This is a genomic window from Thiocapsa sp. (genome assembly GCF_022340925.1).
Classification (GTDB): Bacteria; Pseudomonadota; Gammaproteobacteria; order Chromatiales; family Chromatiaceae; genus Thiocapsa.
Genome location: NZ_JAJDNA010000072.1, coordinates 1 through 45,631, shown reverse-complemented (window position 1 = coordinate 45,631; position 45,631 = coordinate 1). Strand labels below are relative to the sequence as shown.

The window sequence follows — 45,631 nt, the reverse complement described above, 5'->3', positions numbered from 1 at the left end:
CGAGTTCATGCTCCTCGCGGCACGCCGAGAAGATGCCGACACCCTGTTCTTCCAGCGGCGGCTGCGCATGTCCGGCGACACGGAGGTGGGGCTCTATTTGAAGAACTTCCTCGATGCCTTCGAGCCTCCAGCGCGGTGGGCGCCGCTGACCCGGGCTTTGGACCGCATCGCCGGCCTGGGCTTTTCGCGAGATTGACCGCCGGACGGGAGAAGGGGGCTCCGTGATCACAGTCGTGGAACGGGTGCCGAGGTCGATGTCGTCCCCGGTCCCTATCGGACCCTTTCGCCGAGGTGCGTGTGGGCAATGCCGGCGTGACCCGTCCAATAGCCGTCGCAGAGGCCTGAAGGCGCCAGGTCGCGCAGTCTGGACAGTCCGGCCGTCCGGTCCATCCTGCCCGCGAGGCAGGCGCTGAAGACCTCGATCACGTCCCCGGTGCCTTCAGACTGCGGGCTGATGCGCAGGAGGTCGACGCCGAGCCGGGTGAGGTCGTCGAGCATGGGCAGGAGGTTATGGGTCCCGGCCGATTGGGTCTGAATCCCGTTGAGTGCCAGGAAGGGCTCGCCGTCCTGGGTTGCGACCAGCAGGCCATCCGGATAGTCGAGGCAGCAGAACTGGCAGTCATCCTTGGCCAGATTGCGGTTGTAGGCGGTGAAGCACCGGGCCGAGTAGGCGAGCGGAAGGCGCCCGAAGGCGAACAGCTCGCATTCGACCCCGTCAGCGCGCACGGCCAGCAGGTCGGCGGCGGTCTGCCGGCCGAGCTCGACCGGCAGGACCCAGCGCTTGAGACCACGTGCGGCTAAAAAGGCGAGTGTGCGCTGGTTGTAGAGATTGATCGAGGGGCCGGCGACGAAGGGGCGTCCTTCGAGAAACTCGAGTGCGGCCAGGTCATTGGCCTCGATGAGAAAGCGCTCCTCGGAACAGATCCGCCGCAGGGTCTTGAGCTCGCCGTCCGACTCGATCAGCGCCAGCGTCGAGATGACCGCCTGCTTGCCGGCCGCGATGACCCGCTCGCCCAGCTCCCAGTAATCCTCCGGGCGGAGGAGACGCCGCTTGGAGCAGATGGTTTCCCCGAGATAGATGACGTCGACCGGCGTCTCGATCATCTCGGCATAGAAATCGAGGACCCGCTCGCGTGGCCAGTGATAGAGCAGGGGGCCGAGCGCGAGACGGGGGAGGGGTGATGTCTGCATTGGATCGATTGTCATCGTCGTCCGGACAGGTGGGTGGCTCGATCGTGTCGCGGCGATTCAACTCATGAAACATAAGATCAACGTTGAGCTGCATCCGCCGGGGCAGCCGAAGATGCTCGCGAAGCCGGGCCGAGACGTCAATCGCGTCGGCGGCACGCGACGCTGTTCAATGCCATGGCCGATGATAGGGACCCAAGGTGGTCTGTGCGCCCTCCGAAACCTGGGCGAGGGTCTGGTGCCAGGATGCCTGCGGCCGAAACGCCCCGGGATGGCGCTGGCAGGCATCGATGGCTTCGCGCCAGACACGGGTGACCTGCGCGACGTAGCGCGTGCTGCGCTGGCGACCCTCGAGCTTGATGGCGCTCACCCCGGCGGCGAGGATGTCCGGCAGGATGTCGAGCGTGTTCAGGCTCGTGGGCGCCTCGATGGCATGGCGAATCTCGCCGTTGACCGCGTATCGGCCCTTGCAGAGTGTCGGATAGCCCGCGGGCTCGCCGTGTCCTCGACGCTCGATGAGGACGCCGCCGAGTCGGGTTTCCTGACCCTGGGGGGTATCGCGCCATTCCACATGGGCGGCCGGCGAGCAGGCGCCGTAGGTGTTGGGTGATTGACCGCTGGCGTAAGACGACAGCAGACAGCGTCCTTCGACCATGACGCAGAGGCTGCCGAAGCCGAAGATCTCGACCGGGACCGCCACGTTCTCGATCAGGTGCGCGACCTGGGGAAGGGAGAGGACGCGCGGGACGACGACCCGGCGAATCCCGAAATGGCGTTGCATGAAGCCGATCGCGGCGGGATTGGTCGCCGAGCCCTGCACCGACAGATGCAGGTTGAGGCTGGGGTGTCGCTCGGCCGCATAGTCGAGCACGCCCATATCGGCCAGGATCAGCGCATCCACCGCGAGCTCAGCAGCGCGGTCGACCGCCGCCCTCCAGCGCTCCCAGCCACTCGGCTGGGCGTATGTATTGACGGCCACGAAGACCTTGACCTTGCGGTCGTGCGCGTATCTCAGTCCGTCACGGATCTGTTTGTCACCGAAGTTCAGTCCGGCGAAGTGGCGTGCATTGGTGTCATCGCGGAAACCGAGATAAACCGCGTCAGCGCCATTGTCGACGGCGGCCTTGAGCGACGGCAGGTTGCCGGCGGGACAGACGAGCTCCATACGGGTTTTCCTCCGGGGTCAGGCCGTGCTTGCGAGCTTGGGAGCGGCGGGCGGTGCGGCGCGATCGCCTTGACGCGAGCCGCGGCGATAGAGCTCGGCCTCAATGGCATTCAGGACCGCCCACTTGCGGCTGCACCAGTCGGGTGCGAGCAGAATCTCGCGTGCGGCGGTGCCGGTGAGGCGATGATAGGTCACCTCGCGCGGCGTGCGCTCCACGAGATCGGCGCAGATGGAGACGTACTTATCCAGGCTGAGCGGAACATAGTCGCCGGCGCGCCAGTCGAGCGCGAGGCGGGTGTGGCGCACCACATGAAGCGGATGGACCTTGAGCCCTTCGACACCAAGCTCGAGCACGCGCTCCAGGCTCCGCAGGGCAGCGGTGCGTCCCTCGCCCGGCAGGCCCACAATGAGGTGGGCGCATACGGGTATTCCGCGGCGGCGGGCGGCGGTGACCGCGGTGCGGAAGTCGTCGAACCCGTGCCCGCGATTCACGCGCTCGAGGGTGCGATCGTCCGCCGACTGCAGGCCCAGCTCGAGCCAGATCTCCCTGCCGCGGGCGCGATAGCGGGCGAGCAGGTCCAGCACGGCCTCCGGCACGCAGTCCGGGCGGGTCCCGACCGACAGCCCGATCACGTCCGGGTGGACGAGCGCGGCGTCGTAGCGCTGGCGCAGGGCGTCGATCGTGTCGTAGGTGTTGGTGTAGGCCTGGAAATAGGCCATGAACCGGCGTGCCCCGGTGCGGCGGGCGAGGACCGCGCGTCCGGCGTCGAGCTGGACCGCGATCGGCGCGGGCTCTTTCGCATTCGGGCTGAAGGAGACGTTGTTGCAGAAGGTACAGCCACCGACGCCCTTGCGCCCGTCGCGGTTGGGGCAGGTAAATCCTGCGTGGAGGGCAAGCTTGTGTACCCGCTGCCCGTAGCGATCGAGCAGGTACTGGCCGAAGGTGTTGACGCGGTCGCTGAGGACGCGGTGCTGGGTCGTGGGAGCGGGCATCCGAGCAAACCTAACCGCGATCGCCAGACTGCCGTTTGACCCAAGTCAATGGAAGGTCAATCGAGATTCCTGAAGATCCGCCCCACGGGGATCTCAACGTCAAGGCTCGTCAGCTCGAGGGGCTGATCCGGGGCGATGTCGCGCAGCTCCCAGACGTCGTCGTCGGCACGCCGGAACAGCTCGATCGATCTCCGCTCCGGATCGACGAGGACAAACTCGCGGAGCGAGCGGATACGGCGATAGGCGGCGAATTTTTCGCCGCGGTCGAAACTTGCCGTGGATGGAGAGATCACCTCGATCACGAGGATCGGCGCGCGCACGAGCCGTTCTGCGCGATGGTCATCCGGATCACAGGTGACCAAGACGTCCGGGTAAAAATAGGCCTCGTCCGGGCGCGCCTGCAGCTGCATATCCGACATGTAAGCCCGACATGGGGTGTCTTCGAGCGCCTGGTCGAGCGCCGACACGAGGTTCACCGCGACGGTGACATGACGTCGCGAGGCACCCACCATGGCGAAGACCTCCCCATGAAAGAACTCGTGCCTGCTAGGCTGCTCGAGCTCCCAAGCCAGATAGTCCTCGGCGCTGAAGCGGGTCGTCGGTTGCGGCAGGCCCATGGAGTGCGAAGCGGTTCGGTAACGATTGAATGAAAGCTTAGCGCATCCGCGGGATTGCAGTGCTCGGGACTGCCTCCCTGAGCCACTGAGTTCTCATGGTCATCGCCGCATGCCTTTGCGTTACCATTTTGTGCGATGCGAGAATTCCCAATGTCCAGTCTCACATGACCTCGGAAGCCCAGGCACGGATCCGCGAGATCCCATACAACTACACCTCCTTCTCCGACCGGGAGATCGTCATCCGCTTCCTCGGCGAGCCCATGTGGCATCTGATCGAGGTGTTGCGCGGGAGCCGCCGGACCGGGCGCTCGGCGCGCATGCTCTTCGAGGTGCTGGGAGACATGTGGGTCGTCACCCGCAACCCTTACCTGCAGGACGACCTCCTTGAGAACCCCGAGCGTCGCCGCCTGCTGCTGCAGGCGCTGGCGCATCGCCTCGATCAGTTCGAGCGGCGTCTGAACAACAACCGGCAAGCCGCTGAGCTATTGGAAGCGGCGCGTGCGGCGGTGCAGCGCTTCGGGTCTTGGTTCGAGCACGAGACGGCACAGCGTGCGCGTCTCAGAAGGGCGCTTGCCGGGATCACGCGCAGGGACAACCTGGACTTCGGCGGGCTGGCGCGGGTCGCGCATGCCACCGATGCGACCGACTGGCGCGTGGAGATGCCTTTTGTCGTGATCTCGCCGGACACCGAGGCCGAGGTTGCCCCCATCGTTCGCGCCTGTATCGACTGCGGTCTGGCCTTGATCCCGCGCGGCGGTGGGACCGGCTACACCGGCTCAGCGGTGCCGCTGCGGGCGATGACCGCGATCATCAACACCGAGAAGCTCGAGAATCTCTCGGCCGTCGAGCACATCGCCCTGCCCGGCGTGGCAGGGACGGTGCCGACTGTTCGCTGCGGCGCCGGCGTGGTGACCCGGCGGGTCTCTGATCTCGCGGACGGCCACGGCCTCGCCTTCGCGGTGGACCCGACCTCGCAGGACGCCTCGTGCATCGGCGGCAATGTCGCCATGAACGCGGGCGGCAAAAAGGCGGTGCTCTGGGGCACGGCCCTCGACAATCTGGCCTCCTGGCGGATGGTCACCCCGGATGCGGATTGGCTCGAGGTCGAGCGCCTGGATCACAACCTTGGCAAGATCCATGATCAACCTTGGGTGCGGTTCCGCATTTGGCGGTTTCAGCCTGACGGGGTCACGCCCAAAGGCGAGCCCGAGCTTCTCGAGATGCCGGGTGGGTCCCTGCGTAAGGCAGGTCTGGGCAAGGATGTGACGGACAAGTTCCTGTCCGGTTTGCCGGGGGTCCAGAAGGAAGGGTGTGACGGGATCATCACCTCTGCGCGTTTTGTGCTGCATCGGATGCCGGACCATGTGCGCACCCTCTGCCTGGAGTTTTTCGGCACCGACCTCGACGTCGCGGTGCCGGCCATCGTCGAGATCAAGGCCGCTCTCGAGGCGCTGCCGGGCGTGCAGATGGCCGGCCTCGAGCACTTGGACGAGCGTTATGTCCGCGCCGTGGACTACACCACCAAGGCGGCCCGGCGAGAGCTGCCCAAGATGGTGCTGATCGCCGACCTGGTCGGCGACGACGAGGCTGCGGTCGAGTCAGCGGCCGAGCAGGTGGTCACTCTCAGCAAGGCGCGGGACGGGGAGGGATTCATTGCCGCCAGCCCTGAGGCGCGCAGGCGTTTCTGGCTCGACCGCGCCCGCACCGCGGCGATCTCGCGCCACACCAATGCCTTCAAGATCAATGAGGATGTGGTTATCCCGCTGGAGCGCCTGGGTGACTACAGCCGCGGCATCGAGCGGCTCAACATCGAGCAGTCCATCCGCAACAAGGATGCGGTCATGGAGGCCGTGCTCACCTATTTGGCCGGAGACCTGTCGGAGGCGCGGTCAGAGGGCGATTACGCGGACTCGGCCGAAGCCGCCGCCATCCTCAGCGCGAAGCGTGAGGTCGCGCGCGAGGCGGTGCAGGCCGCCCGCCAGCGCTGGCAACGGATCCTGGCGTCCCTGGACGAGCCCGCCGCGGGTCACCTCGATCTGCTGCGCGAGCAAGAGAAGGCACTGCTTCGCGCAGACGACAGCCTGCTTGCCATGATGCTCCGCCGGGACCTGCGCCAGTGCTATCGCAAGGAGGTTGCGGCGCGACTGGACGAGATCTTCGCCGGCCATGACTTGGCCCGCGTGCGTGCGCGACTCACGGAGATCCATCGCCGGGTCCGGGACTCGCGCCTCTTCGTCGCCCTGCACATGCACGCGGGCGACGGGAACGTGCACACCAACATCCCGGTGCACTCCTCGGACTATGCGATGCTTCAGGAGGCCGATCGCCTGGTCGCGCGGATCATGGCGCTCGCGACTGGGCTCGGCGGCGTCATCTCGGGCGAGCACGGCATCGGGATCACCAAGCTTCAATACCTGGAGCCCGAGAAGCTCGCCGCCTTTGTCGCGTACAAGGAGCAGGTCGATCCGCATGCCCGATTCAATCCGGGCAAGCTGATGCCTGGATCCGGGCTGGAGGGCGCCTACACGCCCTCCCTGCGCCTCGTGCAGCAGGAGGCGATCATCCTCGAGGAGACCGAGCTCGGCGCCCTCAACGACGACGTGAAGCACTGTCTGCGCTGCGGTAAATGTAAACCCAAGTGCATGACCCACGTGCCGCGGGCCAATCTCAGCTACTCGCCCCGTAACAAGATCCTGGGAACGGGCCTCATCGTCGAGGCGTTCCTGTACGAGGAGCAGACCCGGCGTGGCCTCTCGTTGCATCACTTCGAAGCCATGAACGATGTCGCGGATCACTGCACCATCTGCCACAAGTGCCTGAATCCCTGTCCGGTCGACATCGACTTCGGCGATGTCACGATGCGCATGCGGCGAATCTTGGTGGAGCGGGGCCACAAGCGCTTCAGCCTCGGGGCCTGGGCGGCGATGCGCTTCCTGAATGTGACCGACCCGTATGCGATTCGGCTGCTGCGCAAGGGGCTCGCCGAATGGGGCTTTGCGGGGATTAATCTGGCCCATCGATTGGCCAAAGCCTTGCGTCTCACTGCCAGGCGCGCCAGCCGACCGGGCGCCACGAGCCGCTCGCCGATGCTCGCCAGCCAGGTGCTGGAGCTGGTCAGCCGCCCCATCCGGGTCGACCTGCCGAAACGGACCTTCCGGCAGATCCTCGGGCTGGAGGACAGAACCCAGGTGCCCATCCTGCGAGATCCTGGGGTCGCGGCAGAGGATGCCGAGGCGGTCTTTTACTTCCCGGGGTGCGGCTCCGAGCGGCTCTTCTCCGACATCGGGCTCGCGACCCTGGCGATGCTCTGTGCGCAGGGCGTGCAGACGGTCCTGCCGCCCGGCTATCTCTGCTGCGGCTACCCGCAGCGCGCTGCGGGCCTGGAAGACCGTGGTCGCCGGATCACCATGGAGAACCGGGTCCTCTTCCATCGGGTCGCTAACACACTGAATTATCTTGATATCCGCACTGTTGTCGTGTCCTGCGGGACCTGCATGGATCAGCTGCTCAAGTACGAGTTCGAGCAGATCTTTCCGGGCTGCCGGTTGCTTGATGTCCACGAGTGGCTCATGGAGAGGGGCGTGAGCCTCCAGGGTGTCGCAGGCGTCCAGTATCTCTATCACGACCCCTGTCACTCGCCCATGAAGACCCATGCGCCGCTCAAGGTCGCGTCGAGTCTGGCCGGCCAGCCGGTGGTGCTCTCGGAGCGCTGCTGCGGCGAGGCGGGGACACTTGGCACGGCGCGTCCCGATATCGCCAATCAGGTGCGGTTTCGCAAGCAGGAGGAGCTCACCGCCGGCATCCGGGCGATCACCGGGCGGGAGCGTGTCTCGGGCGGTGAGATCAAGCTGCTCACCGCCTGTCCGGCCTGCCAGCAGGGTCTGGCCAGATATGCGGACGACACGGGGCTCAAGAGCGAGTATATCGTGGTTGAGCTGGCCCGGCGGCTGCTTGGTGAGGGCTGGCAGCAGCGATTCCTTGAGCGGGTGCAGGACGGGGGCATCGAGCGGGTGTTGCTGTAGTGAACGGGAATCTGTTTCGCGATCTGCCTGAGATCGAGCGCGGGGAGGCGTTCAATGAGCTGCTGTCCTGCGCCAATGTCCGCATCGAGCGCATCCTGAGCAGCGATACCCCGGAGCCTGTTCTCTATGATCAGGTCCAGGACGAATGGGTCTGTCTGCTCCGCGGCGAGGCGGAGCTCTGGGTGAATGGCGAGACGGTTCGGATGGGGCCGGGGGACTATCGTTTCATCCCGGCGCGGACGCCGCATCGGGTCGTGACGACCTCGACGGAGCCCCGCTGCCTCTGGCTGGCGGTCCATATCCGTCGCGGGCCGCCTCCCTTGGGCTGACAGGGATCGGCGGGAGTCCGGGGCAGGCGCCGATGGCCCATCCCCCCAGACGTCATCCTCGGTTCAACCTTGCCAGGGCACACGCCAGCCTGCGGTGCGGACGAGGATGACCACCACCAGAATGACAAGGAGCACGGCCCAGAGTGCGAGATAGATTGCATTTGATTGTTTGGCACGATTGCGCTCGGTCCAGGAGCGGGGGCGCACCCCTTTGAGCAGGAAGACGAGCTTTGCCGAGAGTAGGACGCAGACGATGTTCACGGTCAGGAGCAGCAGGGCGCCGAGCGCCTCTTCCCAACGGCCGGCACCGAGCATCATGCCGATGGTGGCGGTCGGAGGGAGGATGGCGACCGCCACCATGACGCCGACCAGGGTCGAGGACAGGCCGCCGGTGAGCGAGAGGACCGCGGCCGCGCCGGAGGCGAGGCCCAGCACGACGCCGCCCAGATCCACGTCCGTGCGGACGAGGATCTCGGGGCTGTCGAGGTTCATCGGCAAGGTCAGGGCAATGCCGGCGGAGAGCAGAAGCGAGAGGGCGAGGCCGCCCACACTGGTCTTGAATGACCGCCAGGTCAGCTCCTTGTCGCCCAGCGAGGTGGCGAAGGCAAGTGCGATGTTGGGTCCGAGCAGAGGCGCGATCACCATCGCGCCGATGACGACCGCGACATTGTTCTCGACCAGACCGATCGCCGCCACCAGGGTCGAGAGGGCGGTCAGGACAAGGAAGTTGCTGTCGAGCTGCGCCCCTTTCGCGATCTGGGTGTAGAGCTCCTCGCGGGTCGCCGCCACGGTTCTCGCCCTTGCCTCCTCGTCGTTGTTGCGCTGGCCCTCATGGGTCAGGACGGCATCCAGGGATTGAACGACGATTCGGGCTCGGTCGCTCGCCTTGAACAGGTCCTGCAGCGAATCGATCAGGGCCTGACGGCGATCGTCCGGGACCAACATGCGGATGCTGCACCGCCCGTCGGCGCCTTCGCCGCCCCACCAATGGTCCTCGGCACCATAGAAGCTCGCCATGCCGGCGAGGGTCTTGGCATGCTTCCGGTCGGCGATGACCTCGACGATCCGCATGGGATGTGCCTCAGAAGATCGGGATCTGGCTGAACAGGAGCAGCAGGAGAATCGCGAGGATGCCGACGCCGGTCCAGATGCGGTCGATCAGCCGGTGCCGCCGGCGCCGTCGCTCGACCTGCTCAGCCAGTCTGGGGTCGTCAGCCAGGCTCGGGTCCAGGTAGACGCGGCGATGGTGCAGATCGATCGCGTCGACCGCGGCGATCGCCTCGAGCGGCTCGATCCGGTAGAGGCCGGCCTCCGCGTCGACCATTTGGTGACGCAGGGCGGTCTGGGCATGCATCAGCGCGACATGGAGCGCGCCGAAGGACGCCGCGTAACGAAGCCGGACCGGCTCGAGGTCGGCCGGCGACCCGGCTGACTGGACCGGTCGCCGGTGCGTCGCCTGAATCCGCACCAGGCCGGGCCGGTCTGCGCGCGTCTCGACAGTGAGATAGCCCGCCTGCTCAGCCATGTCGGGCGGCGGAGGCGGGGCTTCTGGTTCCGACCACCAGATCAGAACGAGACCAGCGCGTCAGGCGGTCGCCACAACCGACCTTGCGAGACGGCGCCTGCGTGCGCCGCTCGGATCGATTGGACCCGCGAGTGCCCTGAGCGGACAGCTTCAAGTTGAGGTCGTGGGGCGTTCGATCTCCCAGTTGCACTGATCGATCAGGTCCTCCAGAGACTTGGCGACCTCGATGTTCTTCCCCAGCTCGAAAGTCTTTCCGCACTCCCAGCACTTGAAGGCCGCATCCGCGAGCAACGGCAGTCCTTGGCGGCAGAGTTCCCAAAGAGCGATTGACTGTTTGGTGCTCATGGTCGGTATCCCCGGGCAAGGGGTCTGAGGACTGACGCTGGCCACATGCGAAAACGTGCAGCAACAGCCGCGTTTTTGCGCCGATTGTCGATGCACCTCCCAAGAGCTTGTGCGAGTGTTGTCGGTCCGCAACAGGACAGATCGCGCGAATTGTTGTTGACCCCAAGGCGAGTCTAGCCCAAGAGATTGTCCATGTCGGTACTTCAATGGACATGGGCTGTTTTCGCAACGCGGCTTCGGCTGTCCACAGAACAGGCAACATGCGCCCAGCGTCACGCTTTTGCCACCCGAAACGCACCGAACGGCCGCGAACCGGTTCTAGGTCTGCGCCAGCGAGGCGATTGGGGCCCCGGAAAAAATGCGGTTTTATTTGAGCGAGATCAGCTCAGGCGTTCGACGGTGTTTGGCAGATGGGTTCGCACGACATCCGCAAATGCCTGGAGCGCCGCCTGACGGGGGAAGCTGCGGCGATACACCAGCGAGATGCGGCGATGCGCATCGGGTAGATTCAGCGGGCGGGCGATGATTCCACTGTCTGTCATCCAGGCGCCTCGGATCGCCAGGGCCGGGACCAGGGTACAGCCGAAGCCGGCCCCCACCAATTGCAGCAGGGTCTCGAGGCTCGCGGCGCGCAGATCCGCCATCTCCCCTTGGGTCGGACGTTCTGCGAGCCGGCACACCTCCATCACCTGATGGGTCAGGCAATGCCCTTCAGCGAGCAGCAGGAGATCGACGTTTTCCAAGTCTTGCGCCGTGATCTCCTCTTTTTCGTAGAGCGGGTGATTGCGAGGGTGGGCGAGCCAGAAGGGTTCGTCGAAGAGGGGGATGGTATCCAGGTCGGAGTCATCGACCGGCGTTGCCAGAAGCGCTGCATCGATCTCGTGCCGGGTGAGGCGTCCCAACAGGGAATCGGTGATCTCCTCCGAGAGGACGAGCTTCAGATTGGGGTATGCACGCTTCAGCGGCACCAGGACCAAGGGCATGAGGTAGGGGCTGAGCGTCGGGATGGCGCCGATGCGCAAGGGTCCGGCGAGGGGGTCCTGATGGGCACGGGCGACCTGCTCGATCGCCTGGGCCTGCTCCAGGGCGAGACGGGCGTGCGCCAGGATGGCCTGCCCGACCGGCGTGATCTCGACGGAGCGGTTGGTCCGCTCGAAGATGACCACGTCGAGCTCCTCTTCCAGCTTCTTGATCTGCCCGCTCAGCGTCGGTTGACTGACGAAACAACGCTCCGCGGCGCGCCCGAAATGGCGCGTCTCCGCGACGGCGAGGATGTATTTGAGATCCCTGAGGTTCACGGGAGGATCATACAGCCGCCGGCCGTCGGCCTCCAGTCTCCGGCTGACGGCGTCCGGCCGACAGCCGGCCGCATCGGTCGGGTCGCCGGCGGCACCGGCGCAGACCGGATCAGATGGCGTGACCCGGCGACCGGACTGCGCTCTGCGGGTTGATCCGGTCGTACCAAAGCCGGCATGCTCACGCTGGCGGCTGATCGCGTGGCCGCCTTGATTGCCCGAACCAAATTCCCCACATTCCCAACGACTTTACAAGAACACGGGAGTCTCCATCGTGAGAATGGACAAGCTGACCGCGAAGTTTCAAATGGCCCTGGCGGATGCGCAGAGTCTCGCCCTGGGGCGCGATCATCAGTTCATCGAGCCGGTCCACCTGATGGTCGCCCTTTTGGACCAAGAGGGCGGGACCGTGCGCCATCTGCTGACGCGCGCGGACGTCAACGTCAATCGTCTGCGCTCCGCCCTGGGTGACCTGCTCGATCGGCTCCCGACGGTGCAGGGCGTGGGCGGCGATGTCCATGTCGGCAACGACCTGGGCCGGCTCCTCAACCAGACCGACAAGCTCGCCCAGCAGCGTAACGATCAATACATCTCGTCGGAGCTCTTCGTGCTCGCGGGACTCGACGATCGCGGCGCCCTTGGCAACGCCCTGCGCGAGGCCGGTGCGAGCAAGGGCGCCATTGAGAAGGCGATCGAGGCGGTGCGTGGCGGGCAGAGCGTCGACGACCCGAATGCCGAGGAGCAGCGCCAGGCGCTCGAGAAATACACCATCGACCTGACCGAGCGAGCCGAGCAGGGCAAGCTCGACCCGGTCATCGGCCGCGACGACGAGATCCGGCGCACCATCCAGGTCCTGCAACGGCGGACCAAGAACAATCCGGTTCTGATCGGCGAGCCTGGCGTCGGGAAGACCGCCATCGTCGAGGGGCTCGCACAGCGGATCGTCAACGGTGAGGTTCCAGAGGGGCTGAAGAGCAAGCGCCTCCTCTCGCTCGACATGGCCGCGCTGATCGCGGGGGCCAAGTTCCGAGGCGAGTTCGAGGAGCGTCTGAAGGCTGTCCTGAACGACATCGGGCGTCAGGAGGGCAACATCATCCTCTTCATCGACGAGCTCCACACCATGGTGGGTGCGGGCAAGGCCGAGGGGTCGATGGACGCCGGGAACATGCTCAAGCCCGCCTTGGCGCGCGGCGAGCTCCATTGTGTCGGCGCCACAACCCTCGACGAATACCGTAAGTATGTCGAGAAGGACGCGGCTCTGGAGCGGCGCTTCCAGAAGGTCCTGGTGGACGAGCCGAACGTCGAGGATACCATCGCCATCCTGCGCGGCCTCAAGGAGCGCTATGAGGTCCATCACGCGGTGGAGATCACGGATCCGGCGATCGTCGCGGCAGCGGTCCTGTCGCACCGCTATATCTCGGATCGTCAGTTGCCGGACAAGGCGATCGATCTGGTGGACGAGGCAGCCTCGCAGATCCGCATGGAGATCGACTCCATGCCCGAGGAGATGGACAAGCTCGACCGGCGCCTGATCCAGCTCAAGATCGAGCGGGAGGCGCTCAAGAAGGAATCAGACGAGGCCTCCAGGAAACGCCTCGCCGATCTTGAGGTGCAGATCGAAAGGCTCGAGCGCGAGTTTGCCGACCTGGACGAGATCTGGAAATCCGAGAAGGCCGCCGTGCAGGGCACCGCACACATCAAGGAGGCGCTCGACCGGGCGCGTGTCGAGATGGAGACCGCGCGGCGCGCAGGCGATCTGGGCCGAATGTCCGAGCTCCAGTACGGTCGCATCCCCGAGTTGGAGAAGCAGCTCGCCGCTGCGGGGGAAGCGGAGCAGGGTGGGGAGAACCGACTCCTGCGCAACAAGGTGACGGACGAGGAGATTGCCGAGATCGTCTCCAAGTGGACCGGAATCCCGGTGTCGCGGATGCTCGAGGGTGAGCGCGACAAGCTGCTGCGCATGGAGGCAGAGATCGAGAAGCGGGTGGTCGGTCAGGCAGAGGCCGTGCGCGCGGTGAGCGATGCCATTCGCCGCTCGCGCGCGGGTTTGTCGGATCCCGGCCGTCCCATCGGCTCATTCCTCTTCCTCGGGCCGACCGGTGTGGGCAAGACCGAGCTCTGCAAGGCGTTGGCGGCCTTCCTGTTCGACACCGAGGAGGCGATGGTCCGGATCGACATGTCCGAGTTCATGGAGAAGCACTCGGTCGCCCGCCTGATCGGTGCCCCGCCGGGCTATGTCGGCTACGAGGAGGGCGGGTATCTGACCGAGGCAGTGCGGCGCCGTCCGTACAGCCTGATCCTGCTCGACGAGGTCGAGAAGGCGCATCCCGATGTCTTCAACGTGCTGCTGCAGGTTCTGGATGACGGGCGTCTGACCGACGGGCAGGGGCGCACGGTGGACTTCCGCAACACGGTTATCGTGATGACCTCCAATCTGGGCTCGGACATCATCCAGCAGCGCGCCGGTGAGGCGAACTACGCCGAGATGAAGGCCGCCGTGATGGAGATCGTGCGTGTCGCCTTTCGTCCGGAGTTCATCAATCGCCTCGACGAGATCGTGGTCTTCCACCCGCTTCAGCCGGAGCAGATCCGAGCGATCGCCCGCATTCAGATCGACTATCTGCGAAAGCGCCTGGCCGATCGCGACATGCTGCTGGAGGTCAGCGATGCCGCGCTGGATCACCTCGGTGAGGCTGGGTTCGATCCGGTCTACGGCGCGCGCCCGCTCAAGCGTGCCATTCGCGCCCAGCTCGAGAATCCGCTCGCGCAGGAGATTCTGTCCGGCAAGTTCGTGCCCGGCGATCTGATCGAGGTCGGACTGGCGGACGGTCAGCTCAGATTCGAGCGTGTGCTGCGGGGCGAGCTGGTCGATTGACCGTCGGATCGGCTGGCCCGGGGGAAATGCGCCTGTCGGCGATGTTCGGTGACAGGGCGGACCCCGCCGGTCAGTCCGAGACTTTCCGGCGGGGGTTGTGCGCCTGCGCGACTCACAGCGCCGGTCATCGGCTCTTCTCGCGTCGCTATCGGATCGCCGCGAGGGGGGGGGCCACGGTCACGTCGGGTGTTGCGGCGAGCTGCACAGTGCCGACGGGCGCGATTCGCGCCGCGACGACGGCGCTCGAGTCGGTCGGCCTGCCCGCATCCGGGTTGGTCACGACCAGGAAGGATGAGGTGAGGATCAACGCGCCGCCGACCAGCTGGGTCGAGGCCCTCCCGACGTCGATGGACGCGAGACGGTGACGAAGCCTGTCTGCCTGATCAAGCATCTGTGTCAAGTCTTGGGGTAGCGCAATTCGCATCATTGGTCTCCGTGTCAGGTGTCTCTGAAGGATCCAAGTGCGGTGACGTCGCCTCGAATGAAACTGCTCGACCCATCGGTTTTCGCCGCGTGTCTCTCAGGTTTTTTCGTCTCGGATATCCGTCCCCATCGGTGTCGATCGGGCCGGCATGGTACGGTCATCAATTGCGGATAGAATCATGAGCTTTCGCCAAACCCGGAGCCTGCTGCCATGAGCGAGGCGCTGAGAACGGTCGTCGCGCGGCAACGCATGCTGCTGCAGGCGCGCCTGGAGACCTCACTCGAGCGACTCGTCGAGGCCTGTCGGTCGGCCTGGCCGGATCGCGCGGAGCTGGAGCGGATCCTGGTGAAGGCGCTCCCGGGGCTGCCCTCGTGCAAATATCTCTACGTCCTGGATCGCGACGCGCGACAATTGACGGCGAACATCTCGCCGCAGGGCCCGCTGCCCGAGCATCTCGGCCGCGACCGCCGTGAACGTCCGTACATGACGGAGGCGCTCGCCGGCGAGCGGTTCTCGATCTCGCCCGTCTATATCAGCCGGAACGCCCGCCGGCCGTCGCTCACCGCCATCCAGCGGATCGAGGGTACGGCGGGCGGGTTGCTCGGCTTCCTCGGCGCGGACTTCGATCTCCGCGAGCTGCCCCTCACGCGCGAGCTCTACGAGCAGCCGGATCAGTGGCTCCAGCTCAAGGGCGACCCGGCGATCCGGGGCGGTCTGTTCAATCAGCAGCGGGTCGAGAGCCTCATGGACCAGCGGATCGACGAGATCCTGGACCTGATCGTCGAGCTGATCGCCGCGCACGGTGTCTTTCACGGTAAGCTGCATTTCTCCAGCTCCCGCGCCACCGTCTGGCTGGTGGACGATCCATTCCGTTTCCGGATCCTCGACTACGAGGATCTCGCCGATCCGGGCATCTGTCTCGCCTATCCGCAGCGACCCTATCCCGCGGATGCCGCCATCCCTCTGGATCGGGTCAGCGAAGTCTTTCACACCTTCAAGGCTCTGCGGTTCATGGACGAGAACATCTACCTGCGCTCGGGATCGCTCAACATCTATAACGGCATCGTCGGACTCAACTTCTCCTGCGACGGGTCGCACTACATGCGCTGGGAGGAGCTCGTGCACAAGAGCCTCGACTTCTGGCTCGGCACGGGCGAGACCTGCGCGATCTAGCGAGCCTGTCGGACAGAGGGGGATCGACGGCGCCGCTGCACCAGAGCCAAGCAGAAAAAAAGGGGCCTGGCGGCCCCTTACCCAGCGAACGTCGAATCGTCTAACCGCGTCCCGCGGCGCCCCGCTGATGCTTGCCCGGGATGGGCAATGCATCAGCCTCGCATTCGACTCGATGCTGCCTGGTCAGCATCGTCAACCGAAGGAGTCCTCGACGATGTTGGCGTACCAGCTGTGCGCGTACTGGACCTCGCGCGCCAGCGCCCAATCGGGTGCGTCCATCGGGGTCAGGCCGCCGGCGCCCTCGACCTCCGCGATCGCGCTTCCGTCCTCTGCCAGGCGGTAGACGCCGGCGACCGAGATGCCATAGTCGGTACCGACGATCGAGTAGCAGGTGTTGATGTAGGACGGGGTACCCGGCTCCTCGCCCTTTAGCAACGCGACCACGGCCGCGGCGGCGACCTTGCCCTGACTGTTCGCCGCATAGCCGGACTTGGGCATGGCGGTGGCGATACAAGCGTCGCCGATGACATGGATCCCCTCGTGGATCCTGGACTCGAAGGTCTTGACGTCGACCGGGCACCAGCCGCTGTCATCCGCGAGCCCCGCGACCTGCGCGATCTCGCCGGCGCGCTGGGGCGGAATGACGTTAATGACGTCGGCCTCGATCTCGTCGCCGAAGCTGGTCTCGACCGACAAGCTGGCGGGGTCGCAGGCGACCACGGCCGCGTCCGGGCCGGGGCGCCATTCAATGAGGGCGTCGTCCGTCCCATAGCCGTAGAGCCGCTCCCAGCCCTGCACGAAGAGGCCCTGCTTGGAGAAAGCCTGCTTGGCGTCGAGGATGATCACCTTTGACTTGGGCTTATGGGCCTTGAGGTAGTGAGCGATCTGGCTCGCCCGCTCGTAAGGCCCGGGCGGGCAGCGGAACGGGTTCGGCGGGCCGACGATGACGACCACGCCGCCGTCGTCCATGGCCTCGAGCTGCTTGCGCAGGATCGTCGTCTGCTCACCCGCCTTCCAGGCATGGGGCAGCGTCTGCGCAGCCTCTGCGCTGTAGCCCTCGATCTTGTCGTAGAGCAGCTCGATGCCCGGCGCGACGATGCAGCGATCGTAGCCGAGCTCGGTGCCCCCCGCGGTCTTGACGACCTTCTTGTCCGGATCGATGCCGGTGGCGCTGTCATGGACCACGTTGATCCCGCGCGCCTTCAGCCCGTCGTAGCCGACCTTGATGGTGTCGAAGGCGCGGTCACCCCCGATCACCTCATTGCTCATATAGCAGGTGTAATAGGTCTCGTTGGGCTCGATGATGGTGACGTCGATGCTCGCGTCGGCCATCTTGATGTACTTGGCGGCCGTGGCACCGCCGGTGCCGCCGCCGACGATCACGACCTTCTGGCTGGCGCCGAGCGCGAGGTGCGGCGCGCCGACCAGGCCGACCGCCGTCGCCGCACCGGCTACCTTCACAAAATCACGTCTGTTCAGTTTCATTTTTTCTCTCCTGCGGTGGCGTTACTGCTCGCTCGCGAAGTAGGCAAAGAGGGCGGCGATGCCGTCTTCGCCCTCTGCCTCGAGCATGTCTTCCAGCTTGCTTCTCATCTTTTTGGGGAGTGCACGACGGTCTTCGCGGAAATCCGACATCGTGAACTGGAGGTAGGGTGTCCACTGACCGGCCAGGAGGTAGTAGTCCTCTGCAGGCTCGCCGGTCTCTGCGTCGATGATGGGGGTCCCGCCTTCGGCGTGGCACTTGTCGCAATACTTCTCATGGAGCTTGGCACCTTTCTCCACCAGGGCCTCGTCATAGGACTGCTTCGCGGGAACGTACTCGAACTTGCTGAAGTGCGAGGCCATCTTTTCGAAGTCTTCGCTTGTATACCCCTTGGCGATGCGCCCCATGATGGTCGAATAGATGTTGTCGCTCTTGTAGCCCTCCATCATGTCGACGAAGACCTGGGGGTGGATCCCGAGGATGATGGGAGAGGCCGGCCCCTCGCTTTGCCCGTTCACGCCGTGACAGCCGGCACAGGTGTTTGCGAGCATCGACGCGGTGGCGTCGGCATGGGCTCCGGACGAGATGCCGAGCGCGAGCGCGCCGGCGAGTAGGGCCAATCTGGGTGATATCGTGGCCATGCTTCCTCCTAATGGTCTCAGACGTCTCGTTGAGGTTGCGGCGTTGAACGCCGGGATGCATCAAGGGGCCCTTTTCTTGTTGCGCCCCCCGCTGCATGGCTGACGCGTCCGGCGCCTTCGGTCACGCCGGTTTCGCGTCGGTTTCAGTGCTCCAGTCGCTGGGTCAGGATCTCAGCGGCCTTTCGATTGTCGCTCTGGCTTGCCAGCTCCGCCGCGGTGCGACCCTGATGATCGGTGAGCGCCGGGTTGGCTCGATACTCCAAGAGAACCTGGATCAGGTCAGTGTGATCGGTCACCACGGCCTCCATGAGCGCGGTGGTGCCGTCATCGTCCTGCAGGTTCGGGTTGCCCCCGTGCTCGAGCAGCAGCTTCGCGGCGCTCAGGTGGCCCTGGCTGGTTGCGAGGATCAACGGGGTCGCCCCCATGCCATCGCGCGCGTTGACGTCGGCGCCGAGATCGAGCAGCGCCCGAGCCACCTCCCAATGACCCTTGTCGGCCGCGATCAGCAGCGCGGTCTCGCCCTCACGGTCGCGCGACTCCAGCTCGGCCCCGCCATCCACCAGCAGATTGATCACGTCCAGCTGGCCATGCGCCGCGGCAAGCATCAACGCGGTCCGGCCTTCCCGGTCGGATGCCTTGGGATCGGCGCCGCGGAAGAGGAGCTGCTCGACCATGTCGGCGATGCCGTAGCGCGAGGCGATCATGAGTGGATTCCAGCCACTTCGTGTGCGATCGTGCACATTGGCCCCGCGCTCGATCAAGAGCGCCGAGATCCCGATATGGCCGCTCTCGGCGGCGAAGGTCAGCGGGGTGCAGGTCGCGACGGTCCGGGCATTCACATTGGCTCCCCGGGAGAGCAGCAGCGAGACCGTCTCCAGTTCGCCGGATTCCACCGCGAACATCAGCGCCGTCTTGCCGAACTCGTTGGCCGCATCGACGGGCGCGCCTTGATCGAGCAGGTCCGCAACGGTCTCGGTGTCGCCGATCATTGCGGCGAGTCGCAGATCCTTGCCGAGGTCTGCGGTCGAAGCGAGGACCGGGGCGCAAAGGATCCCGCAGAGGACGAGCCCGAGTATCCACTCGTTCGCGCGAGAACGTCGTGTCGGCAAGGCGGTGGTGCTCAATGACGGACCTCGGGTCATGCGGCGCATTCCGCGACTAGGCGTCCTCCGGATTCGGCGGCTCGATCTCCTCGGGCTCCTCCGGGAGTCGATGGGCGATCCCCTTGTGACAATCGATACAGGTGAGCCCCCGGTCCTCGGCAGCCCCGTGACGACTGCGCGCCGAACGCTCCTGCGCGGAGAGGTCCATGCTCGCAAAGGCATGACAGCTGCGGCAGGTCTGTGAATCTGTCGCCTTCATTCGATCCCAGACGCGGTTTGCCATCGTCCACCGGTGGGCCTCGAACTCCTCCGGCGTGTCGATGGTTCCGATGATCTCGTGGTAGACGTCCTTGGCCGCCAACACCTTCGCATAGAGCTTGGGGAGGAATGCCTTCGGCACATGGCAATCGGCGCACTTCGCCTGCACACCGGAGGCGTTCTTATAATGAATCGATTCCTTGTACTCCTCGTATGGCACCTGGAGGCTGTGGCACGAGACACAGAGCTCCATCCGGTTGGAGTAAGTCAAACCGCCGCTCAAGGCACCGGCGAATCCGATCCCTGCGAGAAAAACCAATGCGACGACAATCAGTGGCCGTCTGCGCGTCGACGGGCGGGACTCCGACATAGACATCCTCGTTGACAGCAACGACGGGAGGGCGTCGTGGGCCGCCGCGGCTCTTCATTCTGTATCGGCGCTGGCGGGTCTTTCGTTCTTATCTTGAGCGATGTTATGCCATCAGGGACGCGGTTGCCAAGGCGCGCAAGGGTCTGGCACCAACTCAATCGGCGTCACGGCGTGCGCCGATCCCCCGCTCTCGCGCGAAGTCGAGCATCCGCTGAATCGGCACCCGGGCACGTTCCCCGAGCTCGGGATCGACCAGGACCTCCTGATCCCCGGTGACGAGGACCCGCTCCAGGTTCTGCAAGGCGTTCATCGCCATCCAGGGGCAGTGGGCGCAGCTCTCGCAGGTCGCCCCCTCGCCGGCCGTGGGGGCGGGGATCAGGACCTTGTCGGGTGCGACCTGGTGCATCTTCCAGAAGATGCCCGCGTCGGTCGCGACGATGAACTCGCGGTTCGGAAGCTCCGCCACCGCCTTGATGAGCTGGGTGGTGGAGCCGACCACATCGGCCTGATCCACGACCTCGTCCGGTGATTCCGGGTGGACCAGGACGGCGGCATCGGGGTGGAGCCTGCGGACGCGCTCGAGGGCGAACGCCTTGAACTCCTCGTGGACGACGCATGCGCCGTCCCAGATCAGCATCTCCGCCCCGGTCATGCGTTGCACGTAATGACCGAGATGCTTGTCGGGTGCCCAGAGAATCTTGTGGCCTTGCTCGGCGAGATGGGCGACGAGGGGCAGGGCGATGCTGGAGGTCACCACCCAGTCGGACCGGGCCTTGACGGCGGCGCTGGTGTTTGCGTAGACCACCACCGTGTGATCCGGATGCGCGTCGCAAAAGGCGCTGAACTCGTCGGCCGGGCACCCCTCGTCGAGCGAGCAGGTGGCACGCAGGTCGGGCATCAGGACGCGCTTCTCCGGATTGAGGATCTTGGCGGTCTCACCCATAAACCGGACGCCGCAGACGACCAGTGTGCCGGCCGCGCTGTCCGCACCGAAGCGCGCCATCTCCAAGGAGTCCGCGACACAGCCGCCGCTCTCTTCTGCGAGCGCCTGAAGGTCGCCGTCGGTGTAATAGTGGGCGACCAGGACCGCGTCCCGGGCTTGGAGCAGCCCTTTGATCCGAGTCTTGGTCGCAGCCTTCTCGTCGTCGCTCAAGCTCGGCCACGCAGGATGCGGCGGGATCTCGAGGCCCGGTCGTGTTGGCTGGTCTGGAGTTGCGCTGGGCATCGTCTGGTCGTTAGTCGTGCAAGAATGGCTGAAACCAACCGAGGCGCGCGGCCGGGTCGGCAGCGCTCATGCCGCCGATCGTCGATGCTTTCCGAGCACCGCGGCCGCGTCGTCGGGCAGGCGCTCGGTCTGCGCCTTGGGCGGCGGCTCCTTCAGTCCTTTGGGGTTGGTGTAACGCTCGTTCAGCGTCTGGACATAGTTCTCGCAGCTCTGCAGCACCTCGTTGATCTGTGCGCGGGCCTTGGAGCCCCATCCGACCGGCGATCCGAGGATCACGGGCCGATAGAAACGGGTGTTGTTTTGGAAGGCGCTCAACAGGTTGCCCGGCGGGTTATTCAGGGCCACCTGTTTGCGCAGCCAGGGCAGCACGCTCCTGGCCGCCAGCGTGCGGACGGCGAAGTGCGCCCCCAGGGCGATCAGGATCAGGATGCCCGCGAGTCCGGCCGGCCCCCACGATAACTCGCGCGCGAGCACGGCGAGCCATTCGGGGCGATAGGAAAGCCCCTGCCAATGCCCTGCCCCGATACTCCAATTGAGGAAGAGCGCGCCGGCGAGGGCGAGCAACAGGCCGTCGGCGACCAGCGTGCGCGCCCGCCAGCGGCGCACCGCCCCCCGCAGCATGGGCGCTGTCTGCTGGGCGAAGTCGTTCGCAGTGTCGCGCAGTGCGGCGATGATGCGATAGGCGCGCTCGATCTCGACGCGTTCCATCCGCAGGAAGATCTCCCCCAGATCTTGGTCGCGCTTCTTCTCGAAGCGCTTGCGCTTGTGCTCCTCGGGGATGGTATTGGCCGCCTCCGGACTGTAGATGGTGTAGAAACGTCCGGCGGTCAGCCCGGCCTCACCGACCGCTCGCAGCCAGGCCGCAACAACGTCCTCCGGATTGTCCTCGTTGGCTGCGGTATCGAGCTGGTTCAGGATATAGAGGAATTTTCCGGAATCGGCGCGGTGGATCGTATCCACGACCAGGTGCTTCAATGTGTCGCGCATGGCACCCGGCTCGGGATGACGTGCATCGAAGAACACCAGCACCAGGTCGGAGAGATCGATCATGTGATCGGTGATGCGCAGGATGGCGGTGCGCTGGGCGTCCGCATCAAAACCGGGGGAATCGATCAGGATCTTGCCGCGCAGCCGATCACTGCGACAGGTCTTGAGCTGGAGATAGGCATCGATGCGCTTACCTTCGCCGCCGGCGACCAGCTCGATGTCGCGCGACATCTGATAGAAGGGGAAGCGCGGGTCCGAGTCGAGAGAGACGCCGGGGAGCGAATGGCTGACGGCCTCCGGGCTGTAGACGATGACGGTGAAGCGATCGTCGACCGCCTGGTTCCCGGTGCGTTGTAGCTTGTGGCCGAGAAAGTAGTTGATGAAGGTTGACTTGCCGGCCGAGAAGGTACCCAAGATCGAGATCAGAGGCCACCAGGGGATCTGCGTCGCAAAGGACTGATTCGGCTCCAGCAGGCCCATGCCGTAGGCCACGCGGTCGATCGCCCGGAAGCTCTGGACGGCATTGAGGAGGACCGGATTTTCTTGCTCCAGGTGCGACTCAAGCTCTTGCAGGCGCTGCTGGACGGCCTCGGCGGTAGACGGCATGGGTACGCTCCTCGGTCAAGGTGTCAGTTCTTCGAGCGGGGATCGCCGTCAAGGCGAGCGCCCCGCAAGTGCGGCGGCGCGCGCGTGGCCGGGGGCGAGATCGACCCCGGCAAGCGGATCCAGCACTCCATCCGGACACAGCGGGACCCGATGGTACACCGATCTCTCGCCGGAGGCATAGCCGGTCGGTCCGTAGGGTTTCCGACGACCCGCAGCGTGCCGCGCCGTCGGTCGCCGGAGTTGTCCGCGCGGAAATCCGGCGCCGGGGGTAAGCGACTCCGCCAGGCACTTGGGATTCGATGCGCGCCAGCTTGAATGTCGGGCACCGCTGAATGCATACTGCACTACTGCGCCGTCCGGACAAGTGAATGATAATGCGGCACTGTACGCGATCGATGCCCTCGTCTCCGGATGTCGCCGATCCGCAACGGATAAGCGCCGGATCCGTCCGATGAGGATGTCCGGTGACCATGGCAGGTCCGACCGCCAGTGCGCTGCTCGGACGTGCGACAGAAAACCCAGCGTTTGGTGTGCGATCCGATGCCCATACTGATTCGAAACGCCTTTCTCGCGTGCACGCTCGCCCTGACCCTAGCCGCCCCGGCCGGCCTGCCGCGTGCCGACGTCGACGAGACCTTCCTGGTGCAGCAGGCGCATGGCGCGCCCACGGTCTCGCTGGGCGGCAGCGTGGTCCCGTACAAAGAGGTGACGCTCGCCGCACAGCTTCCGGGGCGGGTGAACTATATCGCGGGCCGAGAGGGGGATACCTTCAAAGAGAAGGACCTGCTGGTGGCGATCGATGACGCTGAGCTCCTGGCCAACCGGCGGGCACTCCTCGCGCAGATGGCGAGTGCCGATGCTCAGCTGCGCAACGCGGGGGTGCAGTACTCGCGCGAGATCTTCTCGCCGCAGTCGCGCTCGGCCCCCGGGGGGATGGGCCTGCCGAATCTCTTCGATCAGATGTTCACGCGGCCGGTCGAAAGCTTCGTGGGCGACCGCGAGCGCTCGGCGGAGCGTTCAGCCGACCTCTTCGCCTCCGGGATCCAGATCCAGGAGGCCCAGAACGCCATGATGCGCCTTCAGGCGGAGCTCCAGGCGATCGATTCCAAGGTCCGAGACGCCCGCAGCATCGCTCCCTTCGACGGCGTGATCGTGCGTAAATTCGTCGAGGTGGGGGACACCGTCCAGCCCGGCCAGCCCATGCTGAACTACGCCGACGTCGAGTATCTTCAGGTCGAGGTCGACGTCCCGGCACGGCTGCGGCCGGGCCTGCGCGACGGCATGATGGTCCAGGCGGAGCTCGACCCGGACAACCGGCGCGTGCCCGTGCGGGTGGCGCAGATCTTCCCGATGGCCGATCCCCAACGCCACACCGTCAAGATCAAGTTCGACCTGCCGCAAGGTGTCTCCGAGCCCGGCATGTATGCCAAGGTCCTGGTACCGGATCTCAATGCCCCGGCGCGCGCCAACCCGGTCATCCCGAGCACCGCGGTCCGCTACAACGGCAGCCTGCCCGGGGTCTATGTCGTGAACGAGCGCGGTGAGCCGCAGCTGCGTCTGATTCGTGTCGGCGAGGAGCTCAGTGGCGGCATGGTGACGGTGCTCAGTGGGCTTCGGGCAGGGGAGCGCGTCCTGACGAATCCAGGGCCACGCGTGACCGCCGGCTGGGCGACCAGAGGTTCGCCGGGCGATCGTTAGTGACCCGTATTCCGGCGCACGGTGATCGATCGGACGGTCGCCCGCGGATTTGATGTCGCAGCGATGCGGCGACGGCCCGGTTAATCTGGATTCGACATGAGCCAAGACGTCACCTCCACCCTGCAGGACCGCGAGGATCCCGGTTACAACGAGGACAATCTCGGGGTCGCCGGCCGGACGGCTCGGTTCTTCATCCGCTCCCCGCTCTCGCCCCTTTTCTATGTCGCGATGCTCCTGATGGGCCTGCTGGGCCTGATCATGACCCCGCGTCAGGAGGACCCGCAGATCTCGGTGCCCATGATCGACATCATGGTGCAGTATCCGGGCGCATCCGCGCAGCAGGTCGCCAACATGGCCATGCAGCCGCTGGAGCGGATGATGAGCGAGATCCCGGGGGTCAAGCACGTCTACTCCGCGTCCCAGCGCGGCCAGGGGATCGTGACCGTCGAGTTCGAGGTCGGCGAGGACATGGGGCCCTCGCTCGTCAAGGTGAACGACAAGATCTCGTCGAATATGGACAAGATCCCGCCGGGGGTGTTGCCGCCTCTGGTCAAGACCAAGGGGATCGACGATGTCCCGATCGTGACCTTGACGCTGTGGTCCAGGGATCTCGATGGGGATGGAATTCCGGACGTCGATGACGGCCAGCTGCGGCTGCTCGGTCAGGATGTGCTCCAGGCTGTCAAGCAGGTCAAGGACACGGGCAATGCCTTTATCGTCGGCGGACGTCGCGAGCAGGTGACCGTGGACGTCTTGCCGGAACGGCTGTCCGGTTACCAGATCAGTCTCGATCAAGTGGCGCAGACCCTCACCAGCGCCAATGCCGAGCAAGTCGCGGGGGGGCTCGAGGCAAGCGGCGCCCGCTTCTCGGTCACGACCGGCGCCTTCCTGACCGGGGTCGAGGACATCAGTCACCTGGTCGTGGGCACCTTCAACGATCTGCCCGTCTACATGTATGACGTGGCGCGCATCTCGCAGGGTCCCGAGGATGCCTCCGAGCTGGTCTCCTACTATACCGGGCCGGCCTCGGAGATCGAGGAGGTTGCTGGCGGAAGACCCGCCGTGACCATCGCGGTCGCGAAGAAGGAGCTGACCAACGGCGTGACGGTCGCCAATGCGATCATCGACCGCGTCGAAGAGCTCAAGGGATCGCGGATCCCCGACAATGTGGAGGTCAGCGTCACGCGCAACTACGGTCAGTCGGCGGACCAGAAGGTCTCGGAGTTGATCGGCAAGCTGATCAAGGCAACCCTGTTCGTCGTGATCCTGGTCCTGCTGGCGTTCCGTGCCGTGCGCCCCGCCATCGTGGTGATGCTGGTTATCCCGGTCGTCCTCTTCATGACGGTCTTCGTCGCCTGGGTGACCAACTACACCATCGATCGGGTGAGCTTGTTTGCACTCATCTTCTCGATCGGGATCCTGGTCGACGACGCGATCGTCGTCGTGGAGAACATCTATCGGCGTTGGCTGGAGGAGGGGCGTACGGACGAGGACACGGCCGTCGACGCCGTGCGCGAGGTCGGCAACCCGACCATCCTTGCCACCTTCACGGTCATCGCCGCCCTTCTGCCGATGGGTTTCGTCAGCGGCATGATGGGGCCCTATATGGCACCGATTCCGGTCCTCGGCTCGGTGGCGATGTTCATCTCGCTGTTCGCGGCATTCGTGTTCACGCCTTATCTGGCCATCTCCAGGTGGCTGCGCCCCTCGATGCGCTACCTGGAGGCGGCCGAAAAGCGTGAGCACAAGGAGGCGGAGAACCTGGAGAAATTCTTTCGCCGGGTCCTGACGCCGTTGATCGAGGACACCGGGAAGCGTTTGATCTTCCGCCTGGCACTCTGGGGCACCTTTCTCTTCACCCTGTCCTTCTTTTACTTCAACTGGGTGGCGGTCAAGATGCTCCCGCTGGACAACAAGCCGGAGTTCTCGGTGGTCTTGGACATGCCGGAGGGCACGGCCCTGCCGGTGACCGCCAACCTGGCGCATCGAATGGCGGATAAGCTGAACACCTTGCCCGAGGTTACCGCGATTCAGCTCTATGCGGGGACCGCCCGTCCCTTCGATTTCAACGGCATGGTCCGTCATTACTACCTGCGCTCAGATCCCTGGCAAGGCGAGCTTCAGGTCCAGCTGACCGATAAGCACGACCGGGACCGGACCAGCCACGACATTGCCGTCGAGGCGCGCGAGCTTCTGGACAAGCTGGTCGAGGGGACGGGCGCCACGATCTCGGTGGTCGAGATGCCCCCCGGGCCGCCGGTGCTCCAGTCAGTCGTTGCCGAGGTCTATGGCCCGTCGCCGGAGCTGCGACGTCAGTTTGCACGCGATCTCACCGGGATCTTCGAAGAGGCCGAGAGCGCCCGCGATGTCGACAATTATCTGCGCGGCGCCTTCGATTACTGGCGTTTTAACGTCGACACCGAGAAGGCGGTGCGCCGCGGCATTTCGGTCGACACCATCAATCGGAACCTCGCGATGGCGCTGGGTGGGGCGCCGATCGGGGACATCAAGCCCCAGGCGGGTCGTCAGATCGGACACGAGCCGGTTGAAATCCTCCTCCAGGTTCCACTCGCCGAGCGCTCGCAGGTGGAACGTCTCGGTGATCTGCCGGTCCAGTCGAGCCACGGTTTCACGGTGCCGCTGCGGGAGCTCGGTGAATTCGAGCTGACGCCTGAGGAAGACATCATCTATCACAAGGACCTCCGGCCGGTCGAGTACGTGGTCTCCGACGTCGGAGGGAAGCTGGCCGCGCCCGTTTACGCCATGTTCCAGGTCCAGCGACTCCTGGAGGAGCAGGATTACACGGCCCCGGACGGGACCAAGCCGCAGGGCGAGGAAGGGGTGGAAGACGCCATCTACTGGCTGGGAGCCCCGCCTGACAGCAGTCGCCTCGCCTGGACCTGGGCCGGGGAGTGGACGGTCACTTACGAGACCTTCCGGGACATGGGCGCCGCATTCGCGGTCGCCTTGGTGCTGATCTACATCCTGGTGGTGTGGGAGTTCGGCAACTTCCGGATCCCCCTGGTCATCATGGCCCCCATCCCGCTGACCCTGCTCGGGATCATTCCGGCCCATGCCCTGATGTTCAGTCTGGGACTCGGCGGCGAGTTCACCGCCACCTCGATGATCGGTTGGATCGCGCTCGCCGGGATCATCGTGCGCAACTCGATCCTCCTGGTCGATTTCGCCATCCACGAGATTCAGAAGGGCGTGCCGGTGGCGGAGGCGATGATCCGGTCCTGTAAGATTCGCACGCGCCCCATCTTGATCACGGCCTTCGCTCTGGTTGCCGGGTCGAGCGTGATCATCACCGACCCGATCTTCCAAGGAATGGCGATCTCGCTCCTGTCCGGCGTCCTGGTCTCGACGGTTCTGACGCTGATTGTGATTCCGCTCGGTTGCGTCGCCGCAAGCGAGGACATGTGCCGGGTCGCCGCGGCCACTGCACCGCTCGGCACCAGCCTGCCCTGTCAGGCGGATGTCAAAACGGCGCAGCCGACCCGCCGCGGCGGTGAGGGCGGGGTCAGCCGGTTCTTGGGCAAGACGGTGGAGGCCTTCATCCTGGCACTTTACGCCGTGCGGGGGATCTTTCTGCTCTTGTTCGATGCGGCCAAGGATGCCCTGAAGGGTCGTTCGGCACGACCCGCGCCCGCGCGACCCGGGAAGACGGCGGTTGCCGCTTCCCCATCCGCCCGCGAGCGTCCGGCGCCGGCCGCGACTCCCGTTGCGCCCTCGCGCCCGGCACCGAGCGCGGACGACCCGGGCGTGGCATCGGGCGCTGAAAAGAGGCGTCCGGCAGCGAGGAAGACCGTGGCGAAGAAGCGTGCCGAGGCCAAGCCCGCCGCTCAGCCAAAGGCCGCGGGAGCGGCGAAAAAAACGACGCAGGGCGTGCAGAAAAAGGCGTCGCGTCGAGGAATCCGGTTGAAGATCGAAGATGAAGGCGACCCGGAGAGTCGCTAGGTGGCCGGCCGTGGCCACACGGCCAAGCCGTTCCCGGAATGATGCGCGGAAAGGAGCGGTTGGCGTTTGGGGGTCGCACAAGGGGTGGGTTCGACATCCGGCACGACGCAACTCAGCGCGGGTGCCGGGCCGGACTCGCATGGATGGATCGGATCAAAGGTTTCGCTATGACCCCTCTACTGCTCGCCGCATGGCTCCTAGCTGGTCCGGCGTCGGCAGAACCGAGCCAGGGGATGGCCCGGGACGAAGTATGGATTCAGGCACAGCGCCCGGGCTGGACGGATGACCGGGGGTACGACCGCGGTGCGCACGAGCGCCCAGGTTCGCCTCGTGGCCCTGACCCAGCGCACCCCTACCAGTACCGCGAGCCGGAGCCGCTCCCCCGGCATGGCCCACCGGCCGTCCAACCGGAGCGGGAGGCCGGTTCCACCGCGGGGACATTCGGACGATTTGGAGAGCCGTATGGGCCGCGGGCGGAGCCGGCCTGGAATCCGGACGACCGCCAGCCCCGCTTTGGGGATGAGTTGGGCGGCGTCTGGTCGGATCGGGCCTGGGGCGGACGCACCGGCAACCTCTACTCCGGGGATTCGCGTTCGGAGAGTCGAGCCGTGCCGCCTTCGTCCGAAACATGGGCTGACGGGGGCAGCGGTTCCTATCCACAATACCGCTTTCGAGGAGACCCGCAACCCGGCTCAGACCAGTGGAGCGCCCGACAGGGCGATGACGTATACCGATTCCGCCCGCTCACCGACAAGGAGCTTGAACGGCATACGCAAACCCGCGGCTGGCGTCCCTTGGGCATGGAAGACGAGGCGTGGGGAGGCCCAGCGTCTGGCCCACGCGGTCTGATGGACGCGTTGACCCCTCCACCACGCACGTATGGTTTCGAGCCGAGCCCCTGGCAGGGGCGCTGATGTTTCGCTCCCGGGCGGGGCGCCGGCTGCCTTGCCTGCTCAGGATGCGGCCGCGAACGAACGTCCCGTCCAGGCGTTGCTTGGCGCCGCCAGTGAATGGGCACGGTTCGAGGCGCAGGCTGTGTTAACGAAAGATCACCGATCGATGGGAGGATAAGACAAGATGAGAGCACAACGAGTAGCGTTAATCGGTATCGCACTGGCGACCGCGCTGGTGGCGACTGCGCGGGGGGAGATCGCCGGGGTCCAGTTCTCCGCCGACATGATCAGCCGTGGGCCGGACGGGCAAGTGGTGTCCGGTCGGATGTACGTCGGGGACGGGCGGATGCGTATGGAGATGACCCAACAGGGACGCGAAATCGTGCGCATCAGCGACCAGAACCGTCGCATGGAGTGGATCCTCTTCCCAGACCAGCAGAGCTATATCGAGCAGGGGGGGTCGGAGGGGCAGGGTGGCGGCGATGCCCCGGCCCCGTTGCCCTCGGCCGAGTCGGACCCTTGCGCCGGTATGCCGGGCATGAGCTGCCGACGCCTCGGTCAGGAAGATGTCAGCGGGCGTCCCGCCGTCAAATGGGAGATGGTGATGACCCATGAGGGGAAGACGCTGAAGGGCGTGCAGTGGATCGACGCCGAGCGCGGACTTCCATTGAAACATGAGATGCCTAACGGGGAGACCATGGAGCTGAAGCTCGTCGGCAATGAGAGCATCGAGGGTCGGCAGGTCGAGAAATGGGAGATGACGACGACCCTTCCCAACGAGCAGCCGAGTCGGACCTTTCAGTGGTACGACCCTCAACTCAAGCTGTCGGTGCGAGAAGAGTTTCCAGGCGGTTACGTTCGAGAGCTCAAGTCGATCCGGATCGCTGAGCAGCCTGACCATCTGTTTACCGTTCCCGCAGGCTACACCCGTATGGAGATGCCGAGCCCCGAACAGTGACCGTTTGGGGCAGCATCGGACGCCAACGCTGAGTCGGAACGAAATCATGATCACGATTGTCGGCAGTCTGAAGGGCGGTTCGGGAAAGAGTACGCTGACCTTCAACCTTGGGGTCTGGCTTGCCATGGCGGGCGCCAAGGTCCAGCTGATCGATGCGGACCCACAGGCGACGCTGACGGATGTCATCGACGTGCGCAAGGAGGAGGGTTTCGATCCGATTCTCCAAGCCGCCGGCGCCGATGCCTTGAGCCAGGAGCAGTCGAGGGCCGCCGACGAGATCCTGGTGGACGTGGGGACCTCCGACATGGACAGCATGAGGTTGGCGCTCAGCCGGTGCGACCGGGTTGTGGTTCCGGTCCCGCCCTCGCAGGCGGATATCTGGTCGACTCAGCGCTTCATTCAACTGATCGCCTCGGTTGAGCGGGACACGCCACCCGATATCATCGGATTCATCAATCGAGGGGACACCCATCACGCGGTTCGGGAGACCAACGAGGCTGCTGCCGCATTGGTGTCGCTCCCGGGGATTCGGTTTATCCGGCCGCGACTCTCGCAGCGCACGGTCTTCCGGCGCTCGTTCAGCGAGGGACTGGCGGTGTTCGAGCTCGAATCCAGGGGCAAGGCAGCGCGCGAGTTCCTCGGACTGGCCGCAGCACTCTATCCAAACCTGGTCAGTTGAGTCATCACTGAACCCTGCAGTGTTGCAGGGTGTCTACGAAACAGACCGAGCAACCGCGCGCCGCCTCACGGGGCCCCGATCCCGTCATCCCGTCTCAAGGGGGAGTGCGAGGGATCCTTTGAGTCGCCCGAGGCGCGGGACGAGGCCGGTTGGGCCCGGTCCTGAGCTTGGCCTGACCGTCAGGTCAGGTTGCCGATGCCGGGGTTTCTGTTAAGCTTCAATTGCCAAGCGAAAACATCAACTAAACCACTCGCTGATACGAGCCAGCTCAAGCCATGGCGCACCACGAGACCCCAAAAGGGACGACCCCGGCGGCCGGCGGATCGTCGAAAGAGCAGAGCGATGCCGAGGCATTCGCCTCTGAAGTCAACGAGACGCAGCTCCATGCCTTTGCGATCGAGCGGCTGTCGCAGGCCTTCGAGACCAGCGCAAAACGTTGGGAGCTGATCGTCTATCCCTCCCTGTTCGCCTTCATCATCCTGGCCGCCTACGGATTCTATCTGGTCTTCAGCCTCGCCCAGGACGTCCACTATCTGGCGATCAGCGTCGATACGAACATGACCGTGCTGGCCAGCAATATGCAGTCGATCTCGGACAATGTTGGTCAGATGAGCGCCAACGTCCGCACGATGGCGGTGAGCGTCGATTCGATGGCCCGCGACGTCAACACGCTCGAGCCGATGTTGACCAGCATGCAGACGATGGATCGGGCGATGCAGCACATGACGATGTCCACCTCCTCGATGCGCGACGACATGGCCGTCATGAACCAGAATGTCAGCCGCCCGATGCATTTCATGAACTGGTTCATGCCCTGGTAGCCCGGTCTGGCCCCGGCGGCGGCTCCATGTCCCCGATGGCCTGAGATGCAGTCACGGCGTATGCTTCCACCCCCGTCGATCCTGGAGTCGTAGGTGCAGACCGGCGTCACGGAAGCCGTTCGGCTGAGCGTCGCCATCTCCTCGCGCGCATTGTTCGATCTGAGCGCTTCACACCGCGTGTTCGAGAATCAGGGCGTGGATGCGTACCGGGATTACCAGGTCGCGCATGAGAACGACATCCTCGAGCCCGGGGTGGCCTTCGCGCTCGCCAGGAAACTCATGAACCTCAATACCACTTTGGGTGACCGGGGCCGTGTGGAGGTGATCCTCATCTCGCGAAACAGCTCGGACACGGGGCTTCGCGTCCTGACTTCCGCCCATCACTACGGCCTCGATATCACGCGCGCCGCCTTCACGGGGGGCGCCAGTCCCTACCGCTATCTGGCGGCGTTCGGGGCACATCTGTTTCTCTCCGCTGACCCGAGGGATGTGCGCCTGGCCTTGAATGCAGGTTGTGCGGCGGCAACGGTGCTGCCCGCTGCCTTTGTGACCGATGCGGACGAGGACGACCAGGTCCGCATCGCCTTCGATGGCGATGCCGTGCTTTTTTCGGACGACGCTGAGCGGCTCTATCGTCGGGAAGGGCTCGAGGTCTTCAACGCGAGCGAATTCGCGGCGGCCCATGAGCCGCTGCCGGGCGGACCGTTCAAGGGCCTGCTGGTGGCGATCCATCAGCTCCAGGCGCTGTTTCCTGCGGAAGACTCCCCGCTGCGCACCGCGCTCGTGACCTCGCGCGGCGCACCTTCTCATGAGCGGGTGATCCGCACGCTCCGCGCTTGGGACATCCGGATCGACGAGGCCCTTTTCCTCGGTGGGCTGGATAAGGGCCGGTTCCTCGCCGCATTCGACGCGGACATCTTCTTTGACGACCAGCAGGTGCACTGCGACGCGGCGAGCCGGCACGTGGCGACCGGCCATGTCCCTCATGGCGTTGCGAATGTGGAGTGAGGCAGGCCGTTGGGCGAGCGGGTGAAGGGAAGGGCCGACCGCCGCGCCCGGGCTCAGGGGTCGATGTGGAGGCTCGGCGACGGGCGCTGGAGAAAGTTGCCTTGGACATAGTCGACGCCGGCTGTCCAGAGGACGGTCAAGGTCTGCGCGTCTTCGACTCCGGTGACCACGCTTTTGACGTTGAACTCTCGCGCCAGATTCGCGAGCGCCAGGACACGCTGCTGCTTGGCCTGGTCATCCGCAAGGCCGTAAGCATAGTCGGGCATCAGCATCACGAAATCGACCGGCAATGCCTCCAGGATCATCTCGGGCCGTTGGGTGGCACCGAAGCGGTTGATCGCGATGCGGCATTTGATGTGCCTCAGCTCATCGACGATCTTCGCCAGATTTCCTAGATTGTCCGCGACGAGCTGCTCCTGAAACTGGAAGGCAAGCCAGTTGCCGCGGGCGTCCAGCTCACGCAGGCAGTCGCAGATATAGGGGACGATGCTCGGATGGCGAAAGGTGTCCTCGGCCAGGTTAATGAACAGCCGCAGATTACGCCCCGCGCGGCGCTCTTCGGCGAGGATCCGGATCGCGGATCGAATGGTCCAATGGTCCACGTCCAGGACGAATCCGGTCCGGATCGCCGCGCCGATGAAGTCGTTTGCGCCGAGCAGGCCAGCTTCTTCATCGAGTAATCTGACCAGGACGCTGTAGTTCTCGTGATTGTCCCCCATGAGACTGACGATCGGTTGATAGACGAGCTTGAGCTGGTCCTGGCGCAGGGCGTATGCGACCTTCTCGGCCAGCTGGACGTCATCCTCGTCGGTCTCCTGCTTGACCCGGGCAGCGAGCGAGGCGGGGGGGCGGGGCGCCAGGCTATCGCCGATCGGCGCGGTGCTGGCGTCCATCGCAACCCGGTATGCCGCGTTGAGGATCTCCTCGGCGGGGGCCGCGCGGCCCTGGACCATGACGTAGCCGAGCTGGCAGTCAGCCTCGTTGCGCGCCGCTTCCTCCGCCCTGCCCGGCAGGCGCGCCGTTGCCCGAATGCGCTCTGCGGTCTCCTCGGCGGCCTCCTCATCGATTCCATCAATGATCATCGCGAAGCCGTCATCGCTAACCCGCGCGACGCAGCCGGATTCCGCAACCATGGGCTGCAACGCGCTGCCGAGGCCATCGACGAGCTCCAGGGCACGCGCGAGGCCGAGGTCCTGCACGAGCCCTGCATGTTGCAGCACATGGATGAAGAAGAGGGTGAAGGGGGCCTCAACCACTCGCTCCGCACCCAGACGGGCTTCGATCTGGCTGAATAGCGTTGAACGGCCCGCAGCCCCGATATCCGGCTCGCCGGTCGTCAGCGTCAGCGGCGACGGTTCGGTTGCCCGCGTCTTCGGGGTCACGATCAGACGCAGACACTGGCGGCCATCGTGCAGCGACTGGGCTGCGGACAGATGTGCCTCGAACCCATGCGCCTGAGGCGGGTACAGCCTGGCGCTGGCTTCGAGCGGGTCGCTCTGATCGGGGCGACTTGCGGCGCGCAGCAGGTCCTGGACCACTACGCGCTGCCCTGGGTCGACCAGATCCAGGAAGGAAACGAGCTGCAGCTCCTCCACTGCTTGGTAGCCGAGCAGCCGGAGATAGGCATGATTGGCGTAGAGGTGTAAATCCGCATCCACGAAGGCGATCGCATCGCCTGTCCGATCGACCAGCTCACGAGCACGGCGCTCCGAGCGGACGAGCCGCGCACCGAGCTCGCGACAGCGACGGCGCTGCAGAAGATCGGCCGCCTCACGCTCGATGACCCATTCCAGCTGCTCGTCCTTCCCGCCGGGAACCAGGTCGCGTGCCCCGGTGCGCCGCGCCGTGGCGAGGTCGTCGGCAGACGCTTCCGCGCCCGTAACGATGATGAGCGGAATCTCCGCGGGACCCTCGCTCAGGCTGGAGACGACCGCCTCTTGGCCGACTTCGCCGTCGGCGCTCCACCAGAGGATGATGTCGAAGGCACGCCGGGCGAGCACCTCGTCCAGCCGGTCGACCCGCGAGGTGACCATCGCGCGCGCCGCCAGCCCGATCTCGCGCAGCCGGGCGATCAGCCGCTCCGCCCGGGCCGCATCGGACGTCAGCAGCAGCAATGTGAGTGATGGCAATGGCGCGGGCATGGTCTGACCTGGAGTCGGGCTTCTTGGATCCTAACGCAGAAGCAACGTCGTTTTCGTGCAGGGGTGCCCAGAACGTGAAAAAAGCGGGCTCCGCGATGGCTGCTGGCGGTCCCATTGTGGGGTCGCCCCGGCGCCGCCGGCGGGTGTCGCATCCACGATCGATCCGACAGCGCAGGATCGGTGTCCTGACGATCGATCGATGCGTGCCGAGACGGCATGGGCCGGCGCCTGCTCAGCCGAGCAAGGGAATCTTGGAGTCGGCACCCGGGATCTCGCGTACCAGACGCGGGACCAGATAGCCCGGGACCTGTGATCGCAGCGCGTGCATGAGCTGCAGTGCGTATGCATCCGACACCTCGAAATGTGCCGCGCCCTCGACGGGGTCGAGCTGGTGGAGGTAATAGGGCAGGGTGCCGCAGTCGAAGAGTCGTTCGCTGAGGGCGCGCAATATTTCGGCCGTGTCATTGATTCCACGCAGCAAGACGCTCTGGTTCAGCAAGTGGACCCCGGCACCTCGGAGCCGCAGCAGCGCCGTTTCCGCCGCGCCCCCGAGCTCGTCGGGGTGATTCGCGTGGATCACAACGAGGACCTTGAAGCGACTCGCACCGAGCAGGTCGCACAGATCCCGGGTGACCCGTCTCGGCAGGACGACCGGGAGGCGTGAATGGATCCGCAGACCTTTCAGGTGTGCGATCCCCTCCAAACGCTCGACCAGCTCCGCGAGCGGTTGATCGTCCACCATCAGAGGGTCCCCGCCGCTGAGTATGAGCTCGGTGATCTGGCGGTCCGCGGCGATCCGGGCCAGCGCGGCTGAGGTACGAGGCCCCGCGGCGCCAAGCGCCGAGTAAGGGAAATGCCTTCGAAAGCAATAGCGGCAGTGAATCGCGCAGGCGCCAGTCACGAGCATCAGGGCACGGCCTTCGTATTTTCGCAGCAGTCCGTCTCCGCGGTTGGCCGACTCGTCGTCAACGGGGTCCTGGCTGAACCCGGCGATCCGGCATCGCTCCGAGGCCAAGGGGAGGACCTGGCGCAGCAGGGGGTCATGGGGATCCCGCGGCTTCATCAAGTCCGCGAAGCCGCGCGGCACCAGCATGCGGAGCACCGGCGGATCGCAATCGAGATCCGGGATCTCGCGTCGAGTCAGGCAGAGCTTGGCGAGTAGATCATCGGCATCCCGATAGGCCTCGAGAAGGTCCTGCCTCCATGCCGGTGTCTGACAAGCCGCGCTGCTTCGCGGTACCATGATGCGGTTTAGCTCCACTGTCGACGAGGACGATATGGCCTTCTACAGCACCAATGAGTTCAAGGGCGGGCTCAAGATCATGTTGGACGGTGATCCTTACAGCATCGTCGAGAACGAATTCGTGAAGCCAGGCAAAGGTCAGGCATTCAACCGTGTACGGGTGCGCAATCTCAAGACCGGGCGAGTCGTGGAGAAGACCTTCAAGTCCGGCGAGACGGTCGAGGCGGCCGACGTGCATGATACCGATATGCAGTATCTCTACAATGACGGCGAGGAGTGGCACTTCATGGACCCGGCCAGCTTCGAGCAGATGACGGCTGATGCGAACGCCGTGGGTGACGCCGCCAAGTGGATCAAGGAGGAGGACATTTGCAAGGTGACGCTGTGGAACGGCGTCCCCTTGAGCGTGGAGGCGCCCAACTTTGTCGTGCTGGCCATTACCGAGACCGACCCGGGGCTGAAGGGAGACACCTCGGGGGGCGGTGGCAAGCCCGCCACCCTGGAGACAGGCGCGGTGGTTCGGGTTCCCCTGTTCGTGCAGACCGGCGAGCTCGTGAAGGTCGATACCCGGACCGGAGCATACGTCTCGCGGGCGAAGGACAGCTGAGGCCGTTGCGCGACCCGCGGGCCAGGACGCATTCAGCGCCCCTCGCCAAGGATGCACCCCGGGCGGGGGACGGCAATGACTGGCTGCCCTGCGCCGCGCCGGAGACCATGCGTCACCGGGCCGCGATGCTTGAGCGCATCCGCGCCTTCTTCGCCGCCGCCGGGGTCCTGGAGGTCGAGACCCCGATCCTGTCCCGGCGCGGGGTAACCGATCCAGCGCTCGAGAGCCTCAGCCTGATGTGCCCGGCTCCTGGCCAGGGATCGATTGGAGAGCACAGGCTCTATCTGCAGACCTCTCCCGAGGCTCCGATGAAACGCCTTCTGGCTGCCGGGAGTGGGCCGATCTATCAGATCTGCAAAGTCTTTCGGGGCGGGGAGCGGGGGCGTTTCCATCACCCCGAGTTCACCATGCTGGAATGGTATCGTCCGGGGTGGGACTACGGCCGACTCATGGAGGAGGTGGCCGATCTGGTTCGTGTCGTCCTGCAGCGCCCGGCGATGCCGATGGAGCGGCTGCGTTATCGCGACCTCTTTCTCGACCGCCTGGGTCTCGACCCCTGGGAGGCGGCGCCCCAGTCTCTGCGCGCGGTCGCCGCGGACATCGGCATGCCCGATGCCGATCGGTTGGAGTTGGAGCGGGACGCCTGGCTCGATCTCTTGCTCGCCCTGAGTCTCGAGCCGCGGCTCGGGCGCGGATGTTTGAGCTTTGTCTATGACTACCCACCGAGCCAGGCCGCCATGGCACGCATCCAGCGAGCCGATGAGGATCATGTCGGTGCAGCGTTCGCGCAGCGTTTCGAGCTCTACATCGAGGGCCTAGAGCTGGCCAATGGGTTCCAGGAGCTGACCGATGCCGCCGAGCAGGGTGCGCGCTTCGTGCGCGATCTCGCCGAACGGCACCGCCGCGACCTCGCCGCGACCCCTCCGGACGAACGCCTGCTTGCCGCGCTGGGCTCCGGGATGCCGTCCGCGAGCGGGGTCGCCATCGGACTCGACCGTTTGCTGATGATCGCAACCGGTGCCGGACACATCGACGAGGTGCTTGCCTTCCCGCTCGAGCGGGCCTGAGCGGGACCGTCGCTCGATGCCGGGAGCGGTCCGACCGGACCGCTCGGGCCTCGAGCAGGCGGTTGCCCTGGACTCAGTCAGTGAGTGCCTTCTGAATGGCATTCAGGTCCAGGGCCTGGAGATACTGCTCCAGGGGTGCAGCGTCCTGGATCCCCGTGCCTTCGCCCTGAACCAGCAGCCGGCTTCCAACCATCAGGGTCACCTTGTATTCCTGGCTGCCGGCTTTGTGCTCAATCATGCCCCGTTCGCCCTGGAGCGAGTAAGTCTTGAGGTCCTCATTGGCCTGCATCACGAAAGGCATGGTGATGGCCATGGTCAACATGGGCATCATCGGCGAGTCGGCCATCAAGGTGAGCGTCACCTCCGCGCCATCGTCCCGGACATAGCGCCGGCTGAGGTTGGTGCCTGTGAGCATCGATGCGAGGCCCCCCGACTGGGATTGCGCCTCGTCCGCCTGCCACCCCTCCAGGGGCGGAGGAAACAGCTCCAGCAGACCCGCCGTAATCCGTTCCTGGATCTTGGCGACGGCAAAATTCAGGGTTTCCACCGCGCGTCTGAGCTCACCCGCCTGATAGGAACGCTTCGCCGCATCCAACTGATCGGTGACCTCATCCGCACCTGCCGTGGCCGCCAGGCCCAGGGTCGCAGCCAGGATCAAGGTCGACGTGATCTTTGTCCTCATGGTCATGCCCTCTATGCCGCCCCCGCGCGCCGGGTGGCGGAGCGTTTACGAAATCCGGTCCTTGGAGCCTAGGCGCCTGTTCGACTCGGGCGCTCGTCGCTTGCCTCCAGCGCCTTCCCGCTGATCCCGCGCCCACGCGGACCGAGGAGGCGCAGATAGGCGCCGGTGACCGACTCGGGGGGCGCATTGGCCGCGGGGTTCTCGCCAGGATAGAGGCGTGCCCGCAGGGCCGTGCGCACGACGCCGGGATCGATGCTGTTGACCCTGATCCGTCCGCCTTCGCGGGTCTCCGCGGCCAGAACCTGCATGAGTCCCTCGATGCCGAATTTCGCCGCAGCATAGGCGCCCCAATAGGCCAGACCCCGGCGGCCGACCCGGTCCGAGGTGAAGATGACGGAGGCATCTTCGGACGCCCGGAGCAACGGCATGGAGACCTGCGTGAGGAGAAAGGGCGCGGTCAGGTTGATGCGCAGGACGCGCTCCCATTCGCTGGCATCATAGTCGTCGATGCGGCTGAGAAATGGCGCGAACGCGGCGCAATGGACCAGCCCGTCGAGGCGCCCGAAAGCCTCGCCGAGGACGTCGGCCGCCGCCAGGAAGTCCTCTTCACCGGCGGTCTCCAGATTCAGTGGCAGGATCGCCGGCTCGGGACCGCCTGACGCCGCGATCCTGTCATAGGTGTCGTTCAGATCCGAGTCGCTCGACTCGGACAGGACGACGGTCGCCCCGTGGGCGGCGCAGGCGAGGGCAACGGCGCGCCCGACGCCCTCAGCCGCACCGGTCACCAGAATGATGCGCTCATCGAGTCGGTCCGCGTCGTGGGTGCCTTGATCCATGGGTTCGATGGGTCTCCGATAAAGATGGAAGTGGTGCTGGGGATTATCGCCCTTCCCGCTCGATCGGGCATTGCGGATCATTCAACCCCCGGACGCCGGCTTTCGCGCCAGGCGTTCCAGAGCTTGCGGATCGGGGTCAGGCTGATCCGCTGATCGGCGACCCGAAAGCCGCTGGCGGCGAGCTCTGCCAGCAGCCGATCCGCCAGGCGAACGCGGACCCGGATCGCGGTGGGCAACAGCCCAAAGTCCGCATCGAGGGTGGCACGATAGCGTGTCACCTCCGGGAAAAGGTCGCCGAGCAGCGGCGCAAGACGCTCGCGGTGGCCGGCAGCGCGGAGGTCGGACCGGCTCGATCCAAGACTGGAAGCGCGATCCCAGGGCAGGAAATGACGGCGCCCCTGCCTCAGCAGCCGCCCGCTCTCCCGGAAGAGCTCGACCAGGGCGCAATAGGCGCCGGCCCCACGGGCGCTGGCTGCTGGGACCGCCCGGCCCTGCCCATGGACACGGACGATCAGCTCGAAGAGTGCGCCCAGATCTCGATCGGCCCAGGCGACCAGGTCCTCGGTTTCGTTCGCCCGGCGACCCGTCAGGATCGCCTCGGTCGCCCAAATGACGTCGATGAAGGGCTGCGGCGGCAGCTCGGCACGCGTGACCAGCCGGCCGAGGGGGCGCGCGAGCGGATGACTGCCGACGCCCTTGAAGATACGTTCCAGCTCATGGTGCCACCACTCGAGCTTGCGCGCGGCAACGCCGGGGTCCGAGACCTGATCGGCCACCGAACGCACCAGGTAGCGCCAGGCGAGGAGGACGGCGAGGTCGTCGCGCAGGCGGCTCGGTGCGAACCGCAGGCTGTAGTAGGCAGTCGAGCCGGGCGGCGTGGCCGAATTCGGAAACCCCCACTCCGCTCGCGCCGGTCGAGGCCGCATCACCCGATGTCGTCCGCCGAGCGGCCGGGGTCGTGTCCCGAGCGCTCGGAGTCCTCACCGGATGCAGGCGCGCCGGCGCGCGGAGCACCGCGGTGATCCGGGACCGTGACAGACGGGCTGTTGCGACGGGCACTACCCATCCGGATCGCGAACGCAGGTGACGAGGTAATTGACGTCCAGGTCGTCCGGGTCGAGCCGGTAGGTCCGGGTCAGGGGGTTGTAGGTCAGCCCTGTCATGTCGGTGGTGCGAAGGGCGGTCGGACGGACCCAGGCGTGCAGCTCCGCGGGGCGAATGAAGCGCGCGTAGTCGTGGGTGCCCTTCGGCAGCATGCCCAAGAGGTATTCAGCACCAAGGATCGCCAACAGGTAGGACTTGGGGTTGCGGTTCAGTGTCGAGAAGACCACCGTGCCGCCGGGTCGCACCAGGCGCGCGCAGGCATCGACGACGGAGGCCGGGCTCGGGACGTGCTCCAACATCTCCATGCAGGTCACGAGATCGAACCCACCCGGCTGCTCCGCCGCGAGCGTCTCGACCGGCACCCGCCGGTAGCTCACCGCCACCCCCGTCTCCAGCGTATGGAGCTCCGCGACGCGAAGCGGCATCTCGCCCATGTCGATGCCGGTGACCTCGGCGCCGCGCAAGGCCATGGATTCCGAGAGAATGCCGCCGCCGCACCCCACATCCAGGACGCGCTTGCCCGCGAGACCGACCGACCCGTCGATGTAGTCCAGGCGCAGCGGATTGATGTCATGCAGCGCCTTGAACTCACTGTGCGGGTCCCACCAGCGCGAGGCGAGCTCCTCGAACTTGCTGATCTCGGAATGATCGACGTTGTGCAGGGTCTCGGTCATGATCGGGTTTCCCCTTTTGGCTTGGGCGAGGGCAGGGCATGCCACGCCGCCTCCGGCGAGAACGGCGGCTGCAAATCGTCCTGATCGCGCCCCGGGTTTGTAGGACGCGCGCGACGTCTCCACTTGGGTGAGACGTGAGGACGGGCGCGGTCGCAGGATGGCGGCACGCGTTGTGACGCACCCGTCCGGCCACCCGTGAAATGGCGACTCGGGTGCGAAAAATCGATATACTTTACGGCTTTGCATCGCCCGGGGAAACAGAGATGTACGAGAAGACCATGCAGATCAGCGATTTCGATCCCGAGCTCTGGGGCGCGATCAGGGACGAGGAGCGTCGCCAGGAGGAGCATGTCGAGCTGATCGCCTCCGAGAACTATGCCAGCCCCCGGGTCCTTGCCGCGCAGGGCAGCGTCCTGACCAACAAGTACGCCGAAGGCTACCCCGGCAAACGGTACTACGGTGGCTGCGAATATGTCGATGTCGCCGAGCGGCTCGCCATTGAGCGTGCCAAACAGCTCTTCGGGGCTGACTATGCCAACGTTCAGCCGCACTCCGGCTCCCAGGCCAACGCGGCGGTCTATATGGCCCTGTGCGAGGCGGGCGACTGCGTACTGGGGATGAGCCTGGCCCATGGCGGTCACTTGACGCATGGCGCCAAGCCGAGCTTTTCAGGCAAGCTTTACAACGCGGTGCAGTACGGTCTGGATCCCAGGACCGGCGAGATCGACTATACCGAGGTCGAGCGCCTCGCACTGGAGCACCGCCCGCGCATGATCATCGCCGGCTTCTCGGCCTATTCCCGCATCGTCGACTGGTCGCGTTTTCGGGCGATCGCCGACGCCGTCGGCGCCTACCTGCTGGTCGATATGGCGCATGTCGCCGGCCTGGTTGCCGCGGGCGTCTACCCGAGTCCGGTGCAGATCGCCGATGTGACCACCACGACGACCCACAAGACCTTGCGCGGACCGCGCGGCGGGCTGATCCTGGCCAAGGCCAATCCCGAGCTCGAGAAGCGGCTCAACTCCCTGGTCTTCCCAGGCATCCAGGGTGGTCCCCTCATGCATGTGATCGCCGCCAAGGCGGTGGCCTTCAAAGAGGCGCTCGAGCCGGGCTTCAAGCTCTACCAGAAGCAGGTCGTGCTGAACGCCCAGACGATGGCTGAGGTGTTTCTCTCACGCGGTTACGACGTGGTGTCCGGAGGCACCAACGACCACTTGTTCCTGGTGAGCTTCATCTCCCAGGGCCTGACCGGGAAGGAGGTCGACGCCTGGCTGAGCGCCGCCAACATCACGGTCAACAAGAATGCCGTCCCCAACGATCCGCAGTCGCCCTTCGTCACCAGCGGCATTCGGGTGGGCACGCCCGCGGTCACAACGCGCGGCTTCGGGACCCAGGAGGCACGCGATCTCGCGGGGTGGATGTGCGACCTGATCGATGCCCGCGGCGATGCGGCGACCACCGAAGCAGTCAAGGCGAGGGTGTTGGAGCTGTGTCGCCGCTTCCCCGTCTACGAGCATTGAATGCGTTGCCCGTTCTGCGGTGCCCAAGACACCAAGGTGGTGGATTCCCGGCTCTCCGGTGAGGGCGAGCAGGTGCGCCGGCGGCGCAAATGCGTCGTCTGCCACGAGCGGTTCACGACCTTCGAGACAGCCGAGCTCAATCTGCCGCGTGTCATCAAGCGTGACGGCAGCCGTGCGCCCTTCGACGGGCGCAAGCTGCGCTCCGGGATGATGCGGGCGCTCGAGAAGCGACCGGTCAGCACCGACCAGATCGATACCGCGATGTGGCGGATCCAGCGCCGTCTGATGTCCAGTGGCGAGACTGAGGTTCCCTCGCTGCTCGTCGGCGAGCTCGTCATGGATGAGCTCCGGCAGCTTGATCAGGTCGCCTATGTCCGTTTCGCATCCGTCTATCGCCAGTTCGAGGACGTCGCGGCCTTCCGCGAGGAGATCGAGCGGCTCGAGCGTCAGCCGACACCTGAGGCGAAACGCCAGCAGCTGGATCTGCTCCAGGAGCTGGAGCCCAAGCCGCGATGACGGGACCGGACGAGGATCGATTGCCGGGCGTGCGTCCGGGAGCGGACCTCGCCTTCATGGCACGCGCCATCGAGCTGGCCGAACGCGGGCGTTTCACGACGCACCCCAACCCGCGCGTCGGGTGCCTGATCGTGCATGCCGGCAGGGTCGTCGGCGAGGGGTGGCATCGGCGGGCAGGGGAGCCGCATGCGGAACGACACGCCCTGAACGAGGCGGGTGATCGCGCCCGCGGTGCGACGGCCTATGTGACGCTCGAGCCCTGTTGCCACCAGGGCCGCACCCCGCCGTGCACCGACGGGCTGATCCAGGCCGGTGTCGCACGTGTGGTGTGCGCGATGGTGGACCCCAACCCGCTGGTCGCGGGCCGCGGCCTCAGGCTGCTGAGCGAGGCGGGGATCCGCGTCGAGACGGGCTTGCTGGAGGCCCCGGCACGCGCCCTGAATCCGGGGTTCGTCAAGCGGATGGAGCAGGGCCGGCCCCATGTCCTGTGCAAGCTCGCGGCGAGCCTCGACGGGCGCACCGCGATGTCAAACGGGGAGAGTCAATGGATCACCGGCGAGCCGGCGCGGCGCGAGGTGCAGCGGCTGCGCGCGGGCAGCTCCGCCGTCGTGACCGGTATCGGGACCCTCCTGGCCGATGATCCCGGCCTCGACGTCCGCTTGACCCCGGCGGACCTGCCGGGCATGGGGGCGGACGAGCCGGTTCGCCAACCGCTTCGCGTGGTGGTCGACAGCCGCTGGCGGACCCCCCCGGGCTCGCGCATCCTGAGGCTGCCCGGCACGACCCTGATCGTCGGGGCGGTCGATGATCCGACTCGGATGGCCGGGTTGAAGCGTTCCGGTGGCCTGGTCCACCTCTGCCGCGCGCGTGGCGGCCAGGTCGATCTCGGCGCCTTGATGGCCGAGCTCGCGCGGCGCGAGATCAATGAGGTCCTGTTGGAGACCGGCCCGACCCTGGCCGGGGCGGCGCTCGAGGCCGGCCTGGTCGACGAGATCGTCGTCTATCTCGCCCCGCACCTCATGGGCGATCGCGCGCGGGGCCTGTTCCAGCTCCCGGGTGTCGCGCGCATGAGCGATCGCGTGCCCCTCGAGATCGTCTCGGTGCGCGCGGTCGGTCGCGACCTGCGGGTCACCGCCCGCCCGGCTCGCGACGGCGGGTCATCGGGGGCTTGAGCCGAACGGTCCTTGGAACTGCACGCGCACGAAGGAATCAGACCGCCTGGGATGGTTGAATCCGGGATCGGCGGTCATGTGTCTGGCCGGTGTGAAGCGAGCTCCCGAGACGTCGATCGCCGCGGGCCGGCGGCCGGCCGCTTCATCCAGAATCGGTATTTTATTCAAAATCGTGTTTTGACCACTGAAGCCATGTTCACCGGAATCATCCAATCCATCGGGCGGATCGAGCGCCTGGAGCCGCGAGGCGGCGATGTGCGAGTCGCAATCGATGCCGGAAAGCTGCGTCTCGACCGGGTCGCGCGCGGCGACAGTGTCGCGGTCAATGGCGTCTGTCTGACCGCGGTCGAGCTGAGCGCGCGCGGATTCGCGGCCGATGTCTCGCGTGAGACCCTGTCCCTGACGACCCTGGGTGACCTGGTGCCCGGCAGCCCGGTGAACCTGGAGACGGCCCTGACGCTAGCGACGCCGCTCGGCGGACACCTGGTCAGCGGTCATGTCGATGGCGTCGGGACGGTCATCGAGCGGCGCGAGGATGCGCGTTCCTGGCGGCTGCGGATCCGGGCGCCTGTGGAGCTGGCACGCTACATCGCGGCGAAGGGCTCGATCTGCGTCGACGGCACCAGCCTCACGGTCAACCGCGTGGATGGAGACTGCTTCGAGCTGAACATCGTGCCCCACACCCTCCGGGAGACGATCATCGGCGGCTATCAGACCGGGACGCGCGTCAACCTGGAGGTCGATCTGATCGCCCGCTATCTGGAGCGGCTGCTGCTGGGGAGCGCGGCCGACCCCGGGTTGGATGCGGGCGCGCAGGGCGGGGCCGACCGCGGTGCCTCGCGCCTCACGACGGCGTTTCTCGCCGAGCATGGCTTTGTGAGACCCGCCGACTGATCATAATTTGTTAAGATGCACGGCTTTTCGTCCATACGACACGGCGGCAATGGGTAACTCAGGCCTCAACAGCACAGAAGAGATCATCGCAGAGCTCCGTCAAGGCAGGATGGTGGTCATCATGGACGACGAGGATCGCGAGAACGAGGGCGACCTGCTGCTCGCCGCCGACTGCGTGACGCCGGAGGCCGTGAATTTCATGGCCAAGTACGGCAGAGGTCTCATCTGCCTCACGCTGAGCAAGGAGCACTGCGAGCGCCTGCGTCTGCCCCTGATGGTCAATGACAACCAGGCCGCGCATTCGACCGCCTTCACCGTCTCCATCGAGGCGGCCCGCGGCGTCACGACGGGCATCTCGGCGGGCGACCGCGCCACGACCATCCTCGCCGCCGTGGCACCGGATGCAGAGCCGAAGGACCTGGTCCAGCCTGGCCACATCTTCCCCCTCATGGCTCAGCCCGGCGGGGTCCTGGTGCGCGCGGGCCATACCGAGGCCGGGTGCGACCTGGCACGTCTCGCCGGCTACAGTCCGGC

Annotated in this window: 39 protein-coding genes; 18 read left to right on the top strand and 21 right to left on the bottom strand. The window is 65.7% G+C overall.

Going from position 1 to position 45,631, the window contains the following annotated elements; all coding sequences use genetic code 11:
• The coding region (ubiT, locus tag LJE61_RS09140; protein WP_296918199.1) for a ubiquinone anaerobic biosynthesis accessory factor UbiT at positions 1 to 196 on the top strand (196 nt) is incomplete at its 5' end.
• Positions 197 to 270: 74 nt separating this feature from the next.
• On the opposite strand, the gene ubiV is transcribed toward ubiT, so the two are convergent.
• The 4 genes from ubiV to LJE61_RS09120 form a co-directional block, all read right to left on the bottom strand.
• Positions 271 to 1,191, bottom strand: coding sequence for a ubiquinone anaerobic biosynthesis protein UbiV (gene ubiV / locus LJE61_RS09135; RefSeq protein WP_296918197.1), 921 nt, complete (start codon positions 1,189 to 1,191; stop codon positions 271 to 273).
• Between the two features lie 166 nt (positions 1,192 to 1,357).
• Positions 1,358 to 2,353 (bottom strand): ubiquinone anaerobic biosynthesis protein UbiU, encoded by a 996-nt coding sequence (gene ubiU / locus LJE61_RS09130; RefSeq protein ID WP_296911665.1) that lies wholly within the window; start codon positions 2,351 to 2,353, stop codon positions 1,358 to 1,360.
• Between the two features lie 18 nt (positions 2,354 to 2,371).
• Complete coding sequence (gene mnmL / locus LJE61_RS09125) at positions 2,372 to 3,346, bottom strand: tRNA modification radical SAM protein MnmL/YtqA (RefSeq protein WP_296911663.1); 975 nt, start codon at positions 3,344 to 3,346, stop codon at positions 2,372 to 2,374.
• 56 nt (positions 3,347 to 3,402) lie between these two features.
• Positions 3,403 to 3,963: a Uma2 family endonuclease gene (locus tag LJE61_RS09120; RefSeq protein WP_296911661.1), complete on the bottom strand. Its 561-nt coding sequence runs from the start codon at positions 3,961 to 3,963 to the stop codon at positions 3,403 to 3,405.
• Positions 3,964 to 4,127: 164 nt separating this feature from the next.
• Between LJE61_RS09120 and LJE61_RS09115 the strand changes: the two genes are divergently transcribed.
• Positions 4,128 to 7,985 carry a DUF3683 domain-containing protein gene (locus LJE61_RS09115; protein WP_296910949.1) on the top strand — a complete coding sequence of 1,286 codons (3,858 nt, stop codon included), beginning with the start codon at positions 4,128 to 4,130 and terminating at the stop codon, positions 7,983 to 7,985.
• On the top strand, positions 7,985 to 8,314 hold the full coding sequence (locus tag LJE61_RS09110; RefSeq protein ID WP_296910951.1) for a cupin domain-containing protein: 330 nt from the start codon (positions 7,985 to 7,987) through the stop codon (positions 8,312 to 8,314). The genes LJE61_RS09115 and LJE61_RS09110 overlap by 1 nt, the downstream gene beginning before the upstream one ends.
• Positions 8,315 to 8,377: 63 nt before the next feature.
• Here the strand turns inward: LJE61_RS09110 and LJE61_RS09105 are convergent, their stop codons facing one another.
• The 4 genes from LJE61_RS09105 to LJE61_RS09090 all read right to left on the bottom strand — a co-directional run bounded on the left by LJE61_RS09105 (position 8,378) and on the right by LJE61_RS09090 (position 11,482).
• Positions 8,378 to 9,385, bottom strand: a complete 1,008-nt coding sequence (locus LJE61_RS09105) for a TIGR00341 family protein (protein ID WP_296910953.1) — start codon at positions 9,383 to 9,385, stop codon at positions 8,378 to 8,380.
• Positions 9,386 to 9,395: 10 nt separating this feature from the next.
• Positions 9,396 to 9,839: a hypothetical protein gene (locus LJE61_RS09100; protein ID WP_296910956.1), complete on the bottom strand. Its 444-nt coding sequence runs from the start codon at positions 9,837 to 9,839 to the stop codon at positions 9,396 to 9,398.
• A 150-nt stretch (positions 9,840 to 9,989) separates the two neighbouring features.
• On the bottom strand, positions 9,990 to 10,184 hold the full coding sequence (locus LJE61_RS09095) for a hypothetical protein (protein ID WP_296910958.1): 195 nt from the start codon (positions 10,182 to 10,184) through the stop codon (positions 9,990 to 9,992).
• A gap of 380 nt (positions 10,185 to 10,564) precedes the next feature.
• Positions 10,565 to 11,482, bottom strand: a complete 918-nt coding sequence (locus LJE61_RS09090; protein ID WP_296910960.1) for a hydrogen peroxide-inducible genes activator — start codon at positions 11,480 to 11,482, stop codon at positions 10,565 to 10,567.
• Between the two features lie 271 nt (positions 11,483 to 11,753).
• Here LJE61_RS09090 and clpB point away from each other — a divergent pair, with 271 nt between their 5' ends.
• On the top strand, positions 11,754 to 14,354 hold the full coding sequence (gene clpB, locus LJE61_RS09085) for an ATP-dependent chaperone ClpB (protein WP_367114916.1): 2,601 nt from the start codon (positions 11,754 to 11,756) through the stop codon (positions 14,352 to 14,354).
• Between the two features lie 145 nt (positions 14,355 to 14,499).
• On the opposite strand, the gene LJE61_RS09080 is transcribed toward clpB, so the two are convergent.
• On the bottom strand, positions 14,500 to 14,745 hold the full coding sequence (locus LJE61_RS09080; protein ID WP_296918195.1) for a hypothetical protein: 246 nt from the start codon (positions 14,743 to 14,745) through the stop codon (positions 14,500 to 14,502).
• 243 nt (positions 14,746 to 14,988) lie between these two features.
• On the opposite strand from LJE61_RS09080, the gene LJE61_RS09075 reads away from it, so the two are divergent.
• Positions 14,989 to 15,951, top strand: coding sequence for a PDC sensor domain-containing protein (locus tag LJE61_RS09075; RefSeq protein WP_296918193.1), 963 nt, complete (start codon positions 14,989 to 14,991; stop codon positions 15,949 to 15,951).
• Positions 15,952 to 16,143: 192 nt separating this feature from the next.
• Here the strand turns inward: LJE61_RS09075 and LJE61_RS09070 are convergent, their stop codons facing one another.
• The 6 genes from LJE61_RS09070 to LJE61_RS09045 form a co-directional block, all read right to left on the bottom strand.
• A complete protein-coding gene (locus tag LJE61_RS09070; RefSeq protein ID WP_296910596.1) occupies positions 16,144 to 17,436 on the bottom strand; it encodes an FCSD flavin-binding domain-containing protein in 1,293 nt (430 codons plus the stop codon).
• Between the two features lie 21 nt (positions 17,437 to 17,457).
• Entirely contained in the window at positions 17,458 to 18,075 is a 618-nt protein-coding gene (locus LJE61_RS09065) for a c-type cytochrome (protein ID WP_296910599.1), read from the bottom strand.
• A 143-nt stretch (positions 18,076 to 18,218) separates the two neighbouring features.
• On the bottom strand, positions 18,219 to 19,217 hold the full coding sequence (locus LJE61_RS09060; protein WP_296918191.1) for an ankyrin repeat domain-containing protein: 999 nt from the start codon (positions 19,215 to 19,217) through the stop codon (positions 18,219 to 18,221).
• 16 nt (positions 19,218 to 19,233) lie between these two features.
• A complete protein-coding gene (locus tag LJE61_RS09055; protein ID WP_296910603.1) occupies positions 19,234 to 19,806 on the bottom strand; it encodes a NapC/NirT family cytochrome c in 573 nt (190 codons plus the stop codon).
• 154 nt (positions 19,807 to 19,960) lie between these two features.
• The gene (nadA, locus tag LJE61_RS09050) at positions 19,961 to 21,031 is read right to left on the bottom strand and encodes a quinolinate synthase NadA (protein ID WP_296910605.1); all 1,071 of its coding nucleotides are present in this window, start codon (positions 21,029 to 21,031) and stop codon (positions 19,961 to 19,963) included.
• A gap of 66 nt (positions 21,032 to 21,097) precedes the next feature.
• The gene (locus tag LJE61_RS09045; RefSeq protein ID WP_296910607.1) at positions 21,098 to 22,624 is read right to left on the bottom strand and encodes a dynamin family protein; all 1,527 of its coding nucleotides are present in this window, start codon (positions 22,622 to 22,624) and stop codon (positions 21,098 to 21,100) included.
• A gap of 540 nt (positions 22,625 to 23,164) precedes the next feature.
• Here LJE61_RS09045 and LJE61_RS09040 point away from each other — a divergent pair.
• From LJE61_RS09040 to LJE61_RS09015, 6 genes are all read left to right on the top strand, one after another.
• Complete coding sequence (locus LJE61_RS09040; RefSeq protein ID WP_296910609.1) at positions 23,165 to 24,322, top strand: efflux RND transporter periplasmic adaptor subunit; 1,158 nt, start codon at positions 23,165 to 23,167, stop codon at positions 24,320 to 24,322.
• 96 nt (positions 24,323 to 24,418) lie between these two features.
• A complete protein-coding gene (locus LJE61_RS09035; protein WP_296918189.1) occupies positions 24,419 to 28,282 on the top strand; it encodes an efflux RND transporter permease subunit in 3,864 nt (1,287 codons plus the stop codon).
• Between the two features lie 1,077 nt (positions 28,283 to 29,359).
• A complete protein-coding gene (locus LJE61_RS09030; RefSeq protein WP_296910613.1) occupies positions 29,360 to 30,133 on the top strand; it encodes a hypothetical protein in 774 nt (257 codons plus the stop codon).
• A gap of 46 nt (positions 30,134 to 30,179) precedes the next feature.
• The gene (locus tag LJE61_RS09025; RefSeq protein ID WP_296910615.1) at positions 30,180 to 30,812 is read left to right on the top strand and encodes a ParA family protein; all 633 of its coding nucleotides are present in this window, start codon (positions 30,180 to 30,182) and stop codon (positions 30,810 to 30,812) included.
• A gap of 275 nt (positions 30,813 to 31,087) precedes the next feature.
• Positions 31,088 to 31,633 (top strand): hypothetical protein, encoded by a 546-nt coding sequence (locus LJE61_RS09020; RefSeq protein WP_296910617.1) that lies wholly within the window; start codon positions 31,088 to 31,090, stop codon positions 31,631 to 31,633.
• Positions 31,634 to 31,726: 93 nt separating this feature from the next.
• On the top strand, positions 31,727 to 32,641 hold the full coding sequence (locus LJE61_RS09015; RefSeq protein ID WP_296910619.1) for a 5'-nucleotidase: 915 nt from the start codon (positions 31,727 to 31,729) through the stop codon (positions 32,639 to 32,641).
• Between the two features lie 53 nt (positions 32,642 to 32,694).
• Here the strand turns inward: LJE61_RS09015 and LJE61_RS09010 are convergent, their stop codons facing one another.
• Both LJE61_RS09010 and epmB read right to left on the bottom strand, forming a co-directional pair.
• Positions 32,695 to 34,782: an EAL domain-containing protein gene (locus LJE61_RS09010; RefSeq protein WP_296918187.1), complete on the bottom strand. Its 2,088-nt coding sequence runs from the start codon at positions 34,780 to 34,782 to the stop codon at positions 32,695 to 32,697.
• A gap of 232 nt (positions 34,783 to 35,014) precedes the next feature.
• The gene (gene epmB, locus LJE61_RS09005) at positions 35,015 to 36,025 is read right to left on the bottom strand and encodes an EF-P beta-lysylation protein EpmB (protein WP_296910624.1); all 1,011 of its coding nucleotides are present in this window, start codon (positions 36,023 to 36,025) and stop codon (positions 35,015 to 35,017) included.
• A gap of 34 nt (positions 36,026 to 36,059) precedes the next feature.
• Between epmB and efp the strand changes: the two genes are divergently transcribed.
• Complete coding sequence (gene efp / locus LJE61_RS09000; protein WP_296910626.1) at positions 36,060 to 36,632, top strand: elongation factor P; 573 nt, start codon at positions 36,060 to 36,062, stop codon at positions 36,630 to 36,632.
• Between the two features lie 83 nt (positions 36,633 to 36,715).
• Positions 36,716 to 37,699 carry an EF-P lysine aminoacylase EpmA gene (gene epmA / locus LJE61_RS08995; RefSeq protein ID WP_296910667.1) on the top strand — a complete coding sequence of 328 codons (984 nt, stop codon included), beginning with the start codon at positions 36,716 to 36,718 and terminating at the stop codon, positions 37,697 to 37,699.
• Between the two features lie 73 nt (positions 37,700 to 37,772).
• On the opposite strand, the gene LJE61_RS08990 is transcribed toward epmA, so the two are convergent.
• The 4 genes from LJE61_RS08990 to ubiG form a co-directional block, all read right to left on the bottom strand.
• Positions 37,773 to 38,381: a hypothetical protein gene (locus tag LJE61_RS08990; protein ID WP_296910628.1), complete on the bottom strand. Its 609-nt coding sequence runs from the start codon at positions 38,379 to 38,381 to the stop codon at positions 37,773 to 37,775.
• A 68-nt stretch (positions 38,382 to 38,449) separates the two neighbouring features.
• Positions 38,450 to 39,217: an SDR family NAD(P)-dependent oxidoreductase gene (locus LJE61_RS08985; RefSeq protein WP_296910630.1), complete on the bottom strand. Its 768-nt coding sequence runs from the start codon at positions 39,215 to 39,217 to the stop codon at positions 38,450 to 38,452.
• Positions 39,218 to 39,294: 77 nt separating this feature from the next.
• On the bottom strand, positions 39,295 to 40,143 hold the full coding sequence (locus LJE61_RS08980; RefSeq protein ID WP_296918185.1) for a squalene/phytoene synthase family protein: 849 nt from the start codon (positions 40,141 to 40,143) through the stop codon (positions 39,295 to 39,297).
• A 132-nt stretch (positions 40,144 to 40,275) separates the two neighbouring features.
• A complete protein-coding gene (gene ubiG / locus LJE61_RS08975; RefSeq protein WP_296910635.1) occupies positions 40,276 to 40,995 on the bottom strand; it encodes a bifunctional 2-polyprenyl-6-hydroxyphenol methylase/3-demethylubiquinol 3-O-methyltransferase UbiG in 720 nt (239 codons plus the stop codon).
• 263 nt (positions 40,996 to 41,258) lie between these two features.
• Here ubiG and glyA point away from each other — a divergent pair, with 263 nt between their 5' ends.
• The 5 genes from glyA to ribB form a co-directional block, all read left to right on the top strand.
• Positions 41,259 to 42,515, top strand: coding sequence for a serine hydroxymethyltransferase (gene glyA / locus LJE61_RS08970; protein WP_296910637.1), 1,257 nt, complete (start codon positions 41,259 to 41,261; stop codon positions 42,513 to 42,515).
• On the top strand, positions 42,516 to 43,031 hold the full coding sequence (gene nrdR / locus LJE61_RS08965; protein WP_296910639.1) for a transcriptional regulator NrdR: 516 nt from the start codon (positions 42,516 to 42,518) through the stop codon (positions 43,029 to 43,031). It begins immediately after the preceding gene.
• Positions 43,028 to 44,203: a bifunctional diaminohydroxyphosphoribosylaminopyrimidine deaminase/5-amino-6-(5-phosphoribosylamino)uracil reductase RibD gene (gene ribD, locus LJE61_RS08960; RefSeq protein WP_296910641.1), complete on the top strand. Its 1,176-nt coding sequence runs from the start codon at positions 43,028 to 43,030 to the stop codon at positions 44,201 to 44,203. The genes nrdR and ribD overlap by 4 nt, the downstream gene beginning before the upstream one ends.
• 192 nt (positions 44,204 to 44,395) lie before the next feature.
• Complete coding sequence (locus tag LJE61_RS08955) at positions 44,396 to 45,097, top strand: riboflavin synthase (RefSeq protein WP_296918182.1); 702 nt, start codon at positions 44,396 to 44,398, stop codon at positions 45,095 to 45,097.
• A 49-nt stretch (positions 45,098 to 45,146) separates the two neighbouring features.
• Positions 45,147 to 45,631 (top strand): 3,4-dihydroxy-2-butanone-4-phosphate synthase (gene ribB / locus LJE61_RS08950; protein WP_296918180.1); only part of this gene is annotated, 485 nt, incomplete at its 3' end.

Coding starts and splice junctions, on each gene's coding strand:
- ubiV (WP_296918197.1), bottom strand. CDS start 1,191: ATGCAGACATCACCCCTCCCCCGTCTCGCGCTCGGCCCCCTGCTCTAT.
- ubiU (WP_296911665.1), bottom strand. CDS start 2,353: ATGGAGCTCGTCTGTCCCGCCGGCAACCTGCCGTCGCTCAAGGCCGCC.
- mnmL (WP_296911663.1), bottom strand. CDS start 3,346: ATGCCCGCTCCCACGACCCAGCACCGCGTCCTCAGCGACCGCGTCAAC.
- LJE61_RS09120 (WP_296911661.1), bottom strand. CDS start 3,963: ATGGGCCTGCCGCAACCGACGACCCGCTTCAGCGCCGAGGACTATCTG.
- LJE61_RS09115 (WP_296910949.1), top strand. CDS start 4,128: ATGACCTCGGAAGCCCAGGCACGGATCCGCGAGATCCCATACAACTAC.
- LJE61_RS09105 (WP_296910953.1), bottom strand. CDS start 9,385: ATGCGGATCGTCGAGGTCATCGCCGACCGGAAGCATGCCAAGACCCTC.
- LJE61_RS09100 (WP_296910956.1), bottom strand. CDS start 9,839: ATGGCTGAGCAGGCGGGCTATCTCACTGTCGAGACGCGCGCAGACCGG.
- LJE61_RS09095 (WP_296910958.1), bottom strand. CDS start 10,184: ATGAGCACCAAACAGTCAATCGCTCTTTGGGAACTCTGCCGCCAAGGA.
- LJE61_RS09080 (WP_296918195.1), bottom strand. CDS start 14,745: ATGCTTGATCAGGCAGACAGGCTTCGTCACCGTCTCGCGTCCATCGAC.
- LJE61_RS09075 (WP_296918193.1), top strand. CDS start 14,989: ATGAGCGAGGCGCTGAGAACGGTCGTCGCGCGGCAACGCATGCTGCTG.
- LJE61_RS09070 (WP_296910596.1), bottom strand. CDS start 17,436: ATGAAACTGAACAGACGTGATTTTGTGAAGGTAGCCGGTGCGGCGACG.
- LJE61_RS09065 (WP_296910599.1), bottom strand. CDS start 18,075: ATGGCCACGATATCACCCAGATTGGCCCTACTCGCCGGCGCGCTCGCG.
- LJE61_RS09060 (WP_296918191.1), bottom strand. CDS start 19,217: ATGACCCGAGGTCCGTCATTGAGCACCACCGCCTTGCCGACACGACGT.
- LJE61_RS09055 (WP_296910603.1), bottom strand. CDS start 19,806: ATGTCGGAGTCCCGCCCGTCGACGCGCAGACGGCCACTGATTGTCGTC.
- nadA (WP_296910605.1), bottom strand. CDS start 21,031: ATGCCCAGCGCAACTCCAGACCAGCCAACACGACCGGGCCTCGAGATC.
- LJE61_RS09045 (WP_296910607.1), bottom strand. CDS start 22,624: ATGCCGTCTACCGCCGAGGCCGTCCAGCAGCGCCTGCAAGAGCTTGAG.
- LJE61_RS09040 (WP_296910609.1), top strand. CDS start 23,165: ATGCCCATACTGATTCGAAACGCCTTTCTCGCGTGCACGCTCGCCCTG.
- LJE61_RS09035 (WP_296918189.1), top strand. CDS start 24,419: ATGAGCCAAGACGTCACCTCCACCCTGCAGGACCGCGAGGATCCCGGT.
- LJE61_RS09030 (WP_296910613.1), top strand. CDS start 29,360: ATGAGAGCACAACGAGTAGCGTTAATCGGTATCGCACTGGCGACCGCG.
- LJE61_RS09025 (WP_296910615.1), top strand. CDS start 30,180: ATGATCACGATTGTCGGCAGTCTGAAGGGCGGTTCGGGAAAGAGTACG.
- LJE61_RS09020 (WP_296910617.1), top strand. CDS start 31,088: ATGGCGCACCACGAGACCCCAAAAGGGACGACCCCGGCGGCCGGCGGA.
- LJE61_RS09010 (WP_296918187.1), bottom strand. CDS start 34,782: ATGCCCGCGCCATTGCCATCACTCACATTGCTGCTGCTGACGTCCGAT.
- epmB (WP_296910624.1), bottom strand. CDS start 36,025: ATGGTACCGCGAAGCAGCGCGGCTTGTCAGACACCGGCATGGAGGCAG.
- efp (WP_296910626.1), top strand. CDS start 36,060: ATGGCCTTCTACAGCACCAATGAGTTCAAGGGCGGGCTCAAGATCATG.
- LJE61_RS08990 (WP_296910628.1), bottom strand. CDS start 38,381: ATGAGGACAAAGATCACGTCGACCTTGATCCTGGCTGCGACCCTGGGC.
- LJE61_RS08985 (WP_296910630.1), bottom strand. CDS start 39,217: ATGGATCAAGGCACCCACGACGCGGACCGACTCGATGAGCGCATCATT.
- LJE61_RS08980 (WP_296918185.1), bottom strand. CDS start 40,143: ATGCGGCCTCGACCGGCGCGAGCGGAGTGGGGGTTTCCGAATTCGGCC.
- ubiG (WP_296910635.1), bottom strand. CDS start 40,995: ATGACCGAGACCCTGCACAACGTCGATCATTCCGAGATCAGCAAGTTC.
- glyA (WP_296910637.1), top strand. CDS start 41,259: ATGTACGAGAAGACCATGCAGATCAGCGATTTCGATCCCGAGCTCTGG.
- nrdR (WP_296910639.1), top strand. CDS start 42,516: ATGCGTTGCCCGTTCTGCGGTGCCCAAGACACCAAGGTGGTGGATTCC.
- ribD (WP_296910641.1), top strand. CDS start 43,028: ATGACGGGACCGGACGAGGATCGATTGCCGGGCGTGCGTCCGGGAGCG.
- LJE61_RS08955 (WP_296918182.1), top strand. CDS start 44,396: ATGTTCACCGGAATCATCCAATCCATCGGGCGGATCGAGCGCCTGGAG.